Genomic DNA, 49522 nt, shown 5'->3' on the forward strand with positions numbered 1-49522 from the left:
GAAAAAAAGAGACAACCTCCTCATAAAAATGAGAAGTTGTCTCTTTTTGGACTTTAGGGACTTTTTCAGTGGCCTCGCCGGCAGGCGGGGTCATGATTTCACCATGGATTGATTTGGCGCAAAGCGGGGAGACCTATACCACTAAAGAGGCTGCAGATCCGGTGAATACCAAGGAAGCTATCAAGCAGTTGGCTGATAATTACTTAAACGGCGTCTCACCAACTGTACCATACGCCTCGCCTATGTACGGAGATCTTAGAGGACTGCCCCCTATCTACGTCATGGTTGGAGAAGCTGAAATCATGTTGAGCGAGTCTTTAACGTTCGTGACACAAGCGGCATTGGCAGGGGCGGATATCCGCTTCAGCTCCTGGCCTGCTATGATTCATAACTGGCTGTGCTGTCACTCCTTCCTTGAAGAAGCGAAAGCAGGAATTTTAAGTGCCGGGGTTTTCATGAACGAATTGTATGAGAAGCAGTGATCAATTCTTTTAACAACTAAATTGGAAACCTGAAGAATGAGATAAAAAAGCTGATGTAATCTCGATTTTGTTTAGAATGTTGAACAGTAATGCCCTTTAGATCGGGTCCTCTTTCAGTGAGTGACCGAGCTAAAGGGCATTTTCATAAACAAACGGCTCTCTGTCAATTCAGATCTACAGCAGAGACCTTAGCTTTCCCTTCACCTGCAGGTGTCAACAAGAACAACTGGCCGCTGTTGTATCCAATCGGTTGGCTTTTCATCGTATTCGCCTCCGCTTTTATTTATTTTTCCACTCGAACAACCCATTTTCCTCCTGTTTCAGACCACAAAACTATTCTAATGGTTGCCACAGCTGCTATTGGTTCCAAAAACGTTGATTTCAAATTATAGCGGTTGCCATATCGCTTATTTCACTTGACCGGGGTATTTTCGCATGGATTATGACAAATAACGTGGATCACGACCGTTAGAATTAGAAAAGGTCTTGTTTTCGTAAAATAGCAGTTGCTACACCCGTTAGATTTCAGGCGGACGCATGATCAGCTCGAAAACTTGAACTTTCGTGGAAATCTGAAAGTATAGCCCTTTTATCGGCTATACCTGTCCATATTCGAATTTTAGCGCACAATTCATGCACATCATCCGGTACAAAGCTCATACAATACAATAACATTATAAGCAGCATACATCGCATTCACATCCTCGCCCTGGACGAACACAGCGGAAAATGGTGATTTTCAGACTTCAAAGGGGGTATGTTGTATGAAATTAATCTTAATCTTATGTCTTGTTCTGTTGTTCCTTCTTCTCTGCGTGCTTAGCTCGTGCAGTCCATCTTACTCACCGGACAATACCTCGTCCAACGGAAAAAAGATAACGCTTACATTATGGTATTGGAACCGCTCTATCGATGATAATCTGATTGCCGAGGCTGAAAAACAGTTCCCCAACATCCAAATTAACGCGCAGAAGATCGGCGGCGACTTTAAAGCCAAGCTGAAGACCACCCTTGCCGCCCGCACAGGGGAGCCGGATATCGTGGCCCTGAACGACTGGATGCCGGAGCTGTTTACGAGCGCGGACCGCTTTTATGACCTGTATGAGTTGGGTGCTGCCGACCTGCAGGATCAATATCTGGAATGGAAATGGCAGCAGGGCGTCACGCCTGAAGGAAAAATGATCGCCTTCCCGATGGATACCGGACCAACGGCCCTGTTTTACCGCAAGGACCTGTTCGAGCAGGCCGGCCTGCCCGGTGATCCGGAAGAAGTAAGCGCCTCCATTCGCACTTGGGAGGATTATATGGCCGCTGGCGGGCAGCTGCAGCAGAAGCTGGGAAGCGGAGTATTTCTGACCGACAATATTGGAAACGTTTACAACCAAATGCTGGCGCAAGCCTCCGAGCTGTACTTCAAGCCTGACGGCGCCTTTATCGGCGATCAATCGGAAGTCGTGCGGCGCGGCTGGCAGACGGCCGTCAACTTTCACCAGCATCAGCTGCTGGCCAACGCCGACGGCTGGACACCGGAATGGAATGCTGCCATGAACAACGGCAAGATCGCCTCCTTCGTCGGTGCAGTCTGGATGAAGCAAGTGCTCATGGAGGCCGCCCCGGACACTGCGGGCAAATGGCGGGTAGCTCGCGCTCCAGAAGCGGACGGCAACCAGGGCGGTTCCTTCCTCTCCATTCTCAAATCGAGCAAACACCCCAAAGAAGCCTTCCAGGTGTTGACCTGGCTGCAAAATCCGGAAAATCAGCTGCGAGCCTATCAAAGCATCGCTCTCTTCCCGTCCACACCGAGTGTGTTCGCGGACCCTGCAATGAATAAACCTGAGCCCTTCTTCGGGAACCAGGCTACCGGTGTCGTGTTCGCGGAATCGGCACGCAACGTCAAAACCGTCTTCTTCGGTGAGCGCCATCCCGTCATCCACGGCATCGTCACCCGCCGCCTGGCTAATATCGCCAAGCAGAATGCCGACCCGCAGACGGTGTGGGCCGAGACGCTGCACCGCATCGAGCGTGAGCTTCAGCGCTAGGGTGCTAGAACCAGAAGAGCGAAATCTTTGTGAAAAGGGTGATCAACATGCTGAGAGAAATATGGAAGCACAGGGCGTTGTATGCCGCCATTTCGCCTTTTTATATTGTGTTTGCGGTTTTCGGCCTCTTCCCGGTGGCCTTCTCCCTCTATCTGGCGTTCCATAAATGGGACGGCATCGGAGAAATGACCTACAACGGCTGGGGCAATTTCCGCTACATGGTGACTGACAATGAGTTCTGGCAGGCTGTCGGCAATACGCTGCTGATCTGGGTGTACTCCACCATTCCCATGCTCTTCTTCGCCCTGGTCATCGCGTTCCTGCTGCATGCCCCTTTCGTAAAAATGCGCACCTTGTGGCGTGTAGGCTTCTTTCTGCCCAATGTCACCTCCATTGTCGCCGTAGCCATCATTTTCGGTGCCCTGTTCGCCAACAACTTCGGCTTCCTCAACTTCATCATGCAGCAGTTGGGGCTGCCGATGATTCAATGGCTGAATGTCCCGTGGGGCATCCAAATTGCCATTTCATCCATGGTCATCTGGAGATGGACCGGTTATAACGCGATCATTTACCTGGCAGGCTTGCAAAGCATTCCTCATGTGCTGTATGAGGCTGCCAAAATCGATGGCGCCACCGGTGTGCAAGCTTTTTTCCGCGTGACCATTCCCATGCTGCGCCCTGTCATTTTGTTCACGGTCATTACGTCGACGATCGGGGGCATGCAGCTGTTCACCGAACCGCAGGTGCTGGTGGGCAATGACGGCGGAGCGGGCGCAAGCGGCATGACGATTGTGCTGTATTTATACAGGGAATCGTTCATCAACAACTATTTCGGATATGGAGCGGCGGTCGGCTGGGGCATGTTCCTGATCATCGCGCTGTTCTCCATTCTGAACTGGAAGCTAGTGCAGGGCAAAAAATGACACAAAAAGGAGGTCCTGCGGCATGATGCAGGCAAAAACAAGGACCGCTCTGTTGTATGCCGGACTGCTGGCCGGCATGATCATTTCCATGTTCCCTTTTTACTGGCTCATGGTCATGTCTACACGCACCACCTCGGATATTTACCGCTTCCCACCGCAGCTTTGGTTCGGAGGCCAATTCTGGGACAACATTTCACGGGTCATGCAGCAGATCGATTTTGCGGGGGCTTTTTTCAATACATTGTTTGTCGCCGGATCGGTAACGCTGCTGGTGCTGTTTTTTGATTCCCTGGCCGGCTTTGCCTTCGCCAAATTTGATTTTCCAGGGAAAAAGGCTTTATTTATCATCCTGCTGGCCACCATGATGGTGCCCTCGCAGCTGTCCCTGGTCCCTTCTTTTGTCATGATGGCCACCTTCGGCTGGGTCGGCACGTTCAAGGCCCTGATCATCCCCGGCATGGTTAATGCTTTCGGCATCTTCTGGATTCGCCAGTATGCGGAAGAGTCTATCCCGAGCGAGCTGCTGGACGCGGGCCGCATGGACGGGTGCGGCTTTTTCCGCCTCTACTGGAACGTCGCCCTGCCCATTCTCCGTCCGGCCTTCGCTTTCCTTGGCGCCTTCACGTTTATCGGGGCCTGGAATGATTATTTATGGCCATTGATCGTGCTGACGGACGAAAACAAGTTCACACTGCAAATCGCCCTGTCCCAGTTGAACGGGATCTACAATACGGATTATGCCATGGTTATTTCCGGGACTTTGCTGGCTGTTCTGCCCCTGATTATCCTGTTCCTGTTCATCAGCCGCCAGTTTATCTCCGACATTGCAGCAGGGGCCGTCAAAGATTAGGAGGTCTGAAAACCGGATGGGGACAACCCTATCGAAATGGCCCCTATCCGGTGGGTTCTACCTTTTTCTAATACTCCCCACGATCCACAGCAGCAAAGGCAAAGCTACCATGTTCACAGGCATCACATATTGAATCCACACCTTTCTCAGCAGCATTTCCGGTGAAGGATTCAGGTTGATTAAGTTCATGCAGATTGTAAAAATGGCGGCTGCCACAAACCATACGATTCCGCGCCAGTTTTTCTGCTTCCCGATCCACTGTGCAGTTCCATAGCTGGCAATAAATACATATATCGACAGTTTGATAAACACGCTGAATAACCAAACGGCCACAACTAAAAAATCCACATGTTGAATAAATTCCATCAGATATACGAGCTTGACCATATCAAAGAAAGGAAAATAAATCGCGGAAGCGACTGCGGGCTCAAATGTCATGACCACCCACATCGAGCCCAGCAGCAAGATAACCGCGGAAACCAGCACCCCATTCAGCACATTTCTTCTCGTAGCCGGACCAGGCTGATCTATAAAAGGAAACAGCATCATAATCAGCACCACCTCGCCCAGCAGCGAGGCGGGTGTCAAAGCCCCCTCGGCAATCGCAAGCAGCCCCGAATCGGCGTACACAGGAGCGAGGGAATGAATGTCCAAATTATGCATCGTCAGCACAAAGGTCAAACCGAGGATAACAAGCAGTATCGGCCCCCACAACTCGCTGCAGCGGCCAATCGCCACTATTCCCCCTTTTCGGAGAGCATAAACGATCACGCCAAGCATACCAAGCAAAATGACGTAGGATGGCGTGCGGGGAAGCATACTCAAGCTGATAAAATTATATACATTACGCAAAATCGCACTGGTGACCCAATACCACTGAAGCAGGAAGATCAGCCCGACCAGCTTGCCCGGCCATTTCCCCAGAATGGTCATGCTGAATTCAATTAACGTTTGCTTGGGGTATAAAAGGCTTGCCTGCGCAGCAATATACGCTGCCACCAGCCCGAATAGGCCGGCAACAAGAAAGGACATCCAGGCATCCTGCCTCGCCTCGCTGATCGTAGGTCTGATTGACAACAGCAAAGTCATGCCAATTTCGAGAATCAGCACCATCCACCAGAGCTGTCGATTGCTGATTTGCATCAGGATTCCCCTCCATCTTCGAAATCAGGCTTCGGGATCAGCATAGGGCCTGCCACGCCGGTTGAAATAATGGACATATCGACCTGCACGGTAACCTGAACGCGCTCAAACTCCTCATCCCATACAGGCTTGATTTTCTTCCACTGATAAGGGTGCTGATGATGGATGGAACGGCCTAGGCCAAATATATCGGCCTTCATCTTTTTTTGCGTCTCTTCAATAACCTTTTCTACCTGCTCCTGAACCTGGCGGTTAAATGCCTGCTCCACTTTTCTGGCGTTTTCCGGCTTCCCCACATCAAGACTGGTGTTATTCTCATAAACGGCCGCTTGGGCCTTCAGCTTGATATGAAAGCGAATGGGATCTGAGCGGAGATCCGGCGTAATTTGACTTTTTAATCGTTCTGCCCGAACAACGACATTTTGGTGATTTCCCATCGGAACGAAAAAAATCCTGCCACTCAATCCCTGGATCGTCCACAACCTTACCCAGTATTCCTGATAGCCCAGATATCCCCGGAGCCTCAAATCCCTGCCGAATATCGCCGATCCATCCAGCTGCAGAACCTCTCTGGGCGAATTGGGCTTCTTTGCATTGCCGTTTGGCGGCAGGATGGGCTGGACGATTCTGACAGAGGGCATGACCGGCATGCCTTCTCCGTTCAGCATGGTGAAAAAGTCTAGCAAGGACCTTGCTTCCGGTACACCCAATTTTTCCTGAACCTTCTGTATGGCCACCGCCGGATTCCGCTCCAGCTTATAGGTCAGGCTCATTGCTCTTTGCGCGGAGTCTCCCTTGACTATAAAAATATTGGCACGCAACCGTGACATCGGATTGCGGGTATACTCATCCAGCACCTCTGATAGACCGTGCCTGGCGAGTTCCTCACCTATAAAAATATTGCGCCGGTGACCCGGAAAGAGAACACGCGACAGCTTTTTCTGAATGTTCTGCGAGGCATCCAGAATCGAATTTCCGTAGGCGCTTTCGATCAGAAAGCTGTTCTGCCCCCCGGATGTGCCGCCTGCTTTATCACCGCCGGGGATGACGACGTTGGCTGTAGCCAGATATTTGCCATCCTCGGTGAGGTCCATCCCCCATCCCAGTATAATGGCACGGTCATTCAGCTCCATCCGGTCCCAGCAGCCTGTCGTTAACACACAACTGATCAGAAGCGCCACAACCAGCATCAGCCTGACTGATCTCATCCTCACTCAGTCTCCCCGCCTTTATAACGGGCACGGATCAAAACATCTTTCAACCGGGGCTTAACGGCCGGCGCCACCGGATTCATATAAGGAATGCCGAACGGCTGCAAAGTGACCATATGCACGCTTAATGCAATCAAAAATAGAAGAATCCCGTAAAAACCCAGACAACCGGCAACAATGAGCAGGGGGAATTTCAGTATTCTGTACGCCGTGCCCATATTATACCGGGGAAACACGAAGGAGGCGATTCCCGTGGCAGACACAATGATGACCATCGGCGCCGATACTATGCCCGCTTCCACTGCGGCCTGCCCGATCACCAGCGCTCCGACAATGCTGACCGTCGGTCCGACCTGTTGCGGCAGGCGGATGCCCGCTTCCCGCAGCCCCTCGAAGACAAGCTCCATGAAAAGCGCCTCGATGACTGCGGGAAAAGGTACTCCTTCCCGGGCTGACAGGATGCTGACCAGCAGAGAGGTAGGGACCACCTGCGGATGAAATGTCGTTAATGCCACATAAAGGGAAGGAAGCAGCAGAGACATATGGACAAAAATATAGCGGATCCAGCGCACAAACGTCATATAAAAGAACCGCTCATGATAATCCTCCGCCGATTGCAGACCCGCCCAATAGGACATCGGCACAATCAGGACAAACGGAGACTGGTCCATCATAATGACCACTTTTCCTTCCAGCAGACTGGAAGCCGCCACGTCCGGACGTTCCGTATTCTGAACCTGTGGAAACGGAGAATAAGGATTATCTTCAAGCTGCTCCTCGATTTTCGCTGAGCCATCAATACCTTCTGTACGAATGTTCTGCAGCCGCCGGCGAACCTCCTGCACCATATTGGCGTCAGCCGATCCTTCGATATAGGTGATCATCACCCGTGTTCCTGTAAGTTCTCCAATGATGAGGGATTCCATTTTCAAGCGGGTGCTATGGATTCGCCTGCGCAGCAGCGTCGTATTTGTGCTCAGCATTTCCGTGAAGGCATCCCGCGGACCGCGTACGACCCTTTCCGAAGTGGGCTCCCCAATCCCTCTTTGCTCCATTTTGATAAAATTCACAAGCAAGGCTTCCTCTTCTCCCTCAAACAGAACCGCTATCTCACCGTTAAGTATGCCGTCTTCCAAGGACTGAGAATCCGATGCCTTTCGGATCTGTGCGGCGGCGATCAAACGCTTTTCCAGAATAGCGGACAGAACACCCTTCTCCGGCGTCTCATCATGCAGACCTTCCGTCAAAAGCGGCTCCAGCAGCATCTGATTCAGCATTTGCGTGTCGCTCATACCTTCGATATATACAAGACAAATCCGATTATGCCCATGAACACTAATCTTGCGGTAAATCATATCCGAACAGCGCTCGAAGCTCCGCTGCAGCATTCCGATATTGTCGGACAGCCCCTTTTTCAGCACGGTTACGATTTCCGGGTCAGACAAAGGCTGTATCTTGTGTTTCACAGGTCCTTGCTTGCTCCGCTTGCCGAACCATGAGTCCCAGAACATGGATGTCCCTCCTTTGGACTAGATATACTGTCCCAAGAGGGGGAAATTATGCACCGTGAACCGAGAAGAAAAACGCCGAATCCCAGCAAGTCCACCGTTAAGCCTATCCAGAAAAAGGCCGTGCCTACTCCTGCTTCCCTTATCCATAGACCACCAATCAGTGGTGCGGTTACTTTGAAAGCCATCCTCTGCAAATTTTAACCCGCTCATTCCCGTTCCTCCGCTCTATCCCGCATAAGCAGAGCATATCATATTCAGCTCTGTATGGTCATGAGATGGAGCGGCACAAAAACAGGCATACGGCTTGTGCCGTATGCCTGATTCAGTCTCTGTCGTTACCTGGTTCAGCCGCTATGTAACGGCGGATGCTTAGATAATTAAATTTATTATATTTAAAATTCGTTGTTATCTGACGAGCCAGCCACCATCGACCGCCAGCACGTGTCCGTTCATATAATCGGAAGCGCGGCTGCACAGGAACACCATAACCCCCATCAGGTCGAATGGCTGGCCCCAGCGTCCTGCAGGAATACGGGAGAGAATCTCCTGATTGCGCGCTTCATTCGCGCGGATCGGCGCCGTGTTGGCTGTCTCGATATAGCCGGGCGCAATGGCGTTGATTTGCACATTGTGGACGGCCAGCTCATTGGCGAATGCTTTCGTAATCCCGGCAACGGCATGTTTGCTGGCTGTATATGGAGGCACGAATTTCCCGCCCTGGAAGGCGAGCATGGAAGCCACATTGACGATCTTGCCGCTCTTTTGCTCCACCATGATTTTGGCGACTTCCTGGCTCAGGAAGTATACCGAGTTCAAATTGATTTCCATGACGGCATCCCAGTCTTCCTCTTTATATTCGAGCAAAGGTGCCCTGCGGATCGTCCCCGCGTTGTTGACCAGAATATCGATTTTGCCGTACGCATCCATACAAGCTTTGACTGCACCCGTGCGGGCCTCCTTATCCGTCAGATCAGCCTGGTGGAATACGGCCCTGGAGCCTTCCTTTTCGATAAATGCGCGGGTTTCCTCCCAGTCCTGGTCATACGTAACGACGAACAGGTCAGCCCCGGCCTTGGCGAGCGCTACCGCATAGCCTTGTCCAAGCCCCGTATTGCCTCCAGTAACGATGGCAGTCTTCCCCTTCAGACTGAAAAAATCCAACGAAAATGCATCCAATCCCATAATAAGCCCTCCATTTATCTTAAAATTAAAATAATTGATTAACATTTTGCCTGCATCCGACCATAGATAGCGCCAGTGCAGACAAAATATTGAATCCGTTTCTTTCGTTCCTCAGTTATTTCTGTGCTCCGAGCACTTGTGCCGCCTTGGCCACATACTGGGCAGCGGTTTCCGTGATCAGATCATAACGGTTGTCGCGGGCAGGAGCAGTCAGATTGCCGCCGATTCCGACCGCAATACAGCCGTTTCGCAGCCATGTTCCGATGTTGTCCAAATCCACGCCGCCGGTCGGCATGATCTGCACATGCGGCAGCGGCCCTTTAACCGCCTTGACGAAATCGGGACCAAGCGCGCTTCCCGGGAACAGCTTCAGGACATCCACACCGAGCTTTAGCGCTTCCTTCATTTCCGTGATCGTCATGCAGCCGGGCATATAAGGAATGCTGTACAGATTGCACATTTTGGCCGTCTCTTCGTCAAATGCGGGACTCACCACGAACTCGGCCCCGGCCATGATGGATATGCGTGCTGTATGCGCATCGAGCACGGTACCGGCGCCGATCACCGCCTTATCCGAATATGCCGACTTCAGCTTCTTGATCACCTGATCCGCTTCCGGCGTAGTGAAGGTAAGCTCAATATTGGTGAGCCCCCCTTCGATACACGCTTCCGACATTTTAAAGGCCGAATCAGGATCATCCGCACGGATAACCGCTACGACGCCCAGTGACTTGATGTTTTGGAGCACCTTCATTTTAATCATCGTTGCCTCTCTCCTTTCAGGGTTAGCGTAGCTCATCCATGGCTACGGCGTCCATATCCTTGTAGGTGTAGTTCTCGCCGGCCATAGCCCAGATAAACGTATAATTGCTTGTAGCCGCCCCGCAGTGAATGGACCAAGGCGGGGATATAACGGCCTCTTCGTTCTTCATCACCATATGGCGTGTCTCTGTCGGCTCACCCATCATATGGAACATTCTTGCATTCTCATCCAGCTCAAAATAGAAATACACTTCCATCCGGCGGTCATGCGTATGGGTAGGCATCGAGTTCCACACGCTTCCCGTGTTCAGGGCAGTCATGCCCATGACGAGCTGGCAGCTTTGAATACCATCCTCGTGAATGTATCTGCGCAGCACCCGGCTGTTGGCCGTTTCGGGAGAGCCAAGCTCCTCGGCCGGGACGGTTGCAAATTCCTGTTTTTGAGTGGGATAGGTTTTGTGGGCAGGGGCTGATGCAATATAAAATTTGGCGGGCTGATCCTTGGCATCACTTTCAAAAACAAGCTCTTTGCTGCCAAGTCCGACATACAGACAGTCCTTCGGCTCCAGCTTGTAGATCTCCCCGTCCACGCGTACCGCCCCGCTGCCGCCAACGTTGAAGACGCCCATTTCACGGCGCTGCAGGAAATAATCAGCCTTGATGCCGTCATATCCTTTCAATTCGACAGATCCGTTAACCGGATAAATTCCCCCGATTATCATACGGTCCTCCAGGGTATAACACAGCTTTACTTCATCTGGGACAAACAGATCCTGAACCAAAAACTGGCGGCGCAGTTGCTCTGTCGTAAATGTCTTGGCATGCTCCGGATGGATGGCATAACGCTTATCCATAACCAAACCCTCCATTTAGGTAAAATTTTATTTTATATTTACTAATCAATAGCCCTTACACCGCAAAATACTAAATAGTATTACGGGTCCTGTCAATGTCATAATGCATGTTTTAACGTAAAAAATATTTATTAAAGCGGTTTCGTGACAAAAACTAGAATAAGTACGGGAAGAATTTACGATTTTCGGCAGCTATACATTTCATTATTGTTAAAAACCGGTTTATGTGTTACCTTCAATTTGATCCGTACGCGTGTGCGTGTTTTATCATTATAGATATAAAATGAGGGAGGATTTTAAATATGACCAAACAGCTGGATGTCGTCACCTTCGGCGAGCCGATGGCCATGTTTTATGCGAATGAAACGGGACCTTTGCATGAGGTGGCTTCGTTCTCGAAGGCGCTTGCGGGCGCGGAAACCAACGTGGCCACTGGCCTGTCCCGCCTGGGCTTGAGCGCCGGCCTTGTGACCCGGCTCGGACAGGATACGTTCGGCAGGTTTATAGAGCAAGCATTGCAAAAGGAGAATATCGACACCAAATCGGTTTACTTCACCAATGAAGCTCCTACCGGGATGCTGGTTAAATCCAAGGTGGAAGAGGGGGACCCGGAGGTAGAGTATTTCCGCAAAAATTCCGCCGCTTCGCAGCTTGGACTGGAGCATTTTGACGAAGATTATTTCGCTTCCGCGCGGCATCTGCATCTAACCGGCATTTCCCCTGCGCTGTCCGAATCCTGCCTGGAGTTTGCACTGCATGCCATGAAGTTCATGAGGGATAAGGGCAAGACGATCTCCTTCGATCCGAACCTCCGGCCCAAGCTGTGGCCTGATACACAGGCGATGGCTAATACGATCAATGAGCTGTCCGCCTACTGTGACTGGTTCCTGCCTGGCATCGGGGAAGGTAAAATATTAACCGGGTTTACTAAACCTGAAGATATCGCGGCTTTTTATATGGAACGTAGTGTCAAGGTTGTTGTGATTAAAATGGGGGCAGAAGGCGCGTATTATAAAACAGCGGATGAGGAAGGCATGGTGAAGGGCTTTAAGGTGGAGCAGGTGGTGGACACCGTCGGAGCCGGTGACGGCTTTGCCGTCGGAGTCATCAGCGGGCTGCTGGACGGTTTAAGTCTCGCAGAGTCCGTACGGCGCGGGAATGCGATCGGAGCGCTGGCTGTCATGTCTCCGGGCGATTCAGACGGTTTGCCGACGCGCGAGCAGCTGGCGGCTTTTATGAAGCAGGGCGCTTGATTACGACGTCAAAAGAAGGGCTGCTCATTTTGAGCAGCCCTTCTTTTGCTGAGAATACTGACTTATTTCTTAAAACTGAGCTGCCGCACTCTCCCAAGCAGGTGCTGCCAAACTTGAGCATCGGTTTCTTCTTCAGGTGTCAATTTTGCTTTTGTTCCGAGCGTTCGTTCAAACGCATCACCCTATTTTTTTTCGTAGTAAGCAATCTGCCGCGTATAATAATCCAAATCACTTTCTGCTTTTTGAATGGTTTCAGCTTCCTGCTTGTTCCACATACTGACAACATCGCGGACAAGAACTCTTTTTCCAGATGCCATAATAAACTCGGTATCATCAGGTATTTTATTGTGTTTGTTCGAGCCGGCTTTTTTAAATCCAACAAACCGGTCCTGATCGAGCCAATTATGGATGGTCATGATACTAACGCCAAAGAATTTAGCCAACTGGCTAGGGGAATATTCTTCAACCTGCATCGCAGCAGCCACTTGAGAATCTGTCGCAACATACAATGCGTGTTTAAGCAAAGCTTCAAATTCCTTCTGGAAAGCAGCATGGTTTTCAAAAATGGCCTCATCAAACTCTTGGACAATACTCTCATTGTTGCGCAACGCATGCGTAAGGACTTTGAACAGCAAAACACTATCGTTAAAATCATTCAATCTTAAAGCTAACTCCTCGGCAATATGACTGGAGTTTTTAATAAATTGATTTTTTTCACTGTATGTAATAGGCATCATCATTCACCTCACACTCCGGTAATAGAACATTAGGGCTTTAAGTTCAATAACAAAATTATAAAAACTTAAAATTTCTTAAATTAACTCAAATGCTTATAAATCAACATGAAAGCCACGCACATAAAAAAAGACCGCTTCTTATGCAGTCTTTACGATTTCGAGTTTTCCATTGTTCTAATTGTGCAAGCGGATACTGGACTGCTCTCAGGGCTTTCGATCCGTTCAAGCAAGATAATTTCTCGGTAGGTTTATCCCTAAATCAGCTTTCCGAGACGGCAGAGGACACGTAGTCCTCCGTTTCATTTCATTCTCCGCTCCCTGCCCAGCAGGTAGATGAAGTACGGCGCCCCAATCACCGCCGTGATTATGCCAACAGGGACCTCGCGCGGGATAACTAATACGCGGCCCAAGAGATCACCGAGCAGCAGCAGATTGGCACCAATTACCGCAGCTATCGGCAGACGCCACTGATTCTGCGAGCCCACAAGTGCCCGTGCCATATGCGGGGCAAGCAGGCCGATGAAACCGATCGCCCCCACGGCCGAGACCGCCACTCCCGCCATAGCCACAGAGAGCAGCAGCAGCCATAGCCGTTCTCTTCGCACGAGCAGGCCAAGGGACTGACTGATGGCGTCTCCGACCTGCAGGATGTTCAACTTTCTTGCATTGCCCATCGCCACGACAAACAGTATCGTGATTACGGGAGCAATGATATGGACCTGATCCCATCCCCGTCCCCACAGGCTGCCTGACATCCATAACAGTGCCATGTTCACGTTCGCCGGATAAGTCACCATGAAATACTGGATACCCGCCTGGAAGACAGCCCCCATGGCAACTCCAACCAGCGCGAGTGTCGCCGGGGCAAGAGTCAGCTTCCTGCTCATTAGAACAAGAATAAGGAACGACACCATCGCTCCGGTAAAAGCAGCGGCAGGCAGCACTCCCCAGGGAGCCCCTGGCAAAAGGAAAATCGTGGCTACCGCAGCGAAGCTCGCCCCCTGCGTAATGCCAATCACATCCGGACTGGACAAGTGGTTGCGGAGCAGGGATTGCAGAATGGCACCGGCCACGGCAAGCCCGCAGCCGGCCCAGATGGCAACCGATACACGAGGCAGACGGACTTCATGTACGATGAAGTAGGACGGGCTCTGCGGGTCCGTAAGCCCACTGATGATCCGGTTCGCGGGGATAGGTACGGCACCCGCAGAGATGGAGAGCCAGCAGAGCGCCGCCATCATAACCAGCCCGATCACAAGAAACAGCCCCTTTCTCATGCCCGCTTCCCTCCTTGTCTGCGCGCCAGGTATATGAATGCGGGCGCCCCGATGAATGCAGTCACAATCCCCACCGGGGATTCGAACGGAAAAGCGATCCAACGGCTGAGCACATCGGCTAACAACAGCAGAATGGCGCCCAGCAAGGCCGTGAACGGAGCCAGCACGTTTAGGTCGGAGCCTATGAGAGCCTTTGCTATATGCGGGACGATGAGGCAGACGAACCCGATTGGCCCGCAGATCGCTACTGCCGAACCGGCGAACAACACCACGAGCAGCATCGCCGCCGCACGCACAGCATTCAGCTTCATGCCAAGCCCGACAGCCACTTCATCATCCAGCTCCAGCATACGCAGTGAAGGCAAGAGACATAAGAGAATGATCAGGCCTGTGATTAAAATGCAAACCAGAATCGACACATGCTGCCAGGTGGCGTGATTGACTGAGCCAACCAGCCAGAAGATCATGCTTTCCGTTGAATACTGGTTAAGAAGCATGGCTCCTTCTGTCAGCGAAGCAAACAGGAAATGCACCGTGATTCCCGCCAGCGCCAATGTGATATATTGTCTCGGCCCCTTCCCTGTCAAAGACCAGATCGTTAGCGCTCCCATAACCGCACCAGCGAAGGCCAGACCCATCGAGGAAAGCAGGCTTGATGACGGTATGAACAGCAGTCCTGCCACTACGGCAAGCGAAGCACCTGCATTAATGCCGAACACATGCGGGGAAGCCAGCGGGTTCTTTGTCACAAGCTGGGTTAGCAGGCCCGCCAGTGCCAACTGGGCACCCACGATACCGGACAGAACTGCGCGCGGCAGCCGCAGTGTTCTGATGTAGAGATGCTCCTTCAAATCGGAACCGGTAGTGAAGATGGCCTCAAAGATGGAGCGCCAGCTCATGTGTGCCGGACCGATTTTAAGACTCAGCATAAAACTGATAACAAGCAGCACCGTGCCACCGGAAAACAGAAACAGCAGAACCGGCACACGGTTCTGCTTCCTGTCCGGATAAGTCATCCTGCTCATCCGTTTAATTACCCAGCTCTGCCGCGATATCCAGCATGATCTGCTCTGAGCCAAGCAGACCGCGGGACAGCGACCAGTTGCGCCGCTCGACGGTGTAGATGTGTTTGTTGACTACCGCATCAATCTTGCTCCACAACGGATTCTTCTCCCATTCATTAACGATCGTCACATCCTCGGTCGGCATCAGGAACAGCACCTGCGGGTTCAGCTCCACAAGCTGTTCGAGTGCCAGCTCAGGATAGGATTTCTCATTCTGCAGCGGGTCTGTGAAGCCCAGCAGCTTCACGATGGAGCCGGTATATGAATGATCCGAATGACCGAAGAATCCGGTCGGGTTCACTACAGCCGGGAGAATGGTCAGGTCTGAAGCCGACAGCTTCTCCTGAGTTTCCTTCACCAGTTGCTCATGCTCTGCCAGCCTCGTAGCACCTTCCTTCTCCTTGCCCACAGCCTTGGCTACAATATTGAAGTTCTTCAGCATCTGATCGTAATCGGCCTGGAAATCATCCAGCACCAGCACGGGCGCAATTTGCTCCAGCTGTGCCAAAGCTGCACTATGCTTGTTGATATCAGCAATGATCAAATCCGGTTGAACGGAGCTGATCAATTCGATATTCGGTTCATACCGGGAACCTACTGACGTATATTGCCCCAGTTTATCTTTGACGGAATCCATGAACAATTCCGGTGAGCCATCATCGGCAATGCCTACAGGCTGTACCCCCAGTGAGACCAGCATGTCCGTAAAACTGAAATCCATGGCTACGATCCGTTCAGGCACCTTTTCCAGTTTGAGCTCACCACGCGCATCCTGAACCGTAATGGCTTCCGCTCCCGATGCCCCACTCTCCTCGGAACCCGCTGCATTGTTTTCTTGCCCTGCCGTACGATTTGTATCACTTGCCTGGCCGCAAGCTGCGAGACTCAGGATGACCATGAGGATTAGACTCAGAGAAATGAAGTGTTTCATACGATGTACCATGACATCCTCCTTGATAATGATAATTATTATCGATCATTTTATCACTTCATTCTCCACATAGACATGTCTAAATCCAAGATCACACATGCGCGATTATTCGATTTCGCCAAACCTGCGCATATATTCGGTCGGGCTCGTGCCTTCAACCTCCTTGAACGTCCGGCTGAAATGAAAGTAATCTGCGAAGCCAACGCTCTGGGCTGCTTTTTTCGCCGATGTCTCGCCCTGTGCGAACAATTGCTTCGCCTTCTCCACACGCAGCCGTTTCAGATAAAGACTCACAGGCATGCCTGTCCGCTCTTTGAACAGTACACTGTAATGTCCCGTGCTTAAGCCCGCCCGCTCTGCAAGCATCGGCAACGTCAACTTAAGCATGTAATGCTCCTCAATGTAATGAACCGATTTCTCAATCCGGGTACCGGAAGTCCACCGCTCCTCACTCCATCGACTCTCGTACATGTAGAAGCTCAGAATTCGCTCCAGCATCATCCGGTTGCGAAAGTGCTGCGCCTCAGCCTCTTCTTCACTTAACCCCGGCATGTCTTCCTGTGCCTGAAGCAGACCATCGACCATATACTTGACCTTGACTTCGCTTAGCACACGCTGCGGCCCATTCCAATCCCATGGCGCATGCTCAGGAACAATCCGGTATGTAATGATCACATATTCCGCAACCCGGGTGGCCGGAAGCTGGACTGTGACGACTCCTGCTCCCGAGTGACATGCGTAACCATGTGATACGGCCTTCCATTCACCCGTCTCTGCCGCGATCATCAAATACCCCTTCCGTACAATGAGCAGCTTCTCGCAACCCGGCTCAGGTATGATCCGGCAGGAATCACGAACAATTTCTATACGTTGGAACACAGGAATAACTGCGTTCATTTGCTGAAAACTCATGGAAAGATCCCTCTTCGTCATTATTCTACTGTATTTAATATAACACGCCTATGGCCGCCAATTCGCCAGTCTCATACTCTCACATATAGCAACTCACCGTCACCTGGTTACGGATCGCTGCCTGGATGTACCTTTCAAATGTAAATATATAGACAAAAATAATAGGGAGAGCATATATCGCTCTCCCTATTCGCTTACCGCTAAATCTCCGGCTTCATCTGTTTCCTTGATGACCCCTAATTGAACACCGTACACATATCTTGCTTCTACCATCTCCATTTGCTCAGATGGAAGATAATGATGTTTCTGTATTAACATTTTCTTACCAATAGTCATGATCTGAGACATGTTAATGTACGATTCTTTTCCTGTAATGTGCTCTGGAAGATGAACAAACCACTGATGACTTCCGTTTACTAAGTCTTGATACCAGGGCTTAGACCTGTGATAATCTTTAATTGTGATGATTTTTGCAATCAAAACATCATCTTCGTATTGGCTCTGGCACACCTCGTCGCGAGAAAGAACAACAACTTTCCTTCTCTTTAAATCTGTAACAGCTTTATGTGAGCTAAATATAGAGTCATCTTCAATCAACTCCGTTAAAAAACCTACCTTTTTACCATCGTATGTATATTTCGCAGGCTCATATGGCACAAAGAAGTCTAATGGACGATTAGAAACATATGGAACCCATGCTTCAAAAATCATTTGCTTTTCGATATCGTGCCAAGTTAGAAGAGTCAGAATAACGTAAACTCAAATTTATTACTCCTCCTTAGTCCCATTCCTCTTCTTCTTCTCGAATTGCATCACGGCTAGATTTTTGATATTCTTCGCTCTGCAAATGGAATGGTTTGATTTTGCCCAGGTAGTCAGCAATTGCTTTACCGCTAGCATTTTTCCTACCTTTGCCCTTAAATTCAACAAGATTGTTGGTTTTGTTTGCTACAACAGTCATAATTCTACCTCCCCGCTTCTTCATACGAATCCCTCCGTAATAATTGTGTTATTACGGGTTATTCTACGATCGGCTGATGGATAATGTTACCTGATACCTGCACTTTTAGTATATCGCACAACTCGGAGGTATTCTACCTATAGTTAACTTGCCGTAAGTATATAGGGAGAATACTAATAATTCAAGATTCTTTTAGAATTATCTTCTTACCCATCAGCATCTATCACATCACCCGTACTCTACATTATAGGGAAAGGGATAGCACCTTATACTCCCTTGGCGTACCCCCAGAGCCCTACAAGCTTTGCACAGACTTCCCGCGCACCAGTGTCGGCACGAAACGATAGATGATCGGGACGGCGCTGTCCCGCTCTTCGATGGAGCTCATCAGCGCCCGCGCCGCCTGTCTCCCGATATCCGCAGCAGGCTGGCGGATCGTTGTAATGGCGGGATTATAGATATGCGCGAATTGAGCGTCATCGATGCCTATGATGGACACATCATCCGGAATGCTCATGCCTCTTGCATTCACAAACCGGAGCATCTCGGCAAGCACGATATCATTGCCCGCTAGCAGGGCAGTCGGCGGCTCCTCCAGCGCGAACAGCCCATCCAGCGTGGCGAAGATCTCTTCTCTTGGCACACTGTGCATATATTCCTGCCGGAGGGGAAGGCCTTGCTCCTCCATACCTTTTTTATACCCGCTCACCCGTTCAACCCTTGGCGTGATCCTGTGCTCCCCGATGGGGAGGGTCAAGAGCGCGATGCGGGTATGACCGTGCTCGTTCAGCTCCTGGATGCCAATCTTGACGGCCATCTCGTTATCGAGAAGCAGGCTTTGGGTGTTGACTCCCTCCACCAGCCTGTCAATGAATACCAGAGGGAACTTCTCTTCCACAAGCCTGCCGTAGATCTCCGCATTCTGCCCTGTCGGAAAAATGATCAGCCCGTCCACCTTACGGGCCAGCAGCATGTCAATATGCCGGTTTTCCTTGTCAGGATTCTCATCCGCATTGCAGATAATAACCTGAATCCCGGACTGCTGCAGCTCATTTTCAATCGCCCGGATGCTTTGGATCGACAGCGTATACTCCAGATTGCCAACGATGACACCTGCCATGTAGGTACGATTGTGCTTGAGACCTCGGGCCAGTCCGTTAGGCTGATAGTTCAATTCCTTGATGACCTGCTCGATTCTGGCCTTGGTCTCATCGCTCATATATTTGTATCGTTTATTCAAGAACTGGGAAACCGTGCTTTTGGACACCCCCGCTTCCCGGGCCACGTCCGCAATGGTTAACTTCTTCATCTCTAACTCCTTATGGCCTTTATCGCCTTATAAATGAGTATACGTTTTAAGGCTCCACTCCCCATACCAACATTCCGTTTTTATAGACGGTAACCCTGTTCCAATCCTTGAAGCTATTTGCATTTCCGGCATAGGAGTAGTCGTTGGTTTCATTGTAGTTGCTCCAATCCGCCGGATGAATGCGAAGCTGGATATCCCCGCTCTCTCCGCCTGCCGGGAGGGCTCCTGCTCCCTTCCCGAATGACAGCTCCACATAACGGTCTGCACGGGCAGCCGGAGCGCTCATCGTGGTGAATGATCCGTGTACGTTGGAGCTCCCGATCTTGGCCCAATCCACAAAAAACTGCTGCTTCTGCCTGCTCTCATCCGTGTAATAATAGCGGAGCTTCAGATCGCTTAAGGATACGGCCTTTTGACCGCTATTCACGATATTAAGCACCGGCCTCAGCGCATTATCCGACGGGTTAGCATCACCATTGCGGTATTGCAGGACGATGCCCCCGCTTCCCTTATTGCCGCTACTGCTGCCGCCCTCTTTACCGGGTTTGGTGCTGCCGGTCCCGTTAGCGGGAGCTTTACCGGCTTTGCCGCTGCCCCCATTATTCACTGGTGATTTACCCAGCAATTCTTTCTTCACGAACCGGCCTGACGGCGACAGCTGGCTGTCCGGCCAGTTGCCTGTCTTGCTCGCTCCCGGAAGCAGCGCAGCGGACGTCTCCCCCTTATCCGACAATGACCAATTCACCCAACTGATTTTGCGGCTGTTCAGAAAATCGATCCACACCTTCGCCTCACTCAGGAACGGACCTCCACTCCCCAAAGCATCACTCGTTCCCCATTCGGACACAAAGATAGCAGCCTTCTTACGGAGCGCATAATCGATCCGGTCGCGCAGAGCCTTCCCATGTGTTCCCGCATAGAAATGCAGGGCATACATGGTGTTGGCATCGGCAACCGGGTTATCCGCCGCATCCTGGATATCCTGGCTCCACGTACCTGTGCCCGCGATAATAATATTATCCGGGTCCTTGGCCCTGATTACGGCGCTTACTTCCTCAATATAGGGCTTGATTTGCCCATTCCAGGTCACGCCCCCGTTAGGCTCGTTCGCCAGCTCATAGATCACATTGGGAGTCTTGCCATACAAGCCTGCCATTTCACTAAAAAACACCTTAGCCTTTGCCTTATGCTTGTTAGGGTCATTATCCGACAGAATATGCCAGTCGATGATCACATATACCCCCAATTTGCGGGCCGCTTCTACGGCCTCCTTCACCTTTTTCTTGAGCGCAGGATTGGAAATATAGCCGCCATTTTCCGTATACATCGCTACCCGAAACACGGAAATTCCCCAGTCATCGCGCAGAGATTGGACCGCCCTCTCATTGACGAAATCACCGTACCACTGGATGCCGTGGGAGCTTATTCCCTTAAGCTGGACAGGCTGACCGGCTTGGTCTACCAACCTGCCATTTTTTACCGATAATTGACCGTGCCGTTCCACCGGTGTCTTGGATGCAGCGGACGCCGCTGAAGCTCCTTCGAACAAACCTGTATTTAAGCTGAGCAGCATGAGTACTGCCATTAATCCGAGACTCACTCTTGTTAAAAGGATCTTTCGCATGTGCATGTTCACTCCCTGGTTCCTGTACAGGCCAAATCCCCTCTGTCTGCTGCCTGCCGTTATGACGGGTTTTATTATAGGACAGCCCATGCCAATTTTCTACATCTTAATGGGTAAAACTGAATATGACAATTCATCATAATGCCGAATTGTAAGCCGCAACACAAAGTGGTATCATTCAAACTTTAAAACATGTCTGTTGAAATAACCAAAAAAACTCCGCCTGTCAGGAGAGCAGTGCGTAGCTTTCCCTGACGGCGAAGGTTTATAAGAGCAAAGAATCGTTAAATTGCAGGCGCTGCGGGTGCAGGCTTGTCGGCGGATTCATGCTCAACAAGTCCATGCTTCTCCCAAACCCGGCTCCTCCAGCGGAAGTACATGATGACCGCACGTGTCCACTCATCTGCGGCGATGGCAAGCCATACTCCCGCCAGCCCCATGTTCAGCTTGAACACGAGCAGGTAACCGAGCGGAAGGCTCATGCACACCATGGAGAGCAGGCCTATGAATACCGGGAATTTCGCATCCCCGGCAGCGCGCAGGGAGCTGATGATGACAATATTGGTGGTCCGTCCGCTTTCCAGCAGCAGACTGAGGAGGAGCACCTGCGCGCCAAGGCGGATAATCTCGGGATTTTCCGTAAAGATCCCCATAAGCGGAACCCGGAAAGCAATCACGATCAGATCAATCGCTACCGTAACCATGAGCGCCAATTTGGCGCTTTTCAGCACCCGCGCATAAGCGGCATCCTTTTCCCTGGCTCCGACCAGGCGGCCGACAATAATGGCCGTCCCCATACCAACTGCCATACTGAACAGATAAATATAGCTGGAGATATTAAAAGCATACTGCCGTGTAGCCATCGCTTCAGCCCCCAGATAAGTTACATAGAGGGTAAACACAAGCTGACAGGAATGATATGTGATGGATTCCAGCGCGGACGGAATGCCGATACGCAGTATTTTAACAATGTAATCCCTGGACAGCTTCACATAATATATAAATTGAACCCGGACCTCCGTTACCCTGTACATCAGCCAGAAAAAGATCAGAAGGCAGAGCAGGCGGCTGCCGACCGTGGAAATGGCCGCACCTTCCACACCCAGCGCAGGAGCGCCAAAGTTGCCGAAAATCAGCATATAGTTGCCCAGCACGTGAATTACATTCATGAAAACCGAAATATACATCGTTTCCTTGGTAAAGCCATGCGTGCGGATCGTCGCCGCCAGCGCGTTAATCAGCGCCTGCAGAAAGATAGCTCCGCCAACAATGCTCATATAGGACTGCGCGTACACCAAAATTTCCCCTTGAACATTCAGCCATTGCAGCATTTGAGTGCCGAGCAGCAGGAAGGTCACGCTCAGCAGCAAACCCACCATCAGGTTTAGCGTAATGGCCGTACCCGTGACGCGGGCGGCCTCAATCAGCTTCTTCGAACCGATATATTGTGCGACAACGATGGCAGCACCGTTGCCGATCACTTCAAGGATAAGAATAGCGATGGAAATAATCTGGTTCGCTGCGCCCACTCCGGATACCGCATTATCGGAGACGGAGCTGAGCATGAAGGTATCCATGCTTCCCATCAGCATGAACAGGAACAATTCCAGGAAGATAGGCCAGGTCAAATGGAAAATGTTCAACTGGTTCCCCGGCAGCAGCGAGCCTTTATTTAATGCTTTACCAGTCAATGATGTCACCCTTCTCCGTTTAGCTATTTTCAGATCAAGGGGTATGTTAGCACATTCAAAATGAAAAAGCAGCAGAAATTTGTAAACACATGAAAAACAATCATTTGAAAACAAAAAGACTGTATGTGATCTAATCGTTTGACTGCTGCAAAGGGGTGGTCTAGCATAGATAACAACTGTTGGTTTCTTTGCCAAGGTCTTCTCGGTTCAAGTGAAAAAATTACGAAAGAAGGTCGTTCCATGTCCCTGACATTCCAGGCGCTTGTCGTTGATAACAAGGATGCTTTTACCATGGGCATATCCCGGCTTTCCCTTGAGGATCTCCCGGAAGGGGAGGTGCTGATCAAGACTGCTTACTCCAGCATCAATTATAAAGACGGGCTTGCCGGTACACCTGACGGTAAAATCGTCACCTCTTATCCTTTCGTACCCGGCATCGACTGCTCGGGCACAGTAGTGTCCTCTACAGATGGCCGCTATAAGGAAGGGCAATCGGTGCTCGTGACCGGCTACGGGCTGGGCGTCACCCATTTCGGCGGCTTCAGCGAGTATGTGCGGGTGCCGGTCGAATGGATCGTGCCCCTCCCCGAGGGTTTGTCGCTGCGGGAGGCGATGATCTTCGGTACCGCCGGTTTTACCGCCGCTCTCTCGATTGACCGGCTGGAGCAGCACGGGATTGCTCCCGGCAAGGGAAAAGTGCTCGTAACCGGGGCTACCGGTGGCGTGGGTGCTGCAGCCGTTGCCATGCTGTCCCGGGCAGGCTATGAGGTGGCCGCAAGCACGGGCAAAGCCGATGCCCATGACTACTTGCGGTCTCTTGGCGCCCATGAAATCCTGTCCCGGGACGAGGTCTATGACGGCGGCCGCATCAAGGCGCTCGACAAGCAGCTCTGGCAGGCGGCTGTAGACCCGGTCGGCGGCGCATCGCTCGCCTCCATCCTGAGCCATATCGCTTACGGCGGCTCCGTTGCCGTCAGTGGCCTTACGGGCGGAGGCAGCGTGCCAACCACGGTGCATCCATTCATTCTGCGTGGCGTCAATCTGCTTGGCATCGATTCGGTCTTTTGCCCATATGATACGCGGATGCGGATTTGGGAGCGGCTGGCGGGGGACCTGAAGCCGAAGCAGCCTGAGCTGCTGGTGGAGAAGGAAGTGTCTCTGGAAGAGCTGCCTGACGCGCTCACCGGTATTTTACAGGGTCAGTCGCGGGGAAGAACGGTCGTGCGCCTTTCTTAAGTTTTGCTTACGACACAGGGTATGCAGGGAACAGCGCGAGACAAGAAAAACCACCGGGATTAGGTTGGGAGCCTAGGAATCCGGTGATTTTTCTTAACAGATAGAAAATCTCGCCGTGGTTGCCCACCGGCCTTTGTCATAGCCACGATGCACGAACATCGTGGCTATTCTTATTTTACCCTTCTGAAGGGTGGCACTTTATAGTCAATCATCACTTCTTATTTATCAAGTTTAGTCCATCTTTGAAGTTCATTCTTGCTAATTTTTTTTACTGGTTTTACCTTATTGTCCTCTAAAGAATATCGGTACAATATGCTTTGATCAGATGGGGACTCACATATATAATCAAAATATTGACCATTTTTGTGCCATAAAATTACACTGGTGCTAATGTAATTAGTCTCCCTCGGCAAATATAAGATCGAATTCTTTCTGGTATCGTATATAGCGATGGAGTTCTTGCTCGGATCCCCGAATGAAAAGGCGATCTGATCTGCCTTAGGTGACCAGTTGTAATCGGCAACAGTCTCTACATTTTTCTTGCCTTCTGCAAGTAAGCGATCATTTAAAATCGAGAATTCCCCTGTTCTCAGGTTAACCAGCACTAATGATTCCCCTGAACTACGCTTCACCTGAATCGCTAACCACGTATTTGATGACGATAAAGACGCGCTGGTGACATCCCGGAATTTATCTTCGAAATCGGCTGTTGATATTGTATATTTTTTATCCCCATTCGTTACAACCATTGAAGTAATTATATTTGCTTCTATAGGTATAGCGTCCTCTATCTTAATTCTGTTTGCTGTTAATGTGACTCCCTTTTCCCTCCATATGATTTGATGCCGGCTTACATTTTTCTCGAATTTCGTAATGATTTGGTACGAAGGCATTGCCGAGGAATTTTGTACAGACTTAGCATTATGATTATCGGCGGCGGCACTTGATAAATTACTGTTGCTACCTACAATGATTACACTCATTAAAAAAGCAGCTACATACTTCATTTTTACAACTCCTTTATATACTGATTCAGGTCATTATGCAATTTTAAGCCAGTGAAGCAATCGATGGAGTAGATAAATGGAGTACCTTGTTAGCGGTTCCAGTGTAATACATTAACTAACTGAAGTGCATCTCGGAAGCCTTGCAAATAGATTTCTCTCTCCAGGTGAGACTGTATGGATAGCTGGGTCTCTTCGTAAAGAATTATCGTATGCTTTAAATCGTCTGGCACTGCGTGGTAAATAGCTCGGAAGTAACTGTCACATTCCTCGATTAGCTGACGATAATCTGGCTGCGAATGAGACAAATGATTGTATAATAGCTCTATGCGCGTTCGAATTAAGGGCTCTGCCAAAGATTCGAGCGATTCCAGCATGTTCACACCTCTTTTTTGTAGAAAAATCCAAACATTGGGGAGTACACATGGATATCAAAAATGAAATTAAATTACCACTGCATTCAAACATCTGATATTATAAAAGGGCGAGGGAACCCGGCAAAAGTTTCTCGCCCAAAGTCGATTGTTTAAGCAATCGGCTTTTTTAATTTCTCTTTCTCTATTCGATTATACCGATTGATCAGCTCGTCCAGTCGCATGGATTGCTTTACAATTCTTGGATGACTCAGTTTACCGTGCTCCTGCACCAGCAAATGCAATTTTTGCCGCGCCCGCTCAATTTGGATTCGTAAAATCACCTTGGAACTGCTTGTCATTAGTTTCACCCTCCTTGTGTGATATTTTAGGTTTTTATGTCAAATAGTTGCACCACATACAGAAGACAAGTCTCCAGTTATTGGACTCTGTTAAGGCGAGAAAAACAAAAAGACCTTCCGTATGGAAAGCCCTTAGACACACCTAAATGTGCAAAAAATATCACCCGCCTACCCCATGTCCTAATGTGGATACAGCCGTCGTAATAACTATAACTATAAAAGCTGATTCACCTTTCTTGACAGCTGTTTGAATTTCTTTTTAGCATCCTCATTCGTCCATTCCCGGTCCATTTCTAATAGTGTCAAACAGTTAACCACATTTCGTACACTGTTGATATCAACAGATAAACGCAAACCCTCGAGTATGAAATTTATTGCATTACCATGGCCCCTTTTGAATCGATATACGCCTAAGTCGCTATAGAATTGAGGGATTTTTTCCTTCACCACAGAGTTGTCATATGGCCCATATTTCCCCTCTATCTCAATAGACGGAATATACGCCGAAAAGCGCTCCAATATTCGATCAATATCAAAATCAAAGCGGTTAGCCGCTTTGACCATATAGCCCAACGCGTAAAAGATTTCATCTGGCCGGGAAGCAACAAAATCTGCGTATTCCTCTAACGCCGCTGCTTCACCAGATAATACCCGGTACAAATATTTATTAGCAGCTGCCCATTCAGCAAATTGATGAATGCATCGACGTGCTTCTTCGTCGTCCTCACGAATCCACAACTCTCCTTGTTCGTACTTCGAAACATAACTTAAAGCCCCTTCGTAATCCTGGAATTCTTCACAGACGGTGGAACGATAAAGCCAACCATACAAAATATAAAAATAGAATGGCTTTTTCGGTTTGCGTTCAGTTGAAGGGCGTTCATATTGGATCGTAGCGATTCGCAGCATGTCCACTGCAAGTTCATCTACCTTTTTCCACTTATGAGCAGTTCCCATAACATGAAGCAGCGCTTTCAATGCATCGAGCTGATCCGCTTCATCTAAACGACTCACATACGGCTCAAACAAAATGGCTGATCTTAAATTAGCATCTAGATCATTCCCTAACGAGAGCTCGAACAACCGGTAACGGCAAATGGCCAGCCTTTCTGAGTGCTGGAATCTTTCCGCCTCGCTCACCTGGGTATAAATAATCCCCGCAGCTTGTCTATGATCAGAAGCGAATAAGGCTTCCGCCACCTCAAACAAAACGGATGTGTATGACAGATCATTCAATAATCGATGAACCATCCGTTCGATCAAATCTATGCGGTGCAGCTTTGCACACCGGAAAATAAAAGGTCGAATCCGTCGCATGCTTGGGGTAAAAGCAAAGCATTCTTCAACGTATGATTCAAACAAAAAATCTTCAGATAATTCCATCGCTGATGTAATCAACTCTAATTGTCGGAATGAAATAGGCTTCGTGCCTTGTAGAATCCGACTCAACGTACCGGCATTTACATGAGAAATAAGTGAAAATTGAGTGAAACTTAGATTGTGTTTATGCATGTACGTACTGAGTGTTTCACGAATTGTATTGGCCGCCTTCAAACCAGAACCACTCCTCTCCATCACACAAACAATAACCAAACTTTGGCATTTAATTATTGATAATAATATACACTTAATTAACATCGGTCAACAGTATATATCTACTACTGTAATATAAATATCTAAAACCTCAACCTATTCTGACTCTATATGAATATTATATTGGGTTTATTTTAGATACCACAGCTACAAAAGCTGATTCACACTCTCGACCTCTCGTCAGATGTTTGAATTTCTTTTCCGCGTCCTGGTTTACCTATTCCCAATGCATTCCAAATAAGGTATGCTCAAATAAATAACTGATCATTTGCTACATCATGTGTCTGTAAATCCATACAAGGTGCCTTTTTGTACATTCAACCTAGATAAATATCCCTTTTCTGGACGCCTAAAATGATGCTTGGATTTGAATAATCCTTGCCCTCCCCCACAGAAGGACTTCCTAGGTAGGAATCTCCAAGTATAAATGGGGGCACCGCAGCTTCTCTATGATTCAGAGACGAATAAAGCCTCCGCAATATCGAATAGAACTAGAGTATATGACAATGAACAATTCGTTCAACGCAATCCAAACGACTCAGTCACGTAGCGGTTTATCTGTGCAAGTCTATTGTTCGACGGTTCGCTCAACTTCCACGTTTACCTATAACACAAATTATTCGTTCCAAGCTGGCTGCGTAGGATATTGAAGCGGATTCCCCGGCTTCTTAAAGCTGTAGGATGTTTGACTATCCAGATACGAATTATTTTTATTTTAATACTGCCATTTCATTGATTAATTGAGGTATATTACACTGTTAATTTGAATAAATTGATTAATGGTTCGCTCACCTAAATAAACATCTAATTTAATACCTTGGGACTATTTGAAATAAATCATTTAGCATCGGAGGAATAGAAAATGTATATCTACCAATTCAACAAAGAAACTGGCAGGGTTATCACCAAGTTTGATTCAAATTTTATTATGTCTCGAATCCTTAAACTTTCTGGTCAATCTTATATTGGATGTGCTCACTTAGAACGTGAGGGTATTATTGGATATCACCAAGCACCAACTCCACAATTGTTTCTCATAGTGAATGGTGATGGTCGGATCCGTGGGAGTGATAATATAGATTATTATATTACACAAGGCGATGCAGTATACTGGGAAAAAGGAGAATGGCACGAAACTAGAACTGATTCAGGTTTAACAGCTATCATTATTGAAGGTGAAGAAATAAACTCATCAACTCTTCAGTTAATAAGTAAAGAAGGTTCAAAGTCTGAAATCATTAGTGAACGCACACAGTAACAAAAATGATCACGCCAAATAAGCCATCACAGGACGACCGATTGGTTATTTATGGTTTTTATAATCAGGTCAGGTCGCAGCACCTATAATTCGGTAACCCTGAGCTAGTGCCAATAAAATGGCTTATTCCACCGTGATCTCACGATTTACGGGACGAACATCGGCGGACTTTTTCTTGCCGGCACTTCCATCATTGGAAGGAGTGGGTCCTGCCCAGGAGCACAATGCTTGGCTGACGGAAAGACGTCCATGTTCACCCCGATCTCCGATACCACGGCAATGGCGAGATTTCATTCCGTTTTGTGCCTTGAGCGAAGCGGAAAGGAATGGGTATAAAAATGAATGAAATAATATTCAAACCAATGCTAATTAAAATGACCGTTCCAAGTTTTTTAGACGAGGAACGGTTTCAGTTACCGAATTATATTAAGATAAATTTTTATCTTCTACTACCCATGACTAAATTCCTTATTACTTTCTTGAATTTTAGCGATACCCCACTACGATTGAAAACCATTCTTCGTTCAGCCTTGGAGATATTATAGATAGGAGAGGCACACAAAGTAGTGAGAATTACCATAACAATCATGATTGAAAACATTTCATCAGAAAATATATTCTCTGTCAAACCTATATTTGCTACTATTAACCCCATAACTCCACGGGCATTAAGCAATCCACTTATGGCAGATGATTCTCTCCAAGAATAACCTGTTTTTCTTAACGAAAGCACACTAAATCCATATTTCCCGATAAAAGATACTGCGATAATGGCTATGAGTGGCAATATAAATGTACTATTTGAAAATAATCTTATTAGATTTGTGTTCATCCCAGAACATACAAAAAATACAGGTAGAAGTAGTACAACTACTAAATGCTCGAGTCTTAAGGAGACTTCTCTTTGTAATATCTCTTTTCGTGGCATCGCAATTCCAACTAAAAAACCACCAAAGACCGTGTGAACACCAATTATGTCGGTTACTGCTGCACCTCCTAGCACCATAAGAATGATAGCTGCGAATTGGTTTTTCGATAATTTCCCCTGTTTTTCTATCTTATTCCCAAAGCGTCTAAGCCAAGGTTTGAGTATATATAGTATGCAAAGCGTAAAAGCAGTAGTCCCGAGAATTGTAAAGGCTCCCTTAAGTAAATCCGCATCATGGACAAATGATAGTAGTAGTGCAAGTAAAATCCATGCTACAACGTCTTCCATCCCTGCAACCATAATAGTAAAGACACCTAACTGGGTATTAATGATTCGTTTTTCGCTAAGTATCCTTACCACAACAGGGAAAGCAGTAATGGACATGGCTAATCCAGCAAAAAGAGCAACTACTATTGCTGGGTGGATACTGTCAGAAAATTCACCCATAAGAAAGTAAACAGTAACGCCACCGAACAATATGGAGGGGAAAAAACCAAATATTAAAACAAAAACAGAATTTTCAAACTGCTCTCTTTTGAAATAACTAAAATCCAATTCTAACCCTATAAGAAACATATATAGAGTTAATCCGATATTACTTAGTATTGATAGTATCATTATTACATCTTGTGAAAAGAGTTCCTGTTGCAATTCTGGCGCAAATAAGCCAAAAACAGAAGGACCTAAAAGAATTCCGGCACTCATTTCCCCAATGACCGTGGGTTGTTTTAACTTATTAAAAATTTTGGCGATGATTTGTAAGACAGCCAATAGAAATACCAACGCAATCAAAACAGAGGATAGATCGCCATTCAAAGTTATAACCCCTTTTATCAAACTTTATTAGGATTGCTCTAGACTCCATTTTAAAAGGTAAGATTTATTCAAACGTTGAGATAAGTATTGAATACGATATATACTTAACGCTGTAGGATTAATTTCAGTAGACATTAAATAGGCATCTAATGCCAGGTATGGTTCGTCTAACTGTTCGTAACATTCTCCAACCATAAACCAAGCAGCGGAATTATAAGGTGTTCCGAGTTGAGCAGATGTTTTGTAGTTGACAACTGCATCCTCTATTTTGTTAATTCTTTTATTCAAGTCACCTAACCTATAGTGTGTTTTAGGATCGTAGGGATCGTGCTTTACAAACTGTTTTGTCCGCTCTAATGCCATATCCATGTCCCCCAGCCAGATTGCTTCTCGCGCGCGTGTTTCCAAAAGAGGATGGAGGTTCTCATTATACATATGTTTAAAGGGAGCTTGATCGGTTGGAATTTGTTTAGCCCAATGTTCAGCAAGATCAAGTAATCGTGTGGTTTCCTCTCGATTTCCATTAATATAGGGAAGGAAGCTAATAGCTCGATAATACATACTGGCAAAAAAACGATCGGAAGGATCATTTTCAGGGTGTAAATACTTGAATTCTTCATCGGCAACTTCACACCAGTGTTGTATATGTTTCTTATCTCCTTTTACCCTTGCATAATGAACAATCATATTGATCAATGCAATCATGCGAGTATGTGTACCCTTTTTTGTATTTTCAGCAATTCGTAGTAAAATTAATTCTGCTGCGGGAAGTTGTTTAGAATCTACTTTTGTCAGTGCATTTGCATATTTCCATGTTAATCTTGCTTCCTCAGCATAAGAACGAATTTGTTCTTCTGTTCCTGGTTGTACATATTGGAGTACTGTATTATAGAAGCCCAAACGAGTAAGCAAAAAAGCAACGTTATCTTTTTGAATTAAGGTAAGACCTCCCCATTCCTTCAGTAAGTTACACATATTATTCCATTCTGGACTTCGTAAATGTACAGGGAGATGACGAGGGTCATCAATCTGGTATTCAGGTATCCGCAGTTCGTCTGTCAATTTCTTTCTCAGGGATGCTAGTGTATTAATTTGAAAATACGTAAGAGGGAGTTTATCATTTCTTATGAGTTCTTTACCTAATACAGCAACGGAATGAGCATGATGGGGGCCACATACAGTAGGTACCAAGTCAAGATAAGGACGTAAAAGATTTGCACTGATATGAAACAAGGATTCTATTGGATGATTTTTGGTAGCCGCCTTTATTTTATATACTGGTGCTCTAATAATAAGCCCCTCCTATATTATTTATTTGCAATTGATTGAGTATTTTTTATATATGGCGTTGTTAACTCCGCATATTGTTTTCCAATGGAAGTTGCTGCCTTATGTAAGTGTTCTATTGCTGTGAAATTACTCGGGTCAGTTATTGAAGATTGAAGATACCAATTACATGCTTCCTCCATGTCCTCTAATTGTTCATAACACACCCCAACCATGAAAAGCGCATAACTCTTATATGGAAATCCTATCCTTGCCGCTTCCATGTATGCTTCCATTGCCTTGTCAATAAGACCAATTTGTCGATAGGAATCTCCAAGATGCATATGAACTTTCGGATCCATAGGGTCATGCGCCACTAGTAATTTCGCCTTTTCTATTGCCTTGTCTACATCGCCGGTCCAAAAAGCACATTTAATCCCAGTTTCAAGTAGAGGATGCCAGTTCTCACGTGATACAAAAGAAATATACGAATCATCCTTAGGAAATGCCTTGGCGTACTCTTCAGCCTTATTCATGTAATCATTAAGTAAAACATGATTTTTTTGTAGGTAAGGGATAAAAGCAATCGCTCTAAAATACATACTAGCTTGGATCAGTGCGATTGGATCGTTGTCAATTGGGAGTAACTTGAATTGTTCAGTGGCAATATCCGCCCAATATTGTATTTCAGCAAAATTTTTAGCTGTTTTTGAATAATGTACTATTAGACTCCCTGCCGCTCTTACCCTAAGATGTACAGCAGGGGCACTTAGTGCAAGTAGTTTCAACGTCTCCAGACACCGATCTTTAGGAGAAACCAACTTGTTTTTAGCTAAATCAAGACGAGCCGCTAACTCAGCTTTAGACAAATCAGTTGCAATTTCCTCTTTGGTGATCGGTTCAATTAATTGAACTGTAGTTTGATAGAGCCCCATTCGATTAAGTAATGTAACAACACGGTGCTTAGTCTCATTGTCTAAGGAACTCCATTTTTCTAACCAATTAACTAGGTTCCTCCATTGTGGTGTTTGTAAGTCAACCGGTAACTGTTTGGGATGATTACAAATAAATCGCGGTAATCCGCAATTAACAGAGATAAGGTTGCGAATATTAGTTACTGGATTAGTTTGAAGAGGGATGGACTGGTATTCTGGATGAATAACTTGATCGTAAGCACTAATAACTCCTTCTGTAAGAATAGAACCTCCCATAATTGGATCTAGGTTTAAAAAAGGCCTTAATAACCAGGCACTTAATGGCACAAACTGTTTAGACATAACCAAACCTCACTTTAGTTTTATAAATGTCGGGTAAAAAATGTACAAGCTTCTGTTATCCAATGAATGATATTGTGTTTTTTGCGGTACGCATGATTTTCATCTGATAATCGTATAAAACGATGCTCTGTGTTATTCTTCCTTTCCAAAAGTTGATGAAGATTCTCTGCGTCCTCAATTCTAAGTTGGAGGTCATTTTCTCCATGAACTTGTAAAACGGGTTGAGGTGAAGGAATATGATCTAGAGGCTGAGTCAAAACATCAGGTGAAAACGCATAGTTAGCAAAACGTCTAACAAGTTTATCCTTGCTTTGTAACAAAACAGCGGGGTGAATATATCCACTGGTAATAACAACAGCACCGATTACTTCCGAAACAGATTGCATTGTAGCAAATCCTAGATAACCACCGTAACTATGACCATATATACCTATTTTTCCTTTGACAGCTAATCCATTTCTGATTAAATAGTCAATGCAATCTTTTACATCTGCTACATCATCCACACCATATCTAGCAGGTTGGACTGGGGGTAAATTACGATTACGGATACTACTCCCTCGTGGATTTACCAGTACTACATTAAAACCTTTACTAATAAAAGAAAGAACAACAGGTGACCAGTTCGCCCACCAAGAACCTGACGGACCACCATGCAACATCAAAATCGTTTTATCTGTCGTTTTTTGGGGAGCATATATCAAGCATGGAATCAAATATCCGCGTTTAGAATCAATATCAACCACTTCAGGCATCCCAAGATTAATGTTTTCTTGAGGAGGAGTTATCTGAATCGGTATCTCATCTCCCTCTTTCCAAGAAAACAATGAGGCTGGTGAATTTGGAGAGATACCGAGAAAGTAAAGAGTCTTTTCAAACCACGTAGGCGCGACCATCATTGATTCAAAGGTCATCGGTAGTGGCTGCACTTCATTCATACCAATATGGTAAAACATAAAAGATGAGGTAGGCCACTTATCTAAAGTTAAAAGCAATCGTTCCCCGTCAGGATGCCAAACAGGTAATTCACGAAGAGAAATATCAGCGATAGATTGTTTTTCCCCTGTAGCTACATCAACTATCTCTGCGATAAGTCCTTGGGTTGTACGCAATAAACATACTATCTTGTTTCCATCAGGACTCCAACGTCCCCCCATAGGAATTTTAGTAGGAGATCCTTCAAAAATAACCATCTCAGTTTGAGTTTCTGGATCGAAGAGTACGTAATCACAAATTATATTTCCACTTCCATTACTACATCGCCGCTTCATTAGGATTTGTCCTCTAACTGATATATCCGGTTTTAATTCCTCAATTGTCTGACTCTCGACCAACTTAACTATCCTAATTGCTTCCTCTTCGTTTCGGAAGTGGATTAACGATAATTCCTGCTTTCCTTCTCCATTATTAAGAATCCCTAAGTAATACTCTTCGTTGTAAGTAATAATTTCATATGGAGACGGGAATATAGAATTATCTGGAGTGATTAATTGTTGTTTTTTTAAATCCCAAAATTGCAATTGAAATTCATCCACTCGTTCTATAAAAAAACCAATAAACCGGTTAGTAGCTACTGGTGCGCATTGTGACTCTTTTAGTTCTGGAATTACACGAGTCATGTTATGACCCCAGTATAACGCCGTGCCGCTTGTTGCATTCCAAGTAACAATAGACATATTGTTACTTGGAATAGAGTAACTGTCACACCAACCCATATTAGCAATATCACTAGGATCAAAAATGTTCATTTGGTTTTCACCTTCTTTCTTATTGAGAAAACGAGGTATTTATCTACATAATTATGTTTTGATCTATATAGACAAAGAGTGGCCCATTTCAAAATATCACCAATAACGGAATTGGTTAAAAGGGTTTAGATATGGATTAATAGCCGTACTCTACATGACTGAGTACTCCAAACTCCTCCAGTAAGGACTTAGTGTCAACCTGCGAAGAAACAATCTGCTCATTCTTTTCAGTTTCTTCTACATTTACGTTTTCATGGATATTATTCATTTTCCACCCTCCTTCCATATGTTTTTTTAACATTTTTTATCAGTATCCATATTCAACATGGCTGAGTACACCAAACTCCTCTAGTAAGGATTTGTTTTCTTCTTGAGATGCCATGTTTTGTTCATTTTTTTCAGCTTCTTCTTTCATGTTATTCATTTCCATTCATTTCACCTCCCATTACAGCTAAGATCCCGTTAATGGTGTATAAAATGGACCACTGTCTGTCAATACAGTTTAAGATTCTGACTTAACTAACTGATTTATTTCACAGACCTTACATGCTGAGTGCTTTTTTACCGGAATAATTTGTGAAGTCAAATTAGGCTGCATCCCCCACATTGAATTGAGTGTAGTCGGTTTCATAGCTCCAGAAATATATCGAAATGCCTCTCCAGCTATAAACGAGGCAGCCATTGAGCCTGAAGATACAATACCTCCTGAATGACCGGTTGGTAACTCTCTTTGTATTTCGATAGACTTTTCTAAATCTGGATTTTTTTCAATCAATCCTGCGAGATGACACATAATACATGCTGTCTTCCCCGGTATACATAGTGGCCCTACTTTCCCTCCAGTTCCCGTGATAAAGGGAATCTGTTTCTGCATGCATGCCTCACCTATCCATTGTTGAACTAACCAAAGCGGTTGATCAGCACATCCAATGACAAGATCAACCCCATCAAGATATGGAGTAAGACTTTCAGCGCTCGTTAAATATCCAACATGCCCTTCTACCTTGGTTGTGGGAGCGAACTTTTGTGCAACTTCGATCGCACAGTCCTTTTTCCAACGGCCAACATCTGTAGGTGTATAAAGAATGGAACGATTAAGATTTGTAATTTCAATACGATCTCCGTCAATAATATAAATATTTCCGATACCCAGACATAAGAGTTGATATAAAACCCAACTTCCCATCCCTCCAAGCCCAACAACAAGAACTTTTGAATTTCTCAACCTCTCCATATAATCAAAACGTGATATTTCGTCAGTTTCAAACTCTGAGAAAAAATCAACTGTTTTGGCCCAACGGGCATAATCCTGCATTGCAAGGTTGTGCTTTATGTCCAACTTCTCGAAAAAGCCTTCACTTATCAAAGTGTTCAAGAATTGATGATATGAATGCTCATTCTCTCCACCTAACACACGGATTTGAGAAAAAAATTCTTGAATTGTACCTCCTTCTCGCCATGTCTGCAAAAGCTTAATTGTGGAGGAATCCCAGCATTTTAAACTATTGAAACTATTTTTTAATCCGAAGATCATTTCTGTACCCCTGACTATAGTTCTTACTCGAGAACGTAATCTAATTTTGTTTCCTTCCATTATCTTCATTCACATCAACTCCTAATTAGAATATTGAATTCCTTTTGATAGGTATCTACCACTCGTTGCATTTCAGCCATTAAACTCTCTCCACGATCTGTAAATGTGCAATTTAAACGTATGATTTCCAACGCACGATCAAGTTTATCAATGACTTCCTCCAGTCGATATTTTAACTTATCTCCCAACCCCATTTTTACTCCACGAGCCAGGAACACGGCCATTCTAGAGAATACAAATGCTCCATGAACAATTCCAAGCATAGGACGTTGGTCTTGCCGAAATGGTGATACATATCTATTATCTGAATATTCAGGAAAGAAAATTGGATCACTTTCTAATACTAAGGTCAGTCGGAGATGGGACTGTTCGTGTAACAAATGTTCAGCTGTGTACATTTCATCCGAAAAAGATTGGCGCTTTTCAGACATAAAAACAGCTCCCAGATAATTAGATTCCGTAAATGTGGAAGAATATTTGCTCGTATAAGGTACAATTAACTTCGTATAATTGAGTAGTTCTTCCCAGTAATCCGGACAAACCTTTTTAAGCAATGCACAAGCGCGTTGAAAGTTGTCATAAATCTCATCAGATAGCGGGTTTATTGCTGCTAAGTCATAACCATATACTTTGTATCGTTCGTTAGAGTTCATCTTGTTAAACAACATTTCTACCAACAAATCCCCCGCGTCCAATTCAATTCCATCAACTAGCGTATAGCGTTGTTTTACAAATGGGTGTTTTGATTCTACATTTAAGGTTGGCTCTAACAAATCTTTTACAGATATCGTGTATATCTGCTCATGACTTTTTATTAATAAGCACTTTTTTTCAAGTGACAAATATACAATTTCATCTACTTCATTTGGTAATACAATGTGGCGGGGATGACCTGGAAAACGAATCTCATGGTTGTAAACGAGCATTGGGATAGGAAAAGAAGGCCAACAACCTTGCTGAATGAAGGGAATTACCAAATGACGACTAAAAAGTTGTATCCATCTTTCGAGGGGAGCCTGTTTCCCATCTCGGAATATCTCCATTAACTTTACCCAGTAGTAGCAAAAAAATGGATGATTAATAATGTTTATGCGTACATCTTTCGGTAAATCTTGATATAGACATGCCAGGCTATTGTGTATATCAGCTAACTCATTGGAAATATACGGACGCAATTTATCCATTACTTTTGGAATTACCGAATCAAGTCGATCTAAATAGAAGGTTAATTCCTTGTCTTCTTTTATCTGCGCTCTTTCAAGTAAAAAATCATCTTTCATGTTGTTCTCCTCCTCTTTTATAATTTAATCGTTATTATCAAACCCCAGTTTTACCAACTCATCCTTCGAAAGCGGATTAACATTCCATTTATTGCATATATTCTCTATTTTTTTATTTTCAATGATAATTTTCTCCAGCAAATCTCTGCCGAGTGTAGTTAGTTTTAAATTGTGTGTTTCAATAGTTGTAACAGCTTCATTAACCTGATTGACCAGGAATGGAATCCGTTGAGCATATAATTCTTCACCAGTTTCTTCGTAAATACGGATCATTGCTTGGGCAACACGTGTGAATACGAAAATCCCATGATACAGCCCAATAACTGGTCTGGGCCCAGCTCTAAAAGGAGATGGTACAGTAAAGTCGGGACCATGAAGATGTAATGGATCTTTGCTCATTATTGCGTTCAATCTAAGATGACTTGCTTCATGAACTAATCGTTCTACTGTGAAAATTGGTTTGCCAAAAGTATCAGATATAAAGATAGCTCCCGGCCATACGGTAGTAGTAAAAGCATGTCTTTCACCACCCACAAAAGGTACTATCATCTGAACATTCCCTCTAAATTCTGTTACGAACTCTGGCCATGTCCGTTCTAATAGACCTAGGCAATTTTCAATATGCGTTTTCTTCGCTTCAGATATTGTTTCAATCTGTACTAATTCGCTATCTTGAGAAAAATTTCTATTCCATTTATTTAAGTACTCATCCAGAAATGGTTCACCACCATACACTTGTATATTAGTTCTTTGAAGTACGACATGGGACTTTATCATTTCATGAGCAACACTACCACCTATCAAAGCTGTGATCGGTACTTTGCTTGTTAAATCACCTACCCGAATGCTTAAAGAGCTATTTTCGACTGTTAACACTGCGAACTTGTTGTTTTTAATGTCTTCATTTAGCTCAATATCAAAAGGGACATTAGGGAAGATTATCCGTCGATTTTGGACTGGAACCGTTATGGATTCGGTCAGAAGTCCTTCCTTTAAAGCTTCAACAATTCCGAAACGATGTAACTGCATCATCCATGCTTCAAGTGATTTGGGATCATTTTGTCTATAAAGTTCAAACAAATGATAGCACCAATAATAAAAAGTGGTATGTGTAAAAATATTCTTTTGCATAGTCTGTGGAAGAGACGTTAATAAATTTAGGTGCTTTTTGAATCTTGAAAATGTCTCACTTGTTACTTTTCCCTCTAACATTGTTTCAATACGTTTCATTGAATTAATTCTATTTTCAAAATGGTCACTTGTGAATTCATCGTTATCAATACTAACCGGATTAAGTGTGGCTATATAAGTTTTCATTTATACCTTCCTTTCGTGTTTTGTTATCTTATTTCACGTACTGCTTTTTTTGAAGAAATAAAGATACCACATGCAACTAATATCAAACTGGCAAAAGCAAGAGTGTTCTTGGTTCCGTATAATTGTGAACATGACCCTAAAACAAGCGTTCCTAGTGGAATTAAAAACATCGCCAAGGAACTCATAGAACTAAAAATTCGTCCTCTCATTTCTTTTGGCATTTCACCTTGAACATATGAAGACATACTAATCATTGCTGCCCCCGCTGGTAATCCGAGAAGGAAAAAGCCCACAAACATAAAGTACAGACTTGATGATAGTGAAATTACTAACAAAGCGAACGCTTGAATAAATAAATTTAATGAGAATACAATGCCACGTCTATTCTTTAATTTTGTTTTAGGAAAAATAGACATTGATACTACACGGCCTACAGCCCAAACCCCAAGCAATAAACCGAAATATTGGGAATCTCCATTAGAAATATTACTTAACAAAGCAGGGAGTAAAAATGGTATAGCATAAGTAATTGCTTCAAGAAGAGGAAACACCGAAAATTGTGGCCCTAGAACAGGATGTTTAAAAACGAAGGACAGACCATCTTTAGCATCTAATAGGATATTTTTTCTCTTAGATGCTGGGACATGTGTGTCTATTCCTTTTTTTCTCAATTCTTTTGTCATCAAATAAATTAAAGCAGCTGATAACAAAAAACTGATCCCATCTATAAGTAGTACGATAAATATCGGCACGTATGGGATGAGCAAACCTGCAATTGCAGGACCAATAATACTAAAAGTTGTAATAGTACCTAATATCCAGGCATCCATCTTTACAATTTTCGAGTGTTCTCCTTCGGCTAAATCAGGCAATAGCGATTGCACACTCGGATTAAACAAAAGACTTACTACTCCTAGAATTATTGAAAAGGCAGAAATCATATATAAATTTGGAGTTTGTGTTATTAAAAGTGCAGCCATTGTTAAAACTATTCCTGCTCGTATAAAATCCGCTGATAATAAAAGAGTCGTTCGGTTTAGACGGTCTACGATGACACCAGCGAAAATACCGACAATCGCCATTGGGATTGCCATTGAGAAACCGAGTGTGGTCCCCCCCTTAACCCCTTCAAAATTATTATTTACAAACCAAATAAGTCCAACCTTGTTTAGATGATCACCAATTAATGAAATCATCATTCCAAACCAAAGATATCGAAAAGGCGTTGGTGAGGCTTTAGAAATTTCTACTTTTTTATCATTGATTTGCGATTCTAACAATGGCTTCACTCCTAAATTCATTTATACGCATGAAAACGTGTTTTTATATTCATGTAGAACGCCTAGTTGCTTAAGCGATCCAAGATACACATAGAATTTATTTCTTTCCATTTCACTCATATCTTCTTCAATGAGTTCATAAATTTCTTTAGCGCTCTTCGTTCCATCAATTGAAGAAATGATTTTATAGTGCGAACTCTGAAGGCTCATTTCAACACTTAGTGTTCTATTACGTTTATGTTGTATGGTAAGACCCGGGACAAGCTTTTTTTTGTAAATAATTGGACGATATACCTTTTCCATTTCAGAATTAAGAACCAGTATCTCTTCTTCTTTTATTTCTTGAATCTCATTACTTGGTAATACAAATTCATCAATGAGTTTTACAATTGCAGGGGGTAGTTCCAACACACCATCTCTATAGGTATTTATGAAAAAAGTAAGCCCGGATACACCTAATGAACTGACAATTTGCTCTGCATCTTCCTCGCCTATGTCAAAAGAATTACGAGTGCTCCAAAAACGGCTCTTTCCTGGATGTATACGATAAAGCATTTTTACAGTATGATTAACCCGAAGGTAGTGTCTTTGGACATGGTCTTGATACCATTCGGCCGCTTCCTGCTCGGTAATTTCTCCTGAGATTACAGATGCCAGTGCGGAAGCTGCTAAGCTTGCCGAATAAATCGCTCCATGTACGCCTGTGGAAAAGAGTGGATCTACAAATATGGCAGTATCGCCTATCAAAACGTATCCATCTTTCCATAGTGGTGCATCGACAATGTGGTTTGTGTACTTCAAGAGTTTTACGTCTCTAATGAGAGTCGAATTTCCTAATTTCTCTTTAACTAAGCTGGTTGAACATATTTGACTTCTCAACATTTCATTAGGATCTGTAGTTATATCAATAGCATCACCGACAAAACCAACACTCGTTAATTTATCGTTCAAGGGTATATACCACAACCAACCATCCTTAGATACTTCGCTAATGATGTTATTCTCATGAGGTGATTCTAAGCGCTGAGCCCCTTCAAAGTAAGAAGTAAGTGCGATACGTTTATGGCCGTCAATATGTATTGGCAATTTGAGTTTTTTAGGTAAAAATTGAGCCAACCCACTTGCATCAATAACATATTTCGCGTATATCTCTTGATTGTTACCATCATTCATTTGAATCCTTAGACCAATAATACGTCCATTTTCATTAAGTATAGGCTCGCGTGCCCAACAATCAAAAATTACATTGGCCCCAAGTTCCCTCGCATGTTCTAACAACATTTCATCAAAACGAGAGCGAATCACTTGATAAGCATATCCCGGACTAGAAGAATTCATAAACAAGTCAAGTTTCTTTTTCGATTTCCCCCATACAAACACAGCACCAGTTTTTTTAGGAAAACCTTCCGCTTCCAATTTTGGAATAATACCCAACTCTTTAAGATATGGCATCGACATCGCTAGTAAAGATTCACCAATGTGATCTCTCGGGAATTTTTTTCCTTCAAGAACTAACACCTTCAATCCTAAGGAAGCAAGTGTTCCGGCCAAACAAGAGCCAGCTGGCCCACCTCCTACTACTATTGCATCTAATCCTTTATGCTTCTCCAACTACTTTCCTCCTCTACAGCTTTTATTTTTAATTAATGCTGGTAAGGTAGTTCGGCAGTGCCGAAAGAATGACCCTCAATAGTTGAAATTTGAGTTAACAACAGTGTTGTTGCTAGTAAACATAGTGCCGAAATGCTTTTCAGTTTGTTCATTAAGCATTACACCACCTTTTTGTATTTAGATCTTGAAATCATATTATCTTAGTTTTTAAAAGCGTGTTTTTGGGGAATTCGAGCACTTACTCTAATACACATCAATTTACGACACATTTTCTTCATATTTGTATCCATTATATAAATCAATTTATATTTACTAGACAGTCAAAAATTCTATAGTTTCAAAAAGCCAAAGATTTCGCATCAATATCATAGGCAGCCTGCTTGGAATGAATACGAACCACCTGAAGCTAAGTCCGGCGCAATGATTCGAATGACAAAGCTCGAACGAAAAAAGTGAATCAATGTTTCATAGCATTGGCCGTTGTTTGTTGCAAAATAATAGTGCTCAGTTTTGCAGCAATAGTTTATGCAGTCAAAAGTAACTGGTTTGATATGGAAAGGTGAGCAAGATAGGCTCACCAGCCTCTGCGAAGCCTGTCGCTTTGCCCCTTCGCAGTGAATCATGCCCATAGAGGCTCCATTTCAAACCTATGCATAAACCTTACTTGTTGCCGCATATTGACAAAATCCATCGCTGCAAAATTCGGCACTTTTCGATTGCCAAATCAGCTGTTCAGGGCAGGGTCTCGAATGACAGACGGCACGCCCAGATGGTCGAATCGCAGCATGAAGTGATGATGATCACGGCAAACCACTCTAATGTGACTTGTTAGTGAAGCAGATACGGAATAATAACAAGAGGTCTTTCATGTATTTGAGCATCGGCATGGTCAATCGCTCGGAAATCGGGTAAACTACTTTTTTAACCCTTTCAGCAATTTATCCTTTCGTATTGGAACTGTGAAAGCTGGTGCAACAGACCGAATTTCCTTACGAAGAGAAATCATTTTGCTGAGATGGTGGAGGAAGAACTGGTTGGGGCTTCACGCCTGATTAATTATCGTCCTCATAATTTTCTCGGCTGGGGGGCCGCTTTTGAAGCCTCTATGAAAGAAATATCACAATCAACTAAAGATGAAATTTGATTAATCTTCGAGTTTATATGTTCAATAAAAGCATCATTGTTCAATAGTTCCATTATTTGAAGTGATTTTTTCATAAAAATAATCGATTCTGAATTTATACCCATTTTATTAAAATTAAAACCTTTTTGATAATATAATTCTCCAAGTAAATATAAACTCTCATTTTTAAAGCAAGTTTTTATCCCCTTTTCACAATATTTAATTGATTCTTCATAAGATTCTAAACTTGTCAAACTCTTTGCATAATTATAAAAGATACGAGCTATTATCTTAAAATCACTTTTTGGATTTATAATTCCATAGTATTCGATTGCCTTATTAAAATAAGTATTAGCCTGAACAAATTCCTCCTCTTCACAATGAATGATTCCTATACTGTTTAGAATTTCTATTTCTCGCAGGGAATATTTAGCACTCAATGTCAGGGTCAGAGATTGATTTAACAGAAATAATGATTTGTTTTTATCATTTTTTAAATAATACTCGCATATACCCTCATGCCACGTAAGAAATTGAATATTTCTAAGAGTTTGAAATAACGGATTTTTCTTTTCCAGTCTAATGATTTTATCTACTTTGTCGTAATCGCGAGTTCGAATAAATTCACGTACTAGGTCTATCACTTCATTTACATAATCAAGACGTGGTGTCTCAGATATATCAAAAAAGTAGTTTATATCAACTCCTAACCTTCTAGATATTAGATATAACGTCGTCGACAAGGGATAGATTTTTCCTTTTTCAATATTGCTTATTTGCGCTTGTGTACAGATACCACTTGCTAACTCCTTCTGAGATAGACCCAATTGCATTCTAATTGCACGGATGTTCTCTCCTATATTATTAAAATCCATAAATACCCTCCTGCTCTTTACTTTTTCGTATTCAATAAATTAATTTATTATGTTAATTTCATTTCTATAATAGGTATATAATGTATTTTTAATGGAAAAATAATCTATACTGTCGTATAAGAATACTCATAGGTTAGGAATGATCGATGTAGATCTCATCAAGCAGGAAAAGTAACATGATTTACGAATTGCTTAAAGTAGCACTTTAAGTTAGGAGATAAATACATACGGAGTCCGATGATCAGGGAGAAGCCTGCAGTCGTTTATTGATTTCGAGCGCGGGTCTATCTACTACCTTTGCCCGCCCCTTTTGTTAAGCCAAGAGCAAGGTGTATAACGCGGAAGTGAAGAAATGGCTTCATTTAGCCTTTGGGAACTGGAAAACGCATAGTGTATACACGAGTACAAAAAACCAACTGTAGCATGCAAAAAGTAACGCAGGTTCAGTCAAAAGAATCATGCCCTATGTCTCATTTAACCCTGTATTTCGAAGCATAGGGGATGCGCTTACCTAGTTACCATGCTTCTGCATCAGCAAATGCAATATGCCCCACACCCACTCAATTCGAGCTTGAAGAATTATCTTGGAGCTGTTAGTCATTGGTTTCCCCCTCCTTGTGTGATATTTTAGGTTTTTATGTCAAATAATCTAATCATACGCAGAAGACAAGTCTCCAGTTATTGGAATCCGTTGAAGCCTGCAGTAATAAAACCGAAACAAAAAAAATACTTTCCATATATGAAAAGTATTGTGAAATAAACAAATATTAAAAAACTCAATCTTATCCCGTCTAATGTTGTTCAATTGTGTAATGATTGGAGTAGTCGAAGACCTACAGCTACAAAAGCTGAATCACCTCTCTTGACAGCTTTTTGAATTTCTTTTCCACATCCTTATTCGCCCATTCCCGATGTATTTCAGACAGTGTTAGTGTCAAACAGTTAGCCACATTTCGTACACTGTTGATATTAATAGATAAATGCAAACCATCCATTATGAGATTTATAGCATTACTATGGCCCCTTCTGAATCGATATACTCCCAAATCGCTATAAAATCGGGCGAGCTTTTCCTTCACCACAGAATTGTTATATGGTCCATATTTCCCCTCCATCTCAATAGATGGAATGTACGCCGAAAAGCGATCCAATATGTGATCAATATCAAAATCAAAGCGGTTAGCTGCTTTGACCATGTAACCCAACGCGTAAAAGATTTCATCTGGCCGGGAAGCAACAAAATCAGCGTATTCCTCTAACGCGTCGGCTTGTCCGGACAATACTCGGTATAAGTAGGTATTGGCACTTGCCCATTCAGCAAACCGGTGAATATACCTACGCGCCTCTTCGTCTTTCTCACGAATCCACGATTCTCCTTGTCCGTACCGCGAAATATAACTTAAAGCCCCATCGAAATCCTGTAATTCTTCACAGACAGTGGACCGAGCAAGCCAACCATACAAAATATAGAAATAGAACGGATGGTTTGATTTCCGCTCAGTTGAGGGCCGTTCATACTGGATCGTAGCGATTCGCAGCATTTCCACTGCAAGTTCATCTACCTTTTTCCACTTATGAGCGGTTACCATAACGTCAATCAGCTCTTTCAATGCATCTAGCTGATCGGCTTCATCTAAACGACTCACATACGGCTCAAATAAAACAGCCGATCTTAAATTCTCTTCCAGATCATCCCCTAATGACAGCTCGAACAGCCGATAACGGCAAATGGCCAATCGTTCCGAATGCTGGAATCTTTCCGCTTCGCTCACCTGGGTATAAATGAGCGCTGCAGCCTGTCTATGATCAGAAGCGAACAAGGCTTCAGCCACATCAAACAAAACAGAAGTGTGGGACAGATCCTCCAGTAACCGATGAACGATCCGTTCGATGCAATCCAAGCGGTTCAGCTCCGCACACCGAAAAATAAAGGGGCGAATCCGCCGCATGCTCGGAGAAAAAGCGAAGCATTCTTCAACGTACGAATCAAACAAAAAATCTTCAGGTAATCTCATCGCTGATGTAATCGACTCCAATTGTCGGAGTGAAATAGGCTTTGTGCCTTGAAGCATCCGACTCAACGTACCGGCATTCACATCAGAAATACGTGAAAATTGAGTGAAACCTAAATTATGTTTCTGCATGTATGTACTGAGTGTTTCACGAATTGTATTGTCTGACTTCAACCAGACTCACCCCCTCTAGCACACAAACAAAAAACCAAAATTTAGTGCTTGTTTATAGATAATAGTACACCCCAAATTGAACAGCGGTCAACAGCATATATACATCAAATTTAGTCACAAAAAGCGAAAATTGTGATAGGCCCTCTAGGAATCAGGGCATCTATGTCTTTTTTCATTATACAACGAATAATATTTCGTGCAATATTATTCGTGAATTATAAATCGTGATATAAAATTTATTCCTCGTCTATCATGGTTATATATAAAAACTGAGGAGCTATCCGCATTGAGAATAAAGGAAGCAAGGGAAGCCGCAGGCTTTACCCAGGAATCACTTGTACTAAAAATCAATAACTACATGAAATGTACGCTGCGAAACTACCAGAATATAGAATACGGGATTGTGGTCCCTAACGTCACTCTGGCACTGTTGATCGGTCACTTACTGAATGTTGATCCAAGAGAAATAGAGGAATGGAAGTTTGAGCCTATGGGTAAATAAAAATGGATATTCAAGCTGATACCAAGCTCGAATATCCATTTTCTCTTTTTCTATAGGATGCCCTTAAAAAACCTAACGAATCGCTCCAAGCACCTCATACAACATGGCGGTAAATGCCTCCCGGTTCACTTCCTCGCACACTCTGACATTGCGCGGACGCTCCAGACGGTTGTTGATATCTACGAGGCTGTAGCCGCGGGTCAGCTCGCCCGCCGTCTCCACATCCACATGATACATGCCGGAACGGGTCATGATCGATTCGTCGGCCGCTACCGCCATCAGCAGTGTATCCGGGTGTGTCGTGCCCGGCAACCGATGCACCTCTTTGTTGAACTGCTTGACCACTCTATTAATGTCAATAAAAAACTTCGCCCCCGCTGTACCAATTCGCTCAATTTCCTCATGATTGGCATCGTCCATTACCGAATAGCGGGTGCACATCTCCCAACCGACCATCGTGATCGGCACGCCGGAATGCAGCACGATTCTGGCCGCTTCTGGATCAACCCAGAAATTGTATTCCGCCGCAGGCGTAATATTGCCCAGGGAATTATTTGTGCCGCCCATGATATACAGGTGCGGAATTTTCGGGATGATCGCCGGGTCCTTCTGCATGGCCATGGCAATGTTGGTCAGCGGCGCTATCGCCAGCAGATGAATTTCGCCGGGATGGGCATGGATCTTCTCAATCAGAAAATCCACCGCATGCCCCTGCTCCGGCCGCTGAACGGCACGCGGAAAGTTCGCTCCGCCCATGCCGTCGGAGCCGTGCACATCCTCCACCGTCCGGTGCCGCTGCTTTCCGATCGCCAGCATCGGCTTCTCATGCCCTTTGTAGACCGGGATGCTTCCGCCCTTGCCGGCCACCTGAATCGTATAAAGCGCATTTTCCACCTGCTGGTCAAACTGCACATTGCCGCCGGTCATCATCACGCCTTCAACCTGAAAATAATGCATGGCCGTCAGAAGGGCTATCGTGTCGTCCCCTGCCGTATCGGTGTCTATGATGACTTTTTTTCTATCCGTCATTTCCTTGCTTCCCCCTTCTGCTCATCGAACCTTCCGGTTCATCGTCATTACTCATTGAAGCATTCCAGGGGCGCCAACGCAACTATTCCAATTCAATCCACTCAGCAAGCAATGCATCAAGCTGCTTTTGCTTCTCTTCACGATCAGCCCACAGCTCCTGCAGCTTCACCGGATCATCACCGGCCTGTTCCAGTTCGGCATTCGTGGCGGCAAGTGCGGCTTCCTGGGCAGCGATGTGCTGCTCCAGCTTCTCTCGGACAACCGGGACCCGCTCAGGGCCTTCGGCTTTTCCTGGGTTCGGCTGAGCTTTTTTCGCCTTGGGTCCGGCCGCTTCTTTCCCCTTGCCAGCAGCGGATTCTTCCCGCTCCTCCAGGCTCTTGCGGGCATCTGCAAGCTGGCGCTTCTTCTCCCGGTAATCGTCAAATCCTCCCAGGTAAGAAGTCACACGCCCTTGCTCCAGCTCCCAGACCCGCTGCGCGAGTTTGTTGACAAAATATCTGTCATGGGAGATGACCATCACCGTGCCGGGGAAGGCTTCAATCGCCTCCTCCAGCGCTTCCCGCGAATCGATGTCCAGGTGGTTGGTCGGCTCATCCAGCAGCAGCAGATTCGGCTTTTTCATCACCAGCAGCGCCAGCCGCAGTCGGGACCATTCCCCGCCGGACAGCATACGCACAGGCTTAAAGACGTCTGCTCCATAGAACAGATACCTGGCCAGAATACTGCGGGCCTCCCCTTCCTCCACACCGGCTTCCTTCTGGAAAAAGGACAGCACGGGTTCCGAAAGCTTCTCCCGCTCCTCCTGCTGTGCCAAATAGCCGTACTCTACACGCGAGCCCCATTCCACAACGCCGGAGTCGGGCTGCTCCTGACCGAGCAGCAGACGCAGCAGCGTGGATTTCCCGGCACCGTTATCCCCCAACAGCGCCACCTTCTCGCCAAACTCCAGGCTGCCTTCAGCACCGGCCAGAATGGTCCGTCCGGCGTACGCCTTATGGAGATTTTCAAAGCGCACCACCCTTCTGCCTGAACGGTCCTGCGGGTTCAGGTCAAAATCGGCACTCTGCCGCTCCAGCACGGGGCGCTTGATCAATTCCATCCGTTCCAGCGCTTTGCGTATGGAGGCGGCTTTTTTGAAAAACTTTTCATTGTCCCCGATACGTCCCCATTCCTCGAACCGCCGTATCGCTTCTTTCATTTTCTTGATCCGCTTCTGCTGCTCCTGGTAATCCGCGAACTGAATGAGGAGGCGTTCCTCCTTCTCCTTCACATATCCGCTGTAATTGGTAAAGTAGGTGTGCGCCTCGCCGTCCTCAATCTCAATCATTTTGCCGATGACGGCATCGAGGAAGTAGCGGTCATGGGACACGATGATACAGGCTCCTGTATAACCATGTAAAAACTGTTCCAGCCATTCCAGCCCTTTCAGATCCAAATGGTTCGTCGGTTCATCCAGCAGCAGCAGGTCCGGCTTCCCGATCAGCTGGGATGCAAGCACGATCCTGGTCCTCTCGCCCCCTGACAAGGTGCCGAAGACACGATCATATGCGGACTTGGGAATGTCCAGCCCGTCTGCCACCTGATCGATATTCGCATCCATCTCATAACCGCCGGCCTGTTCGAAGCGCTCCTGGAGCGTGGAATAAGCTTTCAGCAGCTTCTCTGTCCTTCCAGCATCGCCCGCAGCTCCGGGAGCGGACATCTCCTGCTCCAGCCGGTTCATCTGGCGGCGGCAATCCTGCAGCTCACGGTAGCTGTATGCGAGCACCTCATGTACGGTCAGTGCTTCGAACTCCTCCGGAATTTGCGGCAGGTATCCGATGCGGATATCCTTTTTATGGGTAAGCAGGCCCTCGTCCGGTTTGTTCTGGCGTGCAATCAGCTTGAGCAGTGTTGTTTTCCCGCTGCCGTTGCGTCCGATCAGCCCCGCTTTCTCGCCTTCATGGATTTCAAAATCCACTCCGTCCAGAATGAGGTTTGCGCCATGATAAGCTTTCAATTGTTGTCCGTTTACAATATACATAATACAGGTCCTCCCCAGGTGATGAAGACCCTGACCCGCACAGCACAAAAAAGGCCGCAGGAATATGCGAGGCCACTGAAGAACTTGCCGTTTTTCATCCTTGCCGGCAAGCCCCATCCAAAAAGAAGACATCCATTCCCATTTT

General features: G+C 45.5%; 42 protein-coding genes. 8 read left to right on the plus strand and 34 right to left on the minus strand.

The features are described 5' to 3' along the window. Positions 1–68: 68 nt before the first annotated feature. From ACE41H_RS22325 to ACE41H_RS22340, 4 genes are all read left to right on the plus strand, one after another. A complete protein-coding gene (locus ACE41H_RS22325) occupies positions 69–482 on the plus strand; it encodes an alpha/beta hydrolase fold domain-containing protein (RefSeq protein WP_375357769.1) in 414 nt (137 codons plus the stop codon). 764 nt (positions 483–1246) lie between these two features. After that, entirely contained in the window at positions 1247–2521 is a 1275-nt protein-coding gene (locus tag ACE41H_RS22330) for an ABC transporter substrate-binding protein (RefSeq protein WP_375357770.1), read from the plus strand. 47 nt (positions 2522–2568) lie between these two features. Continuing rightward, positions 2569–3444 (plus strand): carbohydrate ABC transporter permease, encoded by an 876-nt coding sequence (locus tag ACE41H_RS22335; RefSeq protein ID WP_375357771.1) that lies wholly within the window; start codon positions 2569–2571, stop codon positions 3442–3444. A gap of 22 nt (positions 3445–3466) precedes the next feature. Continuing rightward, positions 3467–4294 carry a carbohydrate ABC transporter permease gene (locus ACE41H_RS22340; protein ID WP_375357772.1) on the plus strand — a complete coding sequence of 276 codons (828 nt, stop codon included), beginning with the start codon at positions 3467–3469 and terminating at the stop codon, positions 4292–4294. Between the two features lie 57 nt (positions 4295–4351). Here the strand turns inward: ACE41H_RS22340 and ACE41H_RS22345 are convergent, their stop codons facing one another. From ACE41H_RS22345 to kduI, 6 genes are all read right to left on the minus strand, one after another. Continuing rightward, positions 4352–5437, minus strand: a complete 1086-nt coding sequence (locus ACE41H_RS22345) for a GerAB/ArcD/ProY family transporter (protein ID WP_375357773.1) — start codon at positions 5435–5437, stop codon at positions 4352–4354. Next, positions 5437–6645, minus strand: coding sequence for a Ger(x)C family spore germination protein (locus tag ACE41H_RS22350; RefSeq protein WP_375357774.1), 1209 nt, complete (start codon positions 6643–6645; stop codon positions 5437–5439). The genes ACE41H_RS22345 and ACE41H_RS22350 overlap by 1 nt, the downstream gene beginning before the upstream one ends. 2 nt (positions 6646–6647) lie before the next feature. Further along, positions 6648–8159, minus strand: a complete 1512-nt coding sequence (locus tag ACE41H_RS22355; RefSeq protein WP_375357775.1) for a spore germination protein — start codon at positions 8157–8159, stop codon at positions 6648–6650. Between the two features lie 405 nt (positions 8160–8564). Beyond that, positions 8565–9341 (minus strand): 2-dehydro-3-deoxy-D-gluconate 5-dehydrogenase KduD, encoded by a 777-nt coding sequence (gene kduD, locus ACE41H_RS22360; RefSeq protein WP_375357776.1) that lies wholly within the window; start codon positions 9339–9341, stop codon positions 8565–8567. 115 nt (positions 9342–9456) lie between these two features. Next, positions 9457–10104 (minus strand): bifunctional 2-keto-4-hydroxyglutarate aldolase/2-keto-3-deoxy-6-phosphogluconate aldolase, encoded by a 648-nt coding sequence (locus ACE41H_RS22365; protein WP_375357777.1) that lies wholly within the window; start codon positions 10102–10104, stop codon positions 9457–9459. Between the two features lie 22 nt (positions 10105–10126). Beyond that, positions 10127–10957, minus strand: a complete 831-nt coding sequence (gene kduI / locus ACE41H_RS22370; RefSeq protein WP_375357778.1) for a 5-dehydro-4-deoxy-D-glucuronate isomerase — start codon at positions 10955–10957, stop codon at positions 10127–10129. 302 nt (positions 10958–11259) lie between these two features. On the opposite strand from kduI, the gene ACE41H_RS22375 reads away from it, so the two are divergent. Next, entirely contained in the window at positions 11260–12210 is a 951-nt protein-coding gene (locus ACE41H_RS22375; RefSeq protein ID WP_375357779.1) for a sugar kinase, read from the plus strand. Between the two features lie 182 nt (positions 12211–12392). Here the strand turns inward: ACE41H_RS22375 and ACE41H_RS22380 are convergent, their stop codons facing one another. The 10 genes from ACE41H_RS22380 to ACE41H_RS22425 form a co-directional block, all read right to left on the minus strand. After that, positions 12393–12950 (minus strand): hypothetical protein, encoded by a 558-nt coding sequence (locus tag ACE41H_RS22380; protein ID WP_375357780.1) that lies wholly within the window; start codon positions 12948–12950, stop codon positions 12393–12395. Between the two features lie 296 nt (positions 12951–13246). Continuing rightward, on the minus strand, positions 13247–14224 hold the full coding sequence (locus ACE41H_RS22385; RefSeq protein ID WP_375357781.1) for a FecCD family ABC transporter permease: 978 nt from the start codon (positions 14222–14224) through the stop codon (positions 13247–13249). Continuing rightward, the gene (locus ACE41H_RS22390; protein ID WP_375357782.1) at positions 14221–15249 is read right to left on the minus strand and encodes a FecCD family ABC transporter permease; all 1029 of its coding nucleotides are present in this window, start codon (positions 15247–15249) and stop codon (positions 14221–14223) included. The genes ACE41H_RS22385 and ACE41H_RS22390 overlap by 4 nt, the downstream gene beginning before the upstream one ends. A 4-nt stretch (positions 15250–15253) precedes the next feature. After that, on the minus strand, positions 15254–16231 hold the full coding sequence (locus ACE41H_RS22395; protein WP_375357783.1) for an ABC transporter substrate-binding protein: 978 nt from the start codon (positions 16229–16231) through the stop codon (positions 15254–15256). Positions 16232–16324: 93 nt separating this feature from the next. Beyond that, the gene (locus ACE41H_RS22400; protein ID WP_375357784.1) at positions 16325–17131 is read right to left on the minus strand and encodes a helix-turn-helix domain-containing protein; all 807 of its coding nucleotides are present in this window, start codon (positions 17129–17131) and stop codon (positions 16325–16327) included. Positions 17132–17317: 186 nt separating this feature from the next. Next, positions 17318–17842: a type II toxin-antitoxin system PemK/MazF family toxin gene (locus ACE41H_RS22405; protein ID WP_375357785.1), complete on the minus strand. Its 525-nt coding sequence runs from the start codon at positions 17840–17842 to the stop codon at positions 17318–17320. A gap of 67 nt (positions 17843–17909) precedes the next feature. Beyond that, a complete protein-coding gene (locus ACE41H_RS22410; RefSeq protein ID WP_375357786.1) occupies positions 17910–18092 on the minus strand; it encodes a hypothetical protein in 183 nt (60 codons plus the stop codon). A gap of 295 nt (positions 18093–18387) precedes the next feature. After that, on the minus strand, positions 18388–19401 hold the full coding sequence (locus ACE41H_RS22415; RefSeq protein ID WP_375357787.1) for a LacI family DNA-binding transcriptional regulator: 1014 nt from the start codon (positions 19399–19401) through the stop codon (positions 18388–18390). A 46-nt stretch (positions 19402–19447) separates the two neighbouring features. After that, complete coding sequence (locus ACE41H_RS22420) at positions 19448–21025, minus strand: cellulase family glycosylhydrolase (RefSeq protein ID WP_375357788.1); 1578 nt, start codon at positions 21023–21025, stop codon at positions 19448–19450. Between the two features lie 284 nt (positions 21026–21309). Continuing rightward, positions 21310–22716 (minus strand): MATE family efflux transporter, encoded by a 1407-nt coding sequence (locus ACE41H_RS22425; RefSeq protein WP_375357789.1) that lies wholly within the window; start codon positions 22714–22716, stop codon positions 21310–21312. A gap of 240 nt (positions 22717–22956) precedes the next feature. Here ACE41H_RS22425 and ACE41H_RS22430 point away from each other — a divergent pair, with 240 nt between their 5' ends. Beyond that, on the plus strand, positions 22957–23952 hold the full coding sequence (locus ACE41H_RS22430; RefSeq protein WP_375357790.1) for an acrylyl-CoA reductase family protein: 996 nt from the start codon (positions 22957–22959) through the stop codon (positions 23950–23952). A 218-nt stretch (positions 23953–24170) separates the two neighbouring features. Here the strand turns inward: ACE41H_RS22430 and ACE41H_RS22435 are convergent, their stop codons facing one another. The 3 genes from ACE41H_RS22435 to ACE41H_RS22445 form a co-directional block, all read right to left on the minus strand. Further along, positions 24171–24959: a hypothetical protein gene (locus ACE41H_RS22435; protein ID WP_375357791.1), complete on the minus strand. Its 789-nt coding sequence runs from the start codon at positions 24957–24959 to the stop codon at positions 24171–24173. Between the two features lie 523 nt (positions 24960–25482). After that, a complete protein-coding gene (locus ACE41H_RS22440; RefSeq protein ID WP_375357792.1) occupies positions 25483–25671 on the minus strand; it encodes a Spo0E family sporulation regulatory protein-aspartic acid phosphatase in 189 nt (62 codons plus the stop codon). A gap of 213 nt (positions 25672–25884) precedes the next feature. Beyond that, positions 25885–27225: a transcriptional regulator gene (locus ACE41H_RS22445; protein WP_375357793.1), complete on the minus strand. Its 1341-nt coding sequence runs from the start codon at positions 27223–27225 to the stop codon at positions 25885–25887. A gap of 901 nt (positions 27226–28126) precedes the next feature. Here ACE41H_RS22445 and ACE41H_RS22450 point away from each other — a divergent pair. Further along, positions 28127–28522 carry a cupin gene (locus ACE41H_RS22450; protein ID WP_375357794.1) on the plus strand — a complete coding sequence of 132 codons (396 nt, stop codon included), beginning with the start codon at positions 28127–28129 and terminating at the stop codon, positions 28520–28522. A gap of 439 nt (positions 28523–28961) precedes the next feature. Here the strand turns inward: ACE41H_RS22450 and ACE41H_RS22455 are convergent, their stop codons facing one another. The 13 genes from ACE41H_RS22455 to ACE41H_RS22515 all read right to left on the minus strand — a co-directional run bounded on the left by ACE41H_RS22455 (position 28962) and on the right by ACE41H_RS22515 (position 45823). Continuing rightward, entirely contained in the window at positions 28962–30266 is a 1305-nt protein-coding gene (locus ACE41H_RS22455) for a cation:proton antiporter (RefSeq protein ID WP_375357795.1), read from the minus strand. Between the two features lie 27 nt (positions 30267–30293). Continuing rightward, positions 30294–31241 carry a tetratricopeptide repeat protein gene (locus ACE41H_RS22460; protein ID WP_375357796.1) on the minus strand — a complete coding sequence of 316 codons (948 nt, stop codon included), beginning with the start codon at positions 31239–31241 and terminating at the stop codon, positions 30294–30296. 332 nt (positions 31242–31573) lie between these two features. Then, positions 31574–32809 carry a tetratricopeptide repeat protein gene (locus tag ACE41H_RS22465; RefSeq protein ID WP_375357797.1) on the minus strand — a complete coding sequence of 412 codons (1236 nt, stop codon included), beginning with the start codon at positions 32807–32809 and terminating at the stop codon, positions 31574–31576. A gap of 20 nt (positions 32810–32829) precedes the next feature. Beyond that, a complete protein-coding gene (locus tag ACE41H_RS22470) occupies positions 32830–34557 on the minus strand; it encodes a S9 family peptidase (RefSeq protein ID WP_375357798.1) in 1728 nt (575 codons plus the stop codon). Between the two features lie 136 nt (positions 34558–34693). Beyond that, a complete protein-coding gene (locus ACE41H_RS22475) occupies positions 34694–34825 on the minus strand; it encodes a hypothetical protein (protein ID WP_375357800.1) in 132 nt (43 codons plus the stop codon). Positions 34826–34864: 39 nt separating this feature from the next. Then, the gene (locus tag ACE41H_RS22480) at positions 34865–34987 is read right to left on the minus strand and encodes a hypothetical protein (RefSeq protein WP_375357801.1); all 123 of its coding nucleotides are present in this window, start codon (positions 34985–34987) and stop codon (positions 34865–34867) included. Positions 34988–35059: 72 nt separating this feature from the next. Continuing rightward, positions 35060–36160 (minus strand): HesA/MoeB/ThiF family protein, encoded by a 1101-nt coding sequence (locus tag ACE41H_RS22485; RefSeq protein ID WP_375357802.1) that lies wholly within the window; start codon positions 36158–36160, stop codon positions 35060–35062. 5 nt (positions 36161–36165) lie between these two features. Further along, positions 36166–37431 carry an aKG-HExxH-type peptide beta-hydroxylase gene (locus ACE41H_RS22490; RefSeq protein ID WP_375357803.1) on the minus strand — a complete coding sequence of 422 codons (1266 nt, stop codon included), beginning with the start codon at positions 37429–37431 and terminating at the stop codon, positions 36166–36168. 24 nt (positions 37432–37455) lie between these two features. Next, positions 37456–38748 (minus strand): aKG-HExxH-type peptide beta-hydroxylase, encoded by a 1293-nt coding sequence (locus ACE41H_RS22495; protein WP_375357804.1) that lies wholly within the window; start codon positions 38746–38748, stop codon positions 37456–37458. Between the two features lie 23 nt (positions 38749–38771). After that, a complete protein-coding gene (locus ACE41H_RS22500; protein ID WP_375357805.1) occupies positions 38772–40028 on the minus strand; it encodes an MFS transporter in 1257 nt (418 codons plus the stop codon). A gap of 21 nt (positions 40029–40049) precedes the next feature. Then, positions 40050–41639 (minus strand): NAD(P)/FAD-dependent oxidoreductase, encoded by a 1590-nt coding sequence (locus ACE41H_RS22505; RefSeq protein ID WP_375357806.1) that lies wholly within the window; start codon positions 41637–41639, stop codon positions 40050–40052. 1065 nt (positions 41640–42704) lie between these two features. Next, positions 42705–43637: a helix-turn-helix domain-containing protein gene (locus ACE41H_RS22510; RefSeq protein ID WP_375357807.1), complete on the minus strand. Its 933-nt coding sequence runs from the start codon at positions 43635–43637 to the stop codon at positions 42705–42707. Positions 43638–44476: 839 nt separating this feature from the next. Then, on the minus strand, positions 44477–45823 hold the full coding sequence (locus ACE41H_RS22515) for a helix-turn-helix domain-containing protein (protein WP_375357808.1): 1347 nt from the start codon (positions 45821–45823) through the stop codon (positions 44477–44479). A gap of 286 nt (positions 45824–46109) precedes the next feature. Between ACE41H_RS22515 and ACE41H_RS22520 the strand changes: the two genes are divergently transcribed. After that, a complete protein-coding gene (locus ACE41H_RS22520) occupies positions 46110–46325 on the plus strand; it encodes a helix-turn-helix transcriptional regulator (RefSeq protein ID WP_375357809.1) in 216 nt (71 codons plus the stop codon). A 72-nt stretch (positions 46326–46397) separates the two neighbouring features. Here the strand turns inward: ACE41H_RS22520 and ACE41H_RS22525 are convergent, their stop codons facing one another. Then, on the minus strand, positions 46398–47354 hold the full coding sequence (locus ACE41H_RS22525) for a nucleoside hydrolase (protein WP_375357810.1): 957 nt from the start codon (positions 47352–47354) through the stop codon (positions 46398–46400). Between the two features lie 82 nt (positions 47355–47436). Next, on the minus strand, positions 47437–49377 hold the full coding sequence (abc-f, locus tag ACE41H_RS22530) for a ribosomal protection-like ABC-F family protein (protein ID WP_375357811.1): 1941 nt from the start codon (positions 49375–49377) through the stop codon (positions 47437–47439). Positions 49378–49522 lie beyond the last annotated feature (145 nt).

The organism is Paenibacillus enshidis (assembly GCF_042136365.1).
Classification (GTDB): domain Bacteria; phylum Bacillota; class Bacilli; order Paenibacillales; family Paenibacillaceae; genus Paenibacillus; species Paenibacillus enshidis.

Bases quoted from the DNA above. Each gene is read 5' to 3' on its own strand.
- ACE41H_RS22330 (WP_375357770.1), top strand. From the start codon at position 1,247: ATGAAATTAATCTTAATCTTATGTCTTGTTCTGTTGTTCCTTCTTCTC.
- ACE41H_RS22335 (WP_375357771.1), top strand. From the start codon at position 2,569: ATGCTGAGAGAAATATGGAAGCACAGGGCGTTGTATGCCGCCATTTCG.
- ACE41H_RS22340 (WP_375357772.1), top strand. From the start codon at position 3,467: ATGATGCAGGCAAAAACAAGGACCGCTCTGTTGTATGCCGGACTGCTG.
- ACE41H_RS22345 (WP_375357773.1), bottom strand. From the start codon at position 5,437: ATGCAAATCAGCAATCGACAGCTCTGGTGGATGGTGCTGATTCTCGAA.
- ACE41H_RS22350 (WP_375357774.1), bottom strand. From the start codon at position 6,645: ATGAGATCAGTCAGGCTGATGCTGGTTGTGGCGCTTCTGATCAGTTGT.
- ACE41H_RS22355 (WP_375357775.1), bottom strand. From the start codon at position 8,159: ATGTTCTGGGACTCATGGTTCGGCAAGCGGAGCAAGCAAGGACCTGTG.
- kduD (WP_375357776.1), bottom strand. From the start codon at position 9,341: ATGGGATTGGATGCATTTTCGTTGGATTTTTTCAGTCTGAAGGGGAAG.
- ACE41H_RS22365 (WP_375357777.1), bottom strand. From the start codon at position 10,104: ATGATTAAAATGAAGGTGCTCCAAAACATCAAGTCACTGGGCGTCGTA.
- kduI (WP_375357778.1), bottom strand. From the start codon at position 10,957: ATGGATAAGCGTTATGCCATCCATCCGGAGCATGCCAAGACATTTACG.
- ACE41H_RS22375 (WP_375357779.1), top strand. From the start codon at position 11,260: ATGACCAAACAGCTGGATGTCGTCACCTTCGGCGAGCCGATGGCCATG.
- ACE41H_RS22380 (WP_375357780.1), bottom strand. From the start codon at position 12,950: ATGATGATGCCTATTACATACAGTGAAAAAAATCAATTTATTAAAAAC.
- ACE41H_RS22385 (WP_375357781.1), bottom strand. From the start codon at position 14,224: ATGAGAAAGGGGCTGTTTCTTGTGATCGGGCTGGTTATGATGGCGGCG.
- ACE41H_RS22390 (WP_375357782.1), bottom strand. From the start codon at position 15,249: ATGAGCAGGATGACTTATCCGGACAGGAAGCAGAACCGTGTGCCGGTT.
- ACE41H_RS22395 (WP_375357783.1), bottom strand. From the start codon at position 16,231: ATGGTACATCGTATGAAACACTTCATTTCTCTGAGTCTAATCCTCATG.
- ACE41H_RS22400 (WP_375357784.1), bottom strand. From the start codon at position 17,131: ATGAGTTTTCAGCAAATGAACGCAGTTATTCCTGTGTTCCAACGTATA.
- ACE41H_RS22405 (WP_375357785.1), bottom strand. From the start codon at position 17,842: ATGATTTTTGAAGCATGGGTTCCATATGTTTCTAATCGTCCATTAGAC.
- ACE41H_RS22410 (WP_375357786.1), bottom strand. From the start codon at position 18,092: ATGACTGTTGTAGCAAACAAAACCAACAATCTTGTTGAATTTAAGGGC.
- ACE41H_RS22415 (WP_375357787.1), bottom strand. From the start codon at position 19,401: ATGAAGAAGTTAACCATTGCGGACGTGGCCCGGGAAGCGGGGGTGTCC.
- ACE41H_RS22420 (WP_375357788.1), bottom strand. From the start codon at position 21,025: ATGCGAAAGATCCTTTTAACAAGAGTGAGTCTCGGATTAATGGCAGTA.
- ACE41H_RS22430 (WP_375357790.1), top strand. From the start codon at position 22,957: ATGTCCCTGACATTCCAGGCGCTTGTCGTTGATAACAAGGATGCTTTT.
- ACE41H_RS22435 (WP_375357791.1), bottom strand. From the start codon at position 24,959: ATGAAGTATGTAGCTGCTTTTTTAATGAGTGTAATCATTGTAGGTAGC.
- ACE41H_RS22440 (WP_375357792.1), bottom strand. From the start codon at position 25,671: ATGACAAGCAGTTCCAAGGTGATTTTACGAATCCAAATTGAGCGGGCG.
- ACE41H_RS22450 (WP_375357794.1), top strand. From the start codon at position 28,127: ATGTATATCTACCAATTCAACAAAGAAACTGGCAGGGTTATCACCAAG.
- ACE41H_RS22460 (WP_375357796.1), bottom strand. From the start codon at position 31,241: ATGTGTAACTTACTGAAGGAATGGGGAGGTCTTACCTTAATTCAAAAA.
- ACE41H_RS22465 (WP_375357797.1), bottom strand. From the start codon at position 32,809: ATGTCTAAACAGTTTGTGCCATTAAGTGCCTGGTTATTAAGGCCTTTT.
- ACE41H_RS22470 (WP_375357798.1), bottom strand. From the start codon at position 34,557: ATGAACATTTTTGATCCTAGTGATATTGCTAATATGGGTTGGTGTGAC.
- ACE41H_RS22475 (WP_375357800.1), bottom strand. From the start codon at position 34,825: ATGAATAATATCCATGAAAACGTAAATGTAGAAGAAACTGAAAAGAAT.
- ACE41H_RS22480 (WP_375357801.1), bottom strand. From the start codon at position 34,987: ATGGAAATGAATAACATGAAAGAAGAAGCTGAAAAAAATGAACAAAAC.
- ACE41H_RS22485 (WP_375357802.1), bottom strand. From the start codon at position 36,160: ATGAAGATAATGGAAGGAAACAAAATTAGATTACGTTCTCGAGTAAGA.
- ACE41H_RS22490 (WP_375357803.1), bottom strand. From the start codon at position 37,431: ATGAAAGATGATTTTTTACTTGAAAGAGCGCAGATAAAAGAAGACAAG.
- ACE41H_RS22495 (WP_375357804.1), bottom strand. From the start codon at position 38,748: ATGAAAACTTATATAGCCACACTTAATCCGGTTAGTATTGATAACGAT.
- ACE41H_RS22510 (WP_375357807.1), bottom strand. From the start codon at position 43,637: ATGGATTTTAATAATATAGGAGAGAACATCCGTGCAATTAGAATGCAA.
- ACE41H_RS22525 (WP_375357810.1), bottom strand. From the start codon at position 47,354: ATGACGGATAGAAAAAAAGTCATCATAGACACCGATACGGCAGGGGAC.
- abc-f (WP_375357811.1), bottom strand. From the start codon at position 49,377: ATGTATATTGTAAACGGACAACAATTGAAAGCTTATCATGGCGCAAAC.